Annotated in this window: 46 protein-coding genes, 2 tRNA genes and 2 pseudogenes (1 of these 50 running past the window's edge); 29 read left to right on the forward strand and 21 right to left on the reverse strand. The window is 65.3% G+C overall.

Annotated features, from left to right (window positions below; translation table 11 throughout):
• Positions 1-87: 87 nt before the first annotated feature.
• From thiC to C450_RS12965, 4 genes are all read left to right on the forward strand, one after another.
• Complete coding sequence (thiC, locus tag C450_RS12950; protein WP_005044126.1) at positions 88-1,539, forward strand: phosphomethylpyrimidine synthase ThiC; 1,452 nt, start codon at positions 88-90, stop codon at positions 1,537-1,539.
• Between the two features lie 99 nt (positions 1,540-1,638).
• Complete coding sequence (locus tag C450_RS12955; protein ID WP_005044128.1) at positions 1,639-2,172, forward strand: cob(I)yrinic acid a,c-diamide adenosyltransferase; 534 nt, start codon at positions 1,639-1,641, stop codon at positions 2,170-2,172.
• Between the two features lie 39 nt (positions 2,173-2,211).
• Positions 2,212-2,286, forward strand: a tRNA-Val gene (locus C450_RS12960).
• A 170-nt stretch (positions 2,287-2,456) separates the two neighbouring features.
• Positions 2,457-3,473, forward strand: a complete 1,017-nt coding sequence (locus C450_RS12965) for a hypothetical protein (RefSeq protein ID WP_152424503.1) — start codon at positions 2,457-2,459, stop codon at positions 3,471-3,473.
• A gap of 157 nt (positions 3,474-3,630) precedes the next feature.
• On the opposite strand, the gene sucD is transcribed toward C450_RS12965, so the two are convergent.
• The 4 genes from sucD to C450_RS12985 form a co-directional block, all read right to left on the reverse strand.
• Entirely contained in the window at positions 3,631-4,500 is an 870-nt protein-coding gene (sucD, locus tag C450_RS12970; RefSeq protein ID WP_005044132.1) for a succinate--CoA ligase subunit alpha, read from the reverse strand.
• Positions 4,497-5,642 carry an ADP-forming succinate--CoA ligase subunit beta gene (gene sucC, locus C450_RS12975; RefSeq protein ID WP_005044134.1) on the reverse strand — a complete coding sequence of 382 codons (1,146 nt, stop codon included), beginning with the start codon at positions 5,640-5,642 and terminating at the stop codon, positions 4,497-4,499. The genes sucD and sucC overlap by 4 nt, the downstream gene beginning before the upstream one ends.
• Before the next feature lie 141 nt (positions 5,643-5,783).
• Positions 5,784-5,993, reverse strand: a complete 210-nt coding sequence (locus C450_RS12980) for a hypothetical protein (protein ID WP_005044136.1) — start codon at positions 5,991-5,993, stop codon at positions 5,784-5,786.
• Positions 5,994-6,030: 37 nt separating this feature from the next.
• On the reverse strand, positions 6,031-6,690 hold the full coding sequence (locus C450_RS12985) for a glycerophosphodiester phosphodiesterase (RefSeq protein ID WP_005044137.1): 660 nt from the start codon (positions 6,688-6,690) through the stop codon (positions 6,031-6,033).
• 105 nt (positions 6,691-6,795) lie between these two features.
• Here C450_RS12985 and C450_RS12990 point away from each other — a divergent pair, with 105 nt between their 5' ends.
• The 7 genes from C450_RS12990 to C450_RS13010 all read left to right on the forward strand — a co-directional run bounded on the left by C450_RS12990 (position 6,796) and on the right by C450_RS13010 (position 12,830).
• Positions 6,796-7,779: an NADPH:quinone reductase gene (locus C450_RS12990; protein ID WP_005044139.1), complete on the forward strand. Its 984-nt coding sequence runs from the start codon at positions 6,796-6,798 to the stop codon at positions 7,777-7,779.
• A gap of 42 nt (positions 7,780-7,821) precedes the next feature.
• Positions 7,822-8,529, forward strand: coding sequence for an SDR family oxidoreductase (locus C450_RS12995; RefSeq protein WP_005044141.1), 708 nt, complete (start codon positions 7,822-7,824; stop codon positions 8,527-8,529).
• A 65-nt stretch (positions 8,530-8,594) separates the two neighbouring features.
• Positions 8,595-9,953, forward strand: a complete 1,359-nt coding sequence (locus C450_RS13000; protein ID WP_005044143.1) for a sodium-dependent transporter — start codon at positions 8,595-8,597, stop codon at positions 9,951-9,953.
• A gap of 150 nt (positions 9,954-10,103) precedes the next feature.
• On the forward strand, positions 10,104-10,286 hold the full coding sequence (locus tag C450_RS21685) for a hypothetical protein (protein ID WP_152424504.1): 183 nt from the start codon (positions 10,104-10,106) through the stop codon (positions 10,284-10,286).
• 19 nt (positions 10,287-10,305) lie between these two features.
• Complete coding sequence (locus C450_RS21690; RefSeq protein WP_005044145.1) at positions 10,306-10,854, forward strand: hypothetical protein; 549 nt, start codon at positions 10,306-10,308, stop codon at positions 10,852-10,854.
• A 126-nt stretch (positions 10,855-10,980) separates the two neighbouring features.
• Complete coding sequence (locus C450_RS13005) at positions 10,981-12,537, forward strand: acyl-CoA carboxylase subunit beta (protein ID WP_005044148.1); 1,557 nt, start codon at positions 10,981-10,983, stop codon at positions 12,535-12,537.
• Entirely contained in the window at positions 12,537-12,830 is a 294-nt protein-coding gene (locus C450_RS13010) for a hypothetical protein (RefSeq protein ID WP_005044149.1), read from the forward strand. Before C450_RS13005 ends, C450_RS13010 begins: the two co-directional genes overlap by 1 nt.
• 15 nt (positions 12,831-12,845) lie before the next feature.
• Here the strand turns inward: C450_RS13010 and C450_RS13015 are convergent, their stop codons facing one another.
• The gene (locus C450_RS13015) at positions 12,846-13,703 is read right to left on the reverse strand and encodes a class I SAM-dependent methyltransferase (protein WP_005044151.1); all 858 of its coding nucleotides are present in this window, start codon (positions 13,701-13,703) and stop codon (positions 12,846-12,848) included.
• Between the two features lie 310 nt (positions 13,704-14,013).
• On the opposite strand from C450_RS13015, the gene C450_RS13020 reads away from it, so the two are divergent.
• On the forward strand, positions 14,014-15,858 hold the full coding sequence (locus C450_RS13020; RefSeq protein WP_005044153.1) for an ATP-binding protein: 1,845 nt from the start codon (positions 14,014-14,016) through the stop codon (positions 15,856-15,858).
• Between the two features lie 797 nt (positions 15,859-16,655).
• Positions 16,656-17,582: a biotin--[acetyl-CoA-carboxylase] ligase gene (locus C450_RS13025; protein WP_005044156.1), complete on the forward strand. Its 927-nt coding sequence runs from the start codon at positions 16,656-16,658 to the stop codon at positions 17,580-17,582.
• 10 nt (positions 17,583-17,592) lie between these two features.
• On the opposite strand, the gene C450_RS13030 is transcribed toward C450_RS13025, so the two are convergent.
• The 4 genes from C450_RS13030 to C450_RS22135 all read right to left on the reverse strand — a co-directional run bounded on the left by C450_RS13030 (position 17,593) and on the right by C450_RS22135 (position 21,102).
• Positions 17,593-18,078 (reverse strand): universal stress protein, encoded by a 486-nt coding sequence (locus C450_RS13030; protein ID WP_005044157.1) that lies wholly within the window; start codon positions 18,076-18,078, stop codon positions 17,593-17,595.
• Between the two features lie 231 nt (positions 18,079-18,309).
• Complete coding sequence (locus tag C450_RS13035; RefSeq protein ID WP_005044159.1) at positions 18,310-19,356, reverse strand: amidohydrolase family protein; 1,047 nt, start codon at positions 19,354-19,356, stop codon at positions 18,310-18,312.
• A gap of 258 nt (positions 19,357-19,614) precedes the next feature.
• Positions 19,615-20,874: an HD domain-containing protein gene (locus C450_RS13040; protein ID WP_005044162.1), complete on the reverse strand. Its 1,260-nt coding sequence runs from the start codon at positions 20,872-20,874 to the stop codon at positions 19,615-19,617.
• Positions 20,875-20,952: 78 nt separating this feature from the next.
• Positions 20,953-21,102, reverse strand: coding sequence for a hypothetical protein (locus tag C450_RS22135; RefSeq protein ID WP_161606967.1), 150 nt, complete (start codon positions 21,100-21,102; stop codon positions 20,953-20,955).
• A gap of 258 nt (positions 21,103-21,360) precedes the next feature.
• Between C450_RS22135 and C450_RS13045 the strand changes: the two genes are divergently transcribed.
• The 7 genes from C450_RS13045 to asd all read left to right on the forward strand — a co-directional run bounded on the left by C450_RS13045 (position 21,361) and on the right by asd (position 27,013).
• Positions 21,361-22,212 (forward strand): SDR family oxidoreductase, encoded by an 852-nt coding sequence (locus tag C450_RS13045; protein WP_005044164.1) that lies wholly within the window; start codon positions 21,361-21,363, stop codon positions 22,210-22,212.
• 94 nt (positions 22,213-22,306) lie between these two features.
• Positions 22,307-23,335 (forward strand): 2-phospho-L-lactate transferase, encoded by a 1,029-nt coding sequence (cofD, locus tag C450_RS13050; protein WP_005044167.1) that lies wholly within the window; start codon positions 22,307-22,309, stop codon positions 23,333-23,335.
• Positions 23,335-24,111: a tRNA-dihydrouridine synthase gene (locus C450_RS13055; RefSeq protein WP_005044169.1), complete on the forward strand. Its 777-nt coding sequence runs from the start codon at positions 23,335-23,337 to the stop codon at positions 24,109-24,111. Before cofD ends, C450_RS13055 begins: the two co-directional genes overlap by 1 nt.
• Positions 24,108-24,965, forward strand: coding sequence for a triphosphoribosyl-dephospho-CoA synthase (locus C450_RS13060; protein WP_005044171.1), 858 nt, complete (start codon positions 24,108-24,110; stop codon positions 24,963-24,965). The genes C450_RS13055 and C450_RS13060 overlap by 4 nt, the downstream gene beginning before the upstream one ends.
• Complete coding sequence (locus C450_RS13065) at positions 24,962-25,585, forward strand: DUF447 domain-containing protein (protein ID WP_005044174.1); 624 nt, start codon at positions 24,962-24,964, stop codon at positions 25,583-25,585. The genes C450_RS13060 and C450_RS13065 overlap by 4 nt, the downstream gene beginning before the upstream one ends.
• A gap of 51 nt (positions 25,586-25,636) precedes the next feature.
• On the forward strand, positions 25,637-25,828 hold the full coding sequence (locus C450_RS13070; protein WP_005044177.1) for a 30S ribosomal protein S17e: 192 nt from the start codon (positions 25,637-25,639) through the stop codon (positions 25,826-25,828).
• Between the two features lie 147 nt (positions 25,829-25,975).
• The gene (gene asd / locus C450_RS13075) at positions 25,976-27,013 is read left to right on the forward strand and encodes an aspartate-semialdehyde dehydrogenase (protein WP_005044179.1); all 1,038 of its coding nucleotides are present in this window, start codon (positions 25,976-25,978) and stop codon (positions 27,011-27,013) included.
• 26 nt (positions 27,014-27,039) lie between these two features.
• On the opposite strand, the gene C450_RS13080 is transcribed toward asd, so the two are convergent.
• A complete protein-coding gene (locus C450_RS13080) occupies positions 27,040-28,071 on the reverse strand; it encodes a D-2-hydroxyacid dehydrogenase (RefSeq protein ID WP_005044181.1) in 1,032 nt (343 codons plus the stop codon).
• An 84-nt stretch (positions 28,072-28,155) separates the two neighbouring features.
• Here C450_RS13080 and C450_RS13085 point away from each other — a divergent pair, with 84 nt between their 5' ends.
• The 6 genes from C450_RS13085 to C450_RS22140 all read left to right on the forward strand — a co-directional run bounded on the left by C450_RS13085 (position 28,156) and on the right by C450_RS22140 (position 32,325).
• Positions 28,156-29,502 carry an NAD(P)/FAD-dependent oxidoreductase gene (locus C450_RS13085; RefSeq protein ID WP_005044183.1) on the forward strand — a complete coding sequence of 449 codons (1,347 nt, stop codon included), beginning with the start codon at positions 28,156-28,158 and terminating at the stop codon, positions 29,500-29,502.
• Positions 29,503-29,567: 65 nt separating this feature from the next.
• On the forward strand, positions 29,568-29,807 hold the full coding sequence (locus C450_RS13090; protein WP_005044185.1) for an AbrB/MazE/SpoVT family DNA-binding domain-containing protein: 240 nt from the start codon (positions 29,568-29,570) through the stop codon (positions 29,805-29,807).
• A 239-nt stretch (positions 29,808-30,046) separates the two neighbouring features.
• A complete protein-coding gene (locus C450_RS23530; RefSeq protein WP_394324911.1) occupies positions 30,047-30,298 on the forward strand; it encodes a PIN domain-containing protein in 252 nt (83 codons plus the stop codon).
• Positions 30,299-30,550: 252 nt separating this feature from the next.
• The gene (locus C450_RS13100; RefSeq protein ID WP_005044188.1) at positions 30,551-30,763 is read left to right on the forward strand and encodes a hypothetical protein; all 213 of its coding nucleotides are present in this window, start codon (positions 30,551-30,553) and stop codon (positions 30,761-30,763) included.
• A gap of 39 nt (positions 30,764-30,802) precedes the next feature.
• Positions 30,803-32,113 carry a histidinol dehydrogenase gene (gene hisD, locus C450_RS13105; protein ID WP_005044191.1) on the forward strand — a complete coding sequence of 437 codons (1,311 nt, stop codon included), beginning with the start codon at positions 30,803-30,805 and terminating at the stop codon, positions 32,111-32,113.
• A 59-nt stretch (positions 32,114-32,172) separates the two neighbouring features.
• Positions 32,173-32,325, forward strand: a complete 153-nt coding sequence (locus tag C450_RS22140) for a hypothetical protein (protein ID WP_161606968.1) — start codon at positions 32,173-32,175, stop codon at positions 32,323-32,325.
• Positions 32,326-32,776: 451 nt separating this feature from the next.
• On the opposite strand, the gene C450_RS13110 is transcribed toward C450_RS22140, so the two are convergent.
• The 4 genes from C450_RS13110 to C450_RS13125 all read right to left on the reverse strand — a co-directional run bounded on the left by C450_RS13110 (position 32,777) and on the right by C450_RS13125 (position 34,423).
• Positions 32,777-33,034 (reverse strand): hypothetical protein, encoded by a 258-nt coding sequence (locus C450_RS13110; protein WP_005044193.1) that lies wholly within the window; start codon positions 33,032-33,034, stop codon positions 32,777-32,779.
• Positions 33,035-33,120: 86 nt separating this feature from the next.
• Positions 33,121-33,321 (reverse strand): hypothetical protein, encoded by a 201-nt coding sequence (locus tag C450_RS13115; protein ID WP_049910241.1) that lies wholly within the window; start codon positions 33,319-33,321, stop codon positions 33,121-33,123.
• A gap of 463 nt (positions 33,322-33,784) precedes the next feature.
• Positions 33,785-33,858 (reverse strand) — tRNA-Ile (locus C450_RS13120).
• 70 nt (positions 33,859-33,928) lie between these two features.
• On the reverse strand, positions 33,929-34,423 hold the full coding sequence (locus C450_RS13125; RefSeq protein WP_005044198.1) for an FxsA family protein: 495 nt from the start codon (positions 34,421-34,423) through the stop codon (positions 33,929-33,931).
• 90 nt (positions 34,424-34,513) lie between these two features.
• Here C450_RS13125 and C450_RS13130 point away from each other — a divergent pair, with 90 nt between their 5' ends.
• A complete protein-coding gene (locus C450_RS13130; protein ID WP_005044200.1) occupies positions 34,514-36,127 on the forward strand; it encodes a DUF255 domain-containing protein in 1,614 nt (537 codons plus the stop codon).
• A 15-nt stretch (positions 36,128-36,142) separates the two neighbouring features.
• Here the strand turns inward: C450_RS13130 and C450_RS13135 are convergent, their stop codons facing one another.
• Both C450_RS13135 and C450_RS13140 read right to left on the reverse strand, forming a co-directional pair.
• Positions 36,143-36,709 (reverse strand): GNAT family N-acetyltransferase, encoded by a 567-nt coding sequence (locus tag C450_RS13135; RefSeq protein ID WP_005044204.1) that lies wholly within the window; start codon positions 36,707-36,709, stop codon positions 36,143-36,145.
• A 57-nt stretch (positions 36,710-36,766) separates the two neighbouring features.
• Positions 36,767-37,852: a geranylgeranyl reductase family protein gene (locus C450_RS13140; protein ID WP_005044206.1), complete on the reverse strand. Its 1,086-nt coding sequence runs from the start codon at positions 37,850-37,852 to the stop codon at positions 36,767-36,769.
• A 231-nt stretch (positions 37,853-38,083) separates the two neighbouring features.
• Between C450_RS13140 and C450_RS23000 the strand changes: the two are divergent.
• Positions 38,084-38,555: pseudogene (locus C450_RS23000) on the forward strand (transposase); the annotation flags it as partial.
• A gap of 68 nt (positions 38,556-38,623) precedes the next feature.
• On the opposite strand, the gene C450_RS13145 reads toward C450_RS23000, so the two are convergent.
• Both C450_RS13145 and C450_RS13150 read right to left on the reverse strand, forming a co-directional pair.
• Complete coding sequence (locus tag C450_RS13145) at positions 38,624-39,877, reverse strand: ABC transporter substrate-binding protein (protein ID WP_005044211.1); 1,254 nt, start codon at positions 39,875-39,877, stop codon at positions 38,624-38,626.
• 366 nt (positions 39,878-40,243) lie between these two features.
• Complete coding sequence (locus C450_RS13150; RefSeq protein WP_005044214.1) at positions 40,244-40,831, reverse strand: riboflavin synthase; 588 nt, start codon at positions 40,829-40,831, stop codon at positions 40,244-40,246.
• Between the two features lie 152 nt (positions 40,832-40,983).
• Here C450_RS13150 and C450_RS13155 point away from each other — a divergent pair, with 152 nt between their 5' ends.
• Positions 40,984-42,813 (forward strand): UvrD-helicase domain-containing protein, encoded by a 1,830-nt coding sequence (locus C450_RS13155; RefSeq protein WP_005044217.1) that lies wholly within the window; start codon positions 40,984-40,986, stop codon positions 42,811-42,813.
• On the opposite strand, the gene C450_RS13160 is transcribed toward C450_RS13155, so the two are convergent.
• The 3 genes and pseudogenes from C450_RS13160 to C450_RS13170 form a co-directional block, all read right to left on the reverse strand.
• Positions 42,810-43,052 (reverse strand): DUF7533 family protein, encoded by a 243-nt coding sequence (locus C450_RS13160; protein WP_005044219.1) that lies wholly within the window; start codon positions 43,050-43,052, stop codon positions 42,810-42,812. The genes C450_RS13155 and C450_RS13160 overlap by 4 nt on opposite strands.
• 66 nt (positions 43,053-43,118) lie before the next feature.
• Entirely contained in the window at positions 43,119-43,304 is a 186-nt protein-coding gene (locus C450_RS13165) for an HVO_0416 family zinc finger protein (RefSeq protein ID WP_005044221.1), read from the reverse strand.
• 168 nt (positions 43,305-43,472) lie between these two features.
• Positions 43,473-44,386: pseudogene (locus C450_RS13170) on the reverse strand (carboxypeptidase M32) (it continues 476 nt past the right edge of the window).

Here is a 44,386-nt window from a genome sequence, read left to right on the forward strand (position 1 = left end):
ATACAGTATCATCGCGATCATCGCTGCACCGCCGCTCGTCCACGATAGCCGCCACGCTTATCACTTGGTAGTATAATCTAGTTATCGATGGCACGAGCCCGAACGCAGCTTCGATCCGCCCGCGAGGGCACGATCACACCGGCGATGGAGCGGGTGGCCGAGCGCGAGAACCGCGACCCCGAGTTCGTCCGCGAGCAGGTGGCCGCGGGCGAGGCGGTGATCCCGGCGAACCACGCCCACGACAGCCTCGATCCGATGATCATCGGGCGCGAGTTCGCCACGAAGGTCAACGCCAACATCGGCAACAGCGAGACCACGAGCGACCGGACCGAGGAGCTCAGAAAACTCCACGCGGCGGTCCACTACGGCGCGGACACGGTGATGGACCTGAGCACCGGTGAGGACCTCGACACGATCCGCGAGGCGAACGTCGATCACTCGCCAGTGCCGATCGGCACGGTGCCGATCTACGAGGCAGTCAAGCGCGCGGAGAGCCCCGAGGCAATCACCCACGAACTCCTGCTCGACGTGATCGAAAAGCAGGCCGAGCAGGGCGTCGATTACATGACGATCCACGCGGGCGTCCTGATGGAGCACCTCCCGCTGACCGACGGCCGAGTGACGGGGATCGTCTCGCGCGGCGGCTCGATTCTCGCCCAGTGGATGGAGGAGAACGCGATGCAGAACCCGCTCTACACCGAGTTCGAGGCGATCTGTGAGATCTTCGCCGGACACGACGTCACGTTCAGCCTCGGCGACGGGCTCCGGCCGGGGAGCCTCGCGGACGCGAGCGACGAGGCCCAGTTCGCCGAGTTGGATACGCTCGGCGAACTCACTCGGACCGCGTGGGACCACGGCGTTCAGGTCATGGTCGAGGGGCCGGGTCACGTCCCGATGGACGAAATACGAGCGAACGTCGAGCGCCAGCAGGAGGTCTGTGACGGCGCGCCGTTCTACGTCCTCGGGCCGCTGGTGACCGACGTCGCGCCGGGCTACGACCACATCACGAGCGCGATCGGCGCGACCGAGGCCGCCCGTGCGGGCGCGGCGATGCTCTGTTACGTCACGCCCAAGGAACACCTCGGGCTGCCCGATGCCGAGGACGTCCGGGAGGGGCTCGCGGCCTACCGGATCGCGGCCCACGCCGGCGACGTGGCGAACGGGCTTCCCGGTGCTCGTGACTGGGACGACGCGCTCTCGCAGGCCCGGTACAACTTCGACTGGCGCGAGCAGTTCGACCTCGCGCTCGATCCCGACCGCGCCCGGGACTCACACGACCAGACGCTGCCGGGTGACAACTACAAGGACGCCCGATTCTGCTCGATGTGTGGCGTCGAGTTCTGCTCGATGCGGATCGATCAGGACGCCCGCGACGCCGACGGCGAGATGGACGCGCTCGATGCGGGCGTGGACCTCGACGCCTCGCCGGCCGCGGCGGTCAACCTCCCACCGGTGGGGACTCACGATACGAGCGCGGTGCCGGAGCTTCCCGATCTCGGTGGAGAGGTCCATAGCGACGGCGAGCCGGCGGACGACTGACTGTTCCGTTTCGGTTCTCGGTGAGCGTCGTCCGAGTCGCCGGGGATGCCGTGTCGTCGCTTCGATTGGCTATAAGTCGCTGCCGCGCGGAGGTCGTCCATGACGATCTACACGGGCCGGGGCGACGAGGGCCAGACCGATCTCCGGACGATGGACCGGGTCTCGAAAGCCAGTCCCAGAATCGAGGCGTATGGAACTGTCGACGAGGTGAATGCGACTGTCGGGCGGGTCCGTCCAACGGGCTACGACGACGTCGACGAGCAGCTCCGCGCGATCCAGAACCACCTCCACATCGTCCAGGCCGATCTCGCGAACCCCGATCCGGACGCCGAGGATCCGCAGATGACCGACGAGCGCACGGAGCGCCTGGAGGAGTGGATGGACGCCTACGACGACGAACTCGACCCGCTCCAGTCGTTCATTCTCCCTGGCGGTGGCGACGCGGGCGCGCGCCTCCACCACGCCCGGGCGGTCTGCCGGCGGGCCGAGCGCCGCGCGGTCGCGCTCGCGAGCGAGGAGGAAATCAACGAGGCCGCTGTGGTCTACCTGAACCGCCTCTCGGACGCGCTGTTCACTCTCGCGCGCGTGGTGAACCAGCGCGACGGAGTGGCGGAGGAAGCGCCCGACTACTGAAGACAACGTTTATACTTCGAGGTCGGGAATTAGGGATGCGGGTCGGTGATCTAGGCCGGTTATGATACCTCCTTCACACGGAGGAAGTCGGCGGTTCAAATCCGCCCCGACCCACTTCTGCCTAATCTCCGTTTGATTAGAGTGAATCATTCCAGAGCATCTTTTCCATCCAGTAGTTTCACAAGCAAGCGAGAGATAGGCAAATCCAAGACCGATGACACCGACGCTAGATAATTTTTCCATCAGCTAAGAGTGGTCCCTTATCACTTGTTGATGCTCTTGAATTGGGATCACTACTAAAGCGGCTTGAAGCCGCAGGAATTAACCAAGACGTAGTTGGAGAACCGGGGGCTGATGGAGTATTGCTGTTGCTGGACAACTTTTCCACGATATTACGCTCAAGAGATATCGATTCTGATGTCGCTATGTCTGTTGTTAGGTATATCCAAGAGGTTTCAGAAGAGTATGACTCAGAAGATAATTTGAGCGAGAGTGATGGCAGGGAGTTGGAAATGAAGGTCGGTGCATGGCGGCGTTTACTTGAAAACGAGCTTGGGAAGGAACAGCGGATTGCTGCCGCTGATGTGGGCTTGCTTGACGTTGATGGACTACTGAACAGACCAGAGTCTTTGTTTGATGATACGGTATGGAACTGGCTGGATGGTAGTACAAAAGCAGATGTCAAAGAGGCATGCAAAACACTGGTAATCGACTGCCCGACGTCATCCGTCATTCTATCTTTGAGAGCCTTGGAACGCTGCTTACGTGTCTGGCATGAAGAAAAAACTGAAAACAAATTAGAGGCAGCTTGGGGAACTGCCCTTGGTCAATTGATTAGTGAGTTCCAGGAAAAAACAGATTCGAACGATGTAATGGAGCAACTGAGCGACTTGCCTCCTGTTTTGTCTAATTTATTTTATCTCAAGGAAAAGAGAAATGAAGTTAGTCATCCCGATAAGTCTCCTACTTCGCAAGAAGCCCGGCGGTCGTTGATGATCATGGCTGCAACGATTACTGAAATCCACGAGGAAATATATGATGAGAAAGTCGTTGAATATGAGAACGGTGACTTTGAAAATGTCGATGTCAAAGGGTTATCTGCCGAAAATGCGTTCCTGACTCTTGTATATGAATTTATTGAACAAGGGTTTACTGATAACGGGGCAGTCGATGTTTCGAGGTTGAAAGCAGTTGGTTCTAAAGTTGATATATCTGAGAATAAGTTGGAAAATGGCATGATGGACGCTCTGATGAGTGGTGAGGGATACGAACCAAAGGAAGGACAGTTCACACCAATTTAGGGCGCAGAGTAGAACAAACCGACACTAGTAATCCAAATCCGACGACAACAGAGAAAGACTCTCCCTAAGATCTCAACTTGTTCGGTAGGTTGTATCGAGGGCTGTCTGACCCTGTCTGGTGCCGCGAGCACACCACACTGGAGTGAGTTATCTCCGTCTACAGCAACTCTTCGACGTTGTCGGCCACTTCTTCAGGCGTGTCGCCGACCGGGACGCCGGCCTCCGAGAGCGCTTCGATCTTGCTTTCGGCGGTGCCGGCCCCCGATCCGCTCACGATGGCTCCGGCGTGGCCCATCCGCTTTCCGGGCGGTGCGGTCCGCCCTGCGATGAACCCCGCGACGGGGGTAGTCATGTTCGCGTCGATGTACTCGGCGGCCTCCTCCTCGTCGGTGCCGCCGATCTCGCCGCACATCACGATCGCGTCGGTCGCGGGATCGTCCTCGAACAGCGAGAGGGCGTCCACGAAGTCCGTCCCGATGATGGGATCGCCGCCGATGCCGATGGCGGTGGTCTGGCCCAGCCCGCGGTCGGTGAGGTTGTCGACCACCTGGTAGGTCAGCGTGCCCGATCGCGAGATCAGGCCGACGTTGCCCGACGAGAAGATGTTGCCGGGCAGAATCCCCAGTTTGGCCTCGCCAGGCGTGATGACGCCCGGGCAGTTCGGCCCGATGAGGTGGGTGTCGGTCTCGCCGAGGCGCTTGTACACCCGCGCCATGTCCTGGGCCGGAATGCCCTCGGTGATCGCGACTACGAGATCGACGGGCGAATCGAGCGCCTCGAAGAGGGCGTCGGCCGCGAACGCGGGCGGGACGAGCACCACGGAGGCGTCGGCGTTCTCGGCCTCTGCGGCCCGACTCACCGTATCGTACACCGGCACGCCGTGGACCTCCTCGCCGCCGCGTCCGGGGACCGCGCCGGCCACCACGTTCGTGCCGTACTCGATCATCTGGCCCGCGTGGAACTCGCCCTCCCCACCCGTAATTCCCTGGACCACCACGCGCGTGTCGTCGTCGACGAGCACACTCATTGGCTCTCACCTCCGGCGTGCTCGACGGCTCTCTGTACTGCGCCTTCGAGCGTCTCCTCCACGTCGAGCGCGTCAGTGTTCAGGATCTCCATGCCTTCCTCCGCGTTGGTGCCCGCCAGCCGCACCACGATCGGTTTCGGAAGCTCGTCGAACTGGGCGATCGCGTCGTTGATCCCCTGGGCGACCTCGTCGCCGCGGGTGATCCCGCCGAAGATGTTGAACACCACGCTGTCGACGTTCTCGTCGGCAAAGACCATGTCGAGTGCGTTCGCCACGCGCTCGGCCTTCGCGCCGCCGCCGATGTCGAGGAAGTTCGCGGGCGCTCCACCATAATAGTCCACGAGGTCGAGCGTGGTCATCACGAGGCCCGCGCCGTTGCCGATGATCCCCACGTTGCCCTCCAAACGGACGTAGTCGAACCCGTACTCGTTGGCCTTCGCTTCGAGATCGTCCTCGGCGGCCGCCTCCTCCATCTCCGCGAGATCGGGGTGGCGAAAGAGCGCGTCGTCGTCGATGTTCATGACCGCGTCCGCACAGACGACCTCGCGGTCGCTCGTCACCATCACGGGGTTGACTTCGGTGTCCTCCGCGTCGCTGTCCGCCCAGAGGTCGTACAGCGTCGAGAGCACGCCCGCGACGTCGCTCGCGACATCGCTTTCGACGCCGGCGTCGTAGACCGCACGCCGGGCCTGGTAGGGATGCATTCCGAACGCGGGATCGACGTGTTCGCGCGCGATCGCTTCGGGGTTCTCCTCGGCGACTTCCTCGATGTTCACCCCGCCCTCCGAGGAGACCATCGCGACGGGCTTGCCCTCGCCGCGGTCCATCGTCACGCCGACGTAGAGCTCGTCGACGAAGTCGACCGCGGCCTCGACCAGCACGCGATCGACGGTGTAGCCCTTGAGATCCATCCCGAGGATCGAATCGGCGGCCTCGCGGACCTCGTCGTCGCTGTCGGCGATCTCGATGCCGCCGGCCTTGCCGCGGCCGCCGACGTGGACCTGGGCCTTCACCGCGACGGGATACCCGATCGAGTCGGCCGCCGCGAGCACCTCGTCAGTGCTCTCGGCCAACTCCGCATCCGGGGTCGGCAGTCCGGCCTCGGCGAAGACCTCCTTTGCCTGGTACTCGTGAAGTCGCATCGCTTCGAGAGGGGGGTGCCGGCCGCTTAAATCCCGTCGATTCGACTGCCGATCGGCGGCACGTGCCACCGGATTCCGAACGAGCGCATCGCTGTCTCTCGACGGCGGAATCCCGTCATACGCCGCTGCCGACCGGCAGTATCACTCCGCGATGTCGGCGTACAGCCGAACCAGCCCGCACTCCGGACAGAGATACGCGTCGACGCCGAGCGTCCGTTTCATCCCGAGCGACCCCAACAATCCCTCGCGCTTGTCGTCGGTTTTGAGTTTCACGCTCTCGGAATCCACCGACGTGACCGCCTTCGTGACCTCCATCGTCACGCCGCAGTCGGGACAGCGGTGCTCACTCATACTGTGTCTTCGATCTGCCCAGAACTAAAAGTCGGCGTCAGAGCACGTCCGGCGAGTCGGCGATCACGCCGTCGACACCGGCCCGTCGGAGGCGGTCGATGGCGATCGAGGTGTCGATCGTCCAGACGTTCACGTCCATCCCCGCGTCGTGGGCACGCTCGATCGCGTCGGTCATGAGCCAGTGGCCCCAGTGGGGGTGGATGTACGAGCAGTCGAGCGCGAGCGCGTCATCGAAGTCGTCGTCGGGCCGCAGCCCGATGAGACAGGCGAGTTCGACAGTTGGATCGTCGGTTTCAAGCCCATCGAGCGTCGGCGCGTCGAACAAGGAGACGATCACCTCGTTGTCGACGGTGGAGGCCGCCGCGGCCGCCTCGGTGGCGATACCGTGTTCCTTGCAGTCGATCACGATTCCCGTGTCCGCAGGGATCGCGCCGGCGGCCTCTGCGAGCGTCGGCACGCCGGTTCCCGTGTCGAGCACGTCGAAATCGGCGAGGTCGTCCGCCGAGAGCTCGTCGACCCGGCCGGTGACGTCGGTGACTCGGTCGACGGTCTCATCGTGGATCACGACGAGCTCGTCCGAGCCACACCGCCGGACGTCGAGTTCGATCATGTCTGCGTCCGGGGCCGCGCGCTCGATCGCCACGAGCGTGTTCTCGGGATGACGATCCGCAAAACCCCGGTGAGCGATCAGCCGCATCGGTTCCTGATCGGGGTGCGGGAGCCAAAGACCTGCCGAAGGAAGACGAGGTGGCGTCGAGTCGCTCGGAGGTAGTTTTTTGCTGTGCGTCGGTGACTGTCCAGTATGCGCGCCGTTCGTTTCCACGAGCACGGCGGTCCCGACGTACTGACAGTCGACGAAATCGACCGACCCGATCCGGCAGGCCACGAGATACTGGTCGAGGTTCGGGCTGCCGGCGTCAACCCCGTCGACACCTACTTCCGCGAGGGTTCGTACGACCCCTTCGAGCTGCCGATGACGCCCGGGGTCGATCTCGCTGGCGAAGTCGCTGCCATCGGCGACGGTGTCGAGAGCTTCGCCGCAGGTGACCGGGTCTACGCCACCGGTCTCGGTCGGAATCACCACGGCGGCTACGCCGAATACGCGACCGTCCCCGAAGATCGGATCGTCCGTCTTCCCGACGGGGCGGACGCGACCGCGGCCGGCGGCGCGGGCGTCGCCGTCGTCACCGCGTGGCGCGCGCTGGTCGACCACGCAACCCTCGAACCCGGTGAGACCTGTCTCGTCCACGGCGGGTCGGGCGGCGTGGGCCACGCCGCGATCCAGATCGCCGCTGCGACCGGGGCGCACGTCGTCACGACTGCCGCGCCGGAGTACCACGACCGACTCCACGAACTCGGCGCTGACGCGGTGTTCGATTACTCGCGCGACGATCTCGCCGCCGCCGTCCGCGAAGCGAGCACCGCCCGTGCCGGCGCTGCCGGCGAGGGCGTCGACGTGATCCTCGACCACCGCCTTGACGACTACCTCCAGTTCGACGCCGAGGTGGCCGCGACGGGCGCGCGGGTGGTCGGCATCGGCGAACACGATCCCGCGGTGGGGTTCGAGAACGACGGCGTCGCCCGGAGCAAGGACGTCAGCTACCAGTTCATGAGTATGTTCAACACTCCGGATCTCCGGGTCCCGCTGCGCCGGCTGGCCTATCTCATGGAGCAGGGCGACCTGACCATCGACGTGGCCCGCGAGTACGGGCTGGACGAGGCGGGCGAGGCCCAGCGCGCGGTACTGGAGGACAGCTTCCTCGGGAAACTCGTGCTCGTTCCCTGAACCGGGACTGCGTTTATACCCCTCGCCCGCGTCCATCGAGCCATGTCGACCGACTTCGACGTCGACGATCGGGTGGTGCTCGTCACGGGCGCGAGCGGCGCGCTCGGCAGCGGGATCTGCGAGCGCTTCCAGGCCGCTGGCGCGACCGTCTGTGGGACCGATCTCGTCGCTCCCGAGGACGACGAGTCACTGCTCGACGCCGAGGGCGTGGATTTCTACGAGGCCGACTTCACCGACGAGAGCGACGTCGAGCGCGTCGTCGAGGCGGCCGTCGACGATCACGGAAGACTCGATGCGCTGTGTAACATCGCGGGCACGTGGCGCGGCGGCCAGCCGATCGAGGAGACCGACGCCGACGAGTTCGGGATGCTGTTCGATGTCAACCTCAGAACGATGTTTCTCGGCTCGAAACACGCTATCCCCCACCTCCGGGAGAGCGATGGCGCGATCGTCTCGGTGTCGGCGAAATCGTCGCTCGAAGGCGGTGAGGGCGATGGCCCCTATCGGGCGGCGAAGGCGGGCGTCCGGCTGTTGACCGAGACCATCGCCGAGGAGAACCGAGGCGAGCTGCGCGCGAACGCGATCATGCCGAAGGTGATCGACACGCCCGCGAACCGCGACATGATGTCCGACGCCGACCACGAAAGCTGGCCCACGCCGGCCGAAATCGCCGAGGTCGTGCTCTTCCTGTGTAGCGACGCGGCCGGCGTCACGAGCGGTGCGGCGGTCCCGGTGTACGGGGAAGCCTAACGAGTCACACGGTTTCGCGCGTGATTCGCGGAGTTTTTGAACCGGGACGCGAAATCCCGCCAGTCATGGCAGAACGCGAAACGTGGGCGACGAGACTCGGCTTCCTCCTCGCGGCGATCGGTAGCGCGGTGGGGTTGGGCAACATCTGGCGCTTTCCGTTCATCACTTCCGAAAACGGCGGGGCGGCCTTCCTGGTCGTCTACCTCCTCGCGGTGTTGGTGATCGGGCTGCCGGCGATCCTCGCGGAGTTCGTGATCGGCCGGCGGGCGAACACCAGCGCGATCGGTGCCTTCCGCAAACTCGGCCGGCCAGGGTGGTGGTTCGTCGGCGCGGTCGGCGTGATCGCGGCCTTCTGGACCCTCTCGTACTACAGCGTGATCGGCGGCTGGGTGCTTCGATACATCGGCGGCAGCGTCACCGGCAACGCGCTCGCCGCGCCCGAGGGGTATTTCGGGGCGATCTCCGTGGGCCTGTCCTCGATCGGCACCCACGCAGTCTTCATGCTCATCACGATCGGGATCGTCGCGCTCGGGATCGAGGACGGGATCGAGCTCGCGACGAAGGTGATGGTCCCCGCAGTCGTCGTGATGCTCGTCGGGCTCGCGGTGTTCGCGGCGACGCTGCCCGGTGCGAGTGAGGGCTACGCGTTCTTCCTCGATCCCGACTTCGACGTCATCGTCTCGAACTTCGGGAGCGTGCTTCCCGCAGCGTTCGGCCAGGCACTCTTCAGCCTCTCGCTCGGGTTCAGCGTGATGATCACCTACGCCTCCTATCTCGGCGAGGACGACAGCCTCCCGGTCGACGGGTTCTCGATCGCGGTCTCGAACACCGCCATCGGCGTGCTCGCCGGGCTCGTGGTGCTTCCGCTGCTGTTCGCTCAGGGTATCGAAGCCGGCGGGGGCGGTCCCGGTGCGGTGTTCGTCGCGATCCCGACCGCACTCGCGGAGCTGCCCGGCGGCGAGCTGGTGGGCCAGGCAGTCGGGATCGTCTTCTTCGGCGTCATCCTGATCGCGGCGCTCTCGTCGGCGATCAGCCTGCTCGAAGCCGCCGTCGCCTTCCTCGTCGACAACTACGGGTTCTCGCGGCTCCCGACCGCAGCGGGGCTCGGCGCGGTCGTCTTCGCGCTCGGGATCCCCTCGGCGTACGACACCGCGTGGCTCAACTGGTTCGACGGGATCGGCGTCACTCTCCTCCTCCCGCTCGCCGTCCTGCTCGTGGTGCTGTTCGTCGGGTGGGTGCTCGGCCGCGATGCGATCGACGAGCTCCGGACGGGATCGACGAGCGGCTCGCTCGCATCGATCTGGCTCTGGTGGCTCCGGACGGTGGTCCTCGCGGTGGTCGTGATCGTGGTCGCGCTCAACCTCTGGGACCTCTTCGCCACACCCGATACGGGCTATTACTTCATCCCTAGCCCGCTTCGGTGAAGACACCAAATTTTCTGAACAGCTACAGCAGACCATTAGATCTGCTGTTTGTGTGTAGCACAGCTATGATGTCGCTCTAAAGACGATAGAAAGGCTAAAGAGACGAGAAGGCCAATACATCGAACACAACCCATCTTGAGGTGAGTTAGAATGAGTAAGTATTCCGAACGCCTTTATAAAAAGGCCAAAAAATCTGGAAAAAGCGCAGCAAAAGCACTCGCAACCCAGCAGGAACTCAACCAAGAGATGAATATCAGTGCAAACCATATACTGAACGTAAAGGAATACGAAGAAAGAGATGAAGAGACCGATCCGAGATCTGAATCTGACTAGTCCACTGTAATGCCTCTGGATGCATATATTAGACAGCAATGTGTGGATCTTTGCTTTCCTGAAATCTGGTGAGGCTCCACTGGATTACCTGTACCAAGTTTATAATGGAGAAATCACAGTCCGTCTCACGCCCTATATTGTTGAGGAAGTAGTTACAAATATTCGGCATGAGTATGGCGGCCGCCTTACAAACGAACAACTGGACGAATTCCTCACAAACTTTTTGTCATTTTCCAGCAACTGTGATCATGTAGACAGCCCTTCTCAGGAAGAGATCGGAAAGATAGATCTTCTTCAGGAACGAGCAAAACCACACTATCACCTGATCGGTGAGACTCTTGGAATTCAAGCAAAGGATGCGCCAATATTGCTGTCTGCTTATCAACTCCGGCGTTACGACCCACTGATCCTCACGGCTGATGAAGAATTTGCAAGCCTTGACCCGAGTGATTTTGAGAGCTATTCTGGACTCAATCCTTCAGAAAGGAACCTTACTAGTGTGACAATCGAATATCTCGAAATTGACGAGGACATAACCCCTGACCGGGATTTGCCAGACACAAACTGACGTCTACTTAGTTACGATTTCAGTCTAATTAGTCTCTCTGTTTCGATTGTATCGCATCCTCCACCGGAATCCCTTTTCGGGAGCCCTGCCACCGCCCGGTATGCACGGTGCCGAGGGCGTGAAACCATGACCGACGATCACGACGATCCCATCGAGGAGCTCCGGGCGCGAAAGCGCGCCGCCGAACTCGGCGGCGGCGAGGAGCGCATCGAGTCCCAGCACGAGAAGGGGAAGATGACCGCGCGCGAGCGCGTCGACTACTTCCTCGACGACGACACCTTCCACGAGTTCGATCAGCTTCGAACGCACCGCTCGACCAACTTCGACATGGACGAGCGCGAGATTCCGGGCGACGGCGTCGTGACAGGCTACGGCGACGTCGACGGCCGCACGGTGTTCGTCTTCGCCCACGACTTCACAGTGTTCGGGGGATCCCTGGGCGAAGTCTTCGCCCAGAAGGTCTGTAAGGTGATGGACGAGGCGATGGAAGTCGGCGCACCCATCATCGGCCTCAACGACTCCGCGGGCGCACGCATTCAGGAGGGGATCGACTCACTGGCTGGGTACGCCGAGGTCTTTCATCGGAATCAGCAGGCGTCGGGCGTCGTCCCGCAGATCTCGGCGATCATGGGTCCCTGCGCCGGCGGTGCGGTCTACTCACCCGCCATCACGGATTTCATCTTCATGGTCGAGGACACCTCGCATATGTTCATCACCGGCCCGGACGTCATCGAGACTGTCACGGGTGAGGAGGTCTCCTTCGAGGAGTTGGGCGGTGCGTCGACCCACACCGGCGAGAGCGGCGTCGCTCACTTTTCGGAGGCCGACGAGAAGCAAGCGCTCGACGACATCCGGCGACTGCTCTCGTATCTCCCCCAGAACAACGTCGAGGACCCCCCAAGAGTCGACCCGTGGGACGATCCCGACCGCCAGGACGACGAACTCAAAGACCTCGTTCCCGACGCGCCCCGGAAACCCTACGACATCACGGCGGTCATCGAGCGGATCGTCGACGAGGGGTCGTTCTTCACGGTCGCGGATTCCTACGCCCGCAACCTCGTGACCGCGTTCGCCCGGCTCGACGGCCGGCCGGTGGGCGTGGTCGCCAACCAGCCCCGCGTGAACGCCGGCACGCTCGACATCGACGCCTCGCTCAAGGGCTCGCGGTTCGTCCGCTTTTGCGACGCGTTCAACATCCCGCTCGTGACGTTCGTCGACGTCCCTGGCTTCATGCCCGGCACCGATCAGGAGAAAGGCGGCATCATCAAACACGGCGCGAAGCTCCTCTACGCCTACTCCGAGGCCACGGTCCCCCTCTTGACTGTTATCACCAGAAAGGCCTACGGCGGCGCGTACGACGTGATGGCGTCGAAACATATCGATGCCGACGTGAACTACGCGTGGCCCACCGCGGAGATCGCGGTGATGGGTCCCCAGGGTGCGGTCAACGTGCTCTACGACGACGAACTCGACGCGGCCGACGACACCGAGGCTCGCCGCGAGGAGCTGATCGACGAGTACCGAGACACCTTCGCGAACCCCTACACGGCGGCCGAGCGCGGGTTCGTCGACGACGTGATCGAACCACACACCACCCGCCCGATCCTGATCGACGACCTCGAAATGCTCTCGAACAAGCGCAAATCCGGCCCCGACCGGAAACACGGGAACATTCCGCTGTAATGACGACCGATCAACCCGCCGACGGCCAGGATCGGATGGACGCACTCGCGGCTGCGATCCCCGACGATGCCGACTCGGGCGAGGCCGCCGCGATCGCCGCGGCGCTCGGGGCGCATCTCCGTGACCAAGCTGCGGCGGCCGCCGAGGCAGCGGTGGACGAGGAACCATCGTGGGAGGGGGATCGATGGCGGTTCGCCGGGCGCGTCTCGCAGTTGCAGCACCGTGACGTGCGCGTTCCGCTCGACGCGCCGACCGATCCGTGGGCCGCCGCCGGGCGAACCGACCGACTGTAGTGTGGTCGGACGCGGTCAGTTCCGACAGACGGCGAGGATGTGCTCCGAGAAGTCCACGGCGACCGGGTCCTCTCGAAGCGTCCGCACGACATCGCGAACGTCCTCGATCGCCTCCCCGTCGGCCCCTGAGAGTTCGTGCTTCATCCGGGCGGCGACGCCTTCGAGGCCGACCAACTGCTCGACAGCGAACCCCGCCTGCTCCAGTTCGGCCTCGAACTCGGCGGCGCGGAAGAAGTGACACTCGGCCCATCCCTCGCCGTCACCGCGTTCGGCGACGAGGTCGGCGGTGTAGTCGCCGGTTTCCGCGATAGGGCCGAGCAGCCCGTGACTCCCATCGAGGTTGAACTTGATGATGTCCTGGAGGGCGGCGAGACGGCCGATGACCGAGACGAAGACGGGTGCGTCGGTGCGGGCGACCCGTCGGAGTTCGGCCATCGCGCACGCGCGCTCGTCGGCGTCGACGACGTGACTCAGCGGGCCGCCGAGACAGCACACCGCGTCGAAGGTGTCGTCGGCGAACGGGAGGGCGCGCATGTCGCCCTGTTCGGCGGTAACGTGGTCGGCGAGCCCTCGCTCGGTGGCGTTTTCGCGAGCGAGTGCGACCTGTGTGGCAGAGAGATCGACGAGCGACACGTCGTGGCCACGCTCGGCGAGCCAGACGGTGTATCGACCCGCTGCACCACCCACATCGAGAACGTGGCTACTGGCACGTCCATCCGCATCCGATCGCTCGCGATCCGACTCGGGCAGGTCGCGAGCCAGGTACGCCGTCGTGTTCGCGAACTCCATGCGGGTCACTGGATCGCGGTCGAGACGCTCCCACTCGCCCTCGGCGAGCTCGTCGTAGTAGCTCTCTGGGTCCATGTCGCTCATCGGCGATGCTCCGTTCGGGGTCGGTCGCGGTCGGTGTTTCGTGGTTGAGTGTACATCCGTATCGAATCGCGTGTCGGTCGTCGAACGAATAGGGACAGTGCGTCGGGTTTCACCCCGACCGGCACGATCCGTGCGAGGCTCCACCTGACGAAAAGTTAGGACTGCGGTCCATTGCCACGAGCGCCGACACCGGGTGGAGTAGGTGTCACGAATTCGATCTCACTGCCGTCCAAGAAAGTTCTTTCGTTGAACCGACTGGCGGGACGCTCCGCATGGTTTATCACCCGACTCCCAGTAGCCACCGCCAGGAATGTTCGAGAAGGTTCTCGTCGCCAATCGAGGAGAGATCGCGATCCGGGTAATGCGCGCGTGTGAGGAACTCGGCGTCGACACCGTGGCGGTCTACTCCGAGGCCGACTCCGAGGCGGGACACGTCCGGTACGCCGACGAAGCCTACAACATCGGCCCTGCCCGCGCGGCCGACTCCTACAACGACGGCGAGGCGGTCATCGGGGCGGCCGAGAAGGCCGATGCCGACGCGATCCACCCGGGATACGGGTTCATGGCAGAGAACGCCGACTTCGCCGCCCGCGTCGAGGAGACCGAGGGTGTCACCTGGATCGGCCCGTCCAGCGGCGCGATGGAGCGCCTCGGCGAGAAGACCCACGCCCGGCAAGTGATGGGCGAGGCCGACGTTCCGATCGTCCCCGGAACCACCGAAGCCGTCGAGGAGCCCGAACAGGTCCGCGAGTTCGGCGAGGAACACGGCTTTCCCGTCCTCATCAAGGCCGAGGGCGGCGGTGGTGGGATGGGCCAGAAGGTCGTCCACGGTCCCGACGAGGCCGAAGAACAGCTCGAAACGGCGAAACGCGAGGGAGAGGCGTACTTCTCGAACGATTCGGTCTATCTGGAGCGGTTTCTCGACAACGCTCGTCACGTCGAGATCCAGATCCTCGCCGACCAGCACGGCAACGTCCGCCACCTCGGCGAACGGGACTGTTCGCTCCAGCGACGCCAGCAGAAGGTCATCGAGGAGGGCCCCAGTCCCGCGCTCACCGACGATCTCAGGGAGAAAATCGCCGAGGCCGCCCGACGAGGTGCCGACGCCGGCGACTACTACAACGCCGGGACGTTCGAGTTCCTCGTCGAAGACGAGGATCGCAACGACGACGGACTGCTCGACGCCGACACCGACTTCTACTTCCTCGAAGTCAACACGCGGATCCAGGTCGAACACACCGTCACGGAGGAACTCACCGGCATCGACATCGTGAAGTGGCAGCTCCGGGTCGCCGCCGGCGAGGAACTCACCTTCGCCCAGGACGACGTCGAACTCGAGGGTCACGCGATGGAGTTCCGGATCAACGCCGAGAACGCCGCGGACGACTTCTCACCCGCCACCGGCGGGGCGTTCGATATCTACGACCCGCCGGGCGGCATCGGCGTCCGGGTCGACGACGCCCCCCGGCAGGGTGACGACCTCGTGACTGCCTACGATTCGATGGTCGCGAAGCTCATCACGTGGGGCGCAGACCGCGAGGAGTGCGTCGCCCGCGGGAAGCGCGCGCTCGCGGACTACACGATCGAGGGCTTCCCGACGATCGTCCCCTTCCATCGTCTGATGCTCACCGATGACGAGTTCCTCGACGGCAGACACACCACGAAGTACCTCGACGACGGCCTCGATCCCGAGCGGATCGACGCCGCCCAGGAGAAGTGGGGACTCGAAGACTCCTCCGCGGACACGGGCGAAGAAGAGGTCACGCGGCGCGAGTTCGTGGTCGAGGTCAACGGCAAGCGCTTCGAGGTCGATCTCGAAGAGCACGGCGCGCCGCCGATCCAGGCGGGCGGCTCCGGTGGCGGTGGCAGCACCCAACAGCTCGACGCCGCGGGGCCGAGCGACGGCGGCAGCGATGACGGCGGCAGCGCGAGCACCGCCGAGGGCGAGCAGGTCACCGCCGAGATGCAGGGGACGATTCTGGACGTGAACGTCGAGGTCGGCGACGAAGTGTCGGCGGGCGACGTGCTCTGTGTGCTCGAAGCCATGAAGATGGAAAACGACGTGGTCGCCTCCCGTGGCGGCACCGTCGCCGAGGTCGCCGCGAGCGAAGGCGAGTCGGTCGACATGGGCGACGTGCTCGTCGTGCTCAACTAAGGACCACTTTTTTCACTCCGTCGGGTGCGCTCGCTCGCCCACCACTCTCTGCTCACGGGTGCGAAGCACCCGTTCGCACGGTACGAGGGACACGAAGCGTCCCTCGCTATCGCCGGCGCGAAGCGCCGGCTGTAAGAGGTTCCGAAGGAACCTCTCTACTCGCAAAAACCTGTCTTGCTGAGCGTAGCGAAGTCCTTCGAAACGGCTTCGCCGTTTCGTGATGACGAAAATCGAAGACTTCGAACCACAAGGCTCGGAAGACGAGCGGTGAGAGGCGCGACCGACAGGAGCGCCTCAATGCGAACGGCGAAGAACGAGCCGTGAGCGAAGCGAGTCTTCCGGTGGACTAAAAACACCCGCTCACTCGGCCTCCGGAAGAGCGGAGCTCTTCCGTGCTCTCGTTCGCCTCCGGCTCACGAGAACTTCGGCCTCGTTCACGGTTCAGCTGCTGGTGCCGACCGCAACCGCGCCCATACCGCGACCGCCGAAGCCCTCGCGCCCGTCAGGGCGCTCGCCCTTCATCCGCTGTCAGAGAAATCTCCGACAAGCCTCGTGCTCGTTTCACTCACACGAGACGCCAGGAGAGCAANCGCCCTTCATCCGCTGTCAGAGAAATCTCCGACAAGCCTCGTGCTCGTTTCACTCACACGAGACGCCAGGAGAGCAAAGCTCTCCTGAGCTCTGGCTCGCTGTGCTCGTCAGGACGCCAGGACCGCACCGCTCCGCGAACAAAAACCGATCCCACGCAGACGGTTCGTGTCACACTGATTTATGTCCCGACGACCGTACTCGCCAGTATGCAGGAGACGCGCCGCGAAGTCCTCGACGCCATCGCCGACGGGCCGATTTCGGGCCCCGATCTCGCCGCCAGGCTCGACGTCTCGCGCGCAGCGATCTGGAAACACGTCGAGGCGCTCCGCGAGGCCGGTTTCGCGGTCGAGAGCGTCGACACCGGCTACCGTCTGGCTGGCGTCCCCGAGTACGGCGGCCCGGCCATCGAGTTCGGTCTGGATGCACCCTTCACGGTCGAATACCACGACAGCCTCCCGAGCACGAACGCCCGCGCACGCGAACTCCCCACCGAGGGTGCGACCGACGTCGCGGTGGTCGCCGACGAGCAGACCGGCGGTCGGGGACGACTCGATCGGGGCTGGGTCTCACCACCCGGCGGGATCTGGCTCAGCGTGCTCTGCCGGCCCGATCTGCCGCCGGCCCACGCCCCGATCCTGACGCTCGCGGCGGCGGTCGCAGCGACCGAAACCGCCCGCGAAGCCGGCGTCGACGCCCGGATCAAGTGGCCGAACGATCTCCTCGTTCCCGGGACGGACGGCGACCAGAAACTCGCGGGGATTCTCACCGAGATGGAGGGCGAGGCCGATCGAGTCTCGTGGGTTGTTATCGGTATCGGGATCAACGTCGGCGTGGAGGACCTCCCCGCGGGCGCGACCGGCCTGCTCGCCCACACCGAAAGCGTGGACCGACGGCGGTTCGTCCAGCGCCTCCTCGAACGGTTCGACGCGCTCCGGACCGATCCCGAGCGGGTCATCGGGGCGTGGCGCGAGCACGCGCTCACGATCGGGCAGCGAGTACGGGTCGAAACCCCGACCGACGAGATCGTGGGCGAGGCCGTCGACGTCGAGTTCCCCGGCAGCTTGGTCGTCGAGACCGACGACGGCCCGATCCGTGTTCACGCCGGCGACTGCGAACATCTCCGTCCGGCGTGAAAACCGTCGTCTACGATCCGCTCGCCGGTTTGTCGGTCACGTCGTCCGTCGAGGACTCGTCCGTTTGTTCTCCATTGACCCGCACCGTGAGAACGGGCACCGACGAGGTACGAACGACCCGCTCGGCGACGCTTCCCAGCAGGAGACGGTTGATGCCGCCGCGGCCGTGGGTTCCCATCACGATCAGGTCACACTCCTCGCTCTCCGCGTACTCGACGATCTCCGAGCTCGGTGCGCCGTCGGCGAGCACGCGCTCGAACGGGACGTCATCGACCCATCCCGCGGCCCGATCGAGCGCCGCCTCGCCCTGCTCGTTCAACATCGATCCGAGGCCCTCGATCGCGGTGTCGGCCGGTAGCCCGGCGTAGCCCGCGGTGTTGACCACGTAGATCGCGTGGAGCTCGGCGTCGTGGATCACCGCCAGTTCGGCGGCGTGATCGACCACGCGATCCGCTCCGGGCGAGCCGTCGGTCGGGACGAGGATGCGATCGTACACGCCCCGACGTTCGCACCGGGTCGTGTTAATTCTTCTCGCCCATGGGGAAAATGGCGAACGCGAGCGACGCTGCCGACCTACCCGACGTTGACGATCTGATAGCCGTCTTCGACCAGTCCTGCGATGTCCGGCCCGTGTTCGTCAGCGCCGCCGTCGAGCGCGATGCCGGCCGCCTCGACCTCGTCGTCGACCTCGAAGAAGTTCGCACAGAACCCACACGCCCGGCGCTCTTCAGCCCGGAACCGATCCGTTCGCCGCTCCGCTCGGCAGCACCACGCGCTCGACGTCGCCGACCCCCGCCCGGCGGACGACCGCCCGAACGGGGTCGCGTGCGCCGTGGAGGTTGTTCGAGTCGCCGTCGAGCACGAGCACGCGCGCCTCGCGGCCAGGCTCGATAATTCCACAGTCGAGATCCAGGATCTCGGCCCCGTTGATCGTCGCCATCTGGAGCACTTCGCGGGCCGACACGTCCGTGAGCTTCGCGGTGAACTCCATCTCGCGGAACATCGAGGGGCTGTCGAGCATCGCGTTGTCGGTCCCGAGTGCGACCGTCGTCCGGTCGGCGAGATCGTCGACTGGCGGAACGCCGACTTCGGTCACGAGGTTCGAGCGTGGGCAGATTACCACTGGCCGGGCCTCGCGCTCGACGCGATCGAGGTGGTCGGGTTCGGCGTGGACCATGTGGACCAAAAAGTCGGGATCGAGGTCAAGCGCGGGGTCGATGTCGTGAGGGTCGCGCTCGCCGGCGTGGATCCCGAACAGTTTGCCCGCCTCGTGGGTCGCTTCGCGTTCGCGGGCGAACTCGTCGTCGCGCGCGCCGCTCGCGCCGTAGCCGTCGCTCGCCTCCATCGCCGCGACCGAGCCGCGGCCGAGCACTGTCGCATCCAGATCGGAGTCGGCGAGCGCATCCTCGATCGCATGCACCCCCTCCACGTCGCCCTCGCGGAACTCGCAGAACGCGCCCGTCCCGGTCTCGCGCATGAACGTGATCGTCCGGCGCATGGCCGCGACGAGTTCCTCGTGACTTGCTTCCCGGAGCAACTGGTGTTTCAGCCCATCGGGCGGTGCGACGAGATCGTCGAGCGAGAGACCACCACCGGCCTCCTTCGCGATCGAGTCGCCGATGTGGGTGTGGGCGTTGATGAACGCCGGTAGGACGACGTTCGCGGAATCGACGGCGGTCTCTTCGACTGCGACGATTTCGCCGTCCTCGATCACGACCCGGCCCTCGATCGGTTCGAGTTCCCGTCCGCGGAGAATCGTGCCCTCGATGTTCATGCTCGCGCTCTGTCGGCGGCGGCCTTGAATCACACTGTCGGCTACGAACCCGGTCCATCACCGGCGGTGGCGCGCGGGAGCGCCGAAGGCGCGACTCGCGCGAGGGATGAGCGAGCGAAGCGAGCGAATCGGTTGGGGAGGGCGTGGCCCGCGGTCTCTCATTTGTATCGCGATTCGTCGTAAAACGATCTGCTTCCGTCACCGGGTTCTGCAGCAAGTCGCTCGGCCATCTTCCGGCCAAGAATCCGTCTTCCGTCGTCACTTGGTCGCAAACTCGTCGAGCGTCGCGTGAATGCCCGGCCGGACGTCCGAGACGAGCGTGCCGTCGATGTCGAGGCCGAGCACCGAGGCGGCGGCCGTTCCAACCCGCTCGGTGAGGTTGCCTGGCGCATACACGCCGAGCCGCCACTGGTCGCGCTGGGTAGTGTTGAGCGCCTCGACCAAGGTCGACTGGCGGCCGAGCGGCCGGATCTCGCCGCTCACCACGACCCGCGAGGAGGACTCGGTCATGCTCGGGCGCGCGGGCACGTCGAGGATCACGTCGCCGGCGTCGACCCCGGCGCTGTCGGCGATCTCTGCCTCCCACTCGCGGACGGTCGCGTGATCTGCGTCCACGATCTCATCGGGCGTATCGCGGAGTTCGGCCCAGACCGCGCGTTTGTAGAGATCCCGTCGACCGAGTCGTGCGGCGTCCGTCGCGGTCCGGTCGTGGCTCCGGAGTGCCACGAGGAGGTCGTGGTCGTCCATCCGGCGGAGATCCTCGGCGTCGATCGCCTCGTCGCCGCGTTCGTTTTCCCCATCGCTGTCGCCGTCGAGCAGCCGCTCGGCCGCGCGCCGGAGCATCGCCTTGCCGATCCGCGCGACGGGGTGGCTGTACACTGTCGGGTTCATCAGCGCCCGCGCGAGCAGCAGCGATTCGGCGGTCTGGACGTTGCCCTCCGCCAGCGCGAGTTCGCCGTCGACGAACCGGAGCTCCCGGACGAGCCGGCCGTGATCTACAGTCCCATAGGGAACGCCGGTGTGGTGGGCGTCTCGCACCAGGTAGTCCATCCGGTCGACATCGAGTTCTCCAGAAACGAGCTGGCCGAGCCGGCCCTCGCCCGCGACGAGGCCCGCGATCCGGTCGGGATCAAGGTCGTGGGTCGCGAGAATCGTGGCGACCTCCCCGGTCGCGAGGAGCTCGTCGACGTCGTCGTGGAACTTCCCGGTGCGGCGGTGAACCAGGGCTTCGAGGTTGTGGCTGTAGGGACCGTGGCCGACGTCGTGGAGCAGCGCGGCCGCCCGGACGCGTTCGGCCTGGCGACCCTCGATGCCGAGATGGGAGAGGGCACGGTCGGCGAGGTGGTAGACGCCGAGGCTGTGTTCGAAGCGAGTGTGGTTGGCGGAGGGGTAGACGAGATCGACAGTACCAAGCTGGCGGACGTGGCGGAGGCGCTGGACGGCGGAGGTGTCGAGGAGGTCCCGCGCGACGCCCGCGACCTCGATGTGGTCGTGGACACTGTCCTTGATCGTCTTCATCGGCGGAGGCTTCGGCGCGTTCGGTGAAAAGGTTACGTGCCCAACCCGTCGCTGTCGTGCCGGTCGCGGTGCGCTCGCTCAGTCGATGTTTTCGATTGCCTCGTCGATATCGAACGACTCGGTGGTTTCGGTGCCGTCCTCGCCGCGTTCGACGGCCTCCTGCTCCTCGTCGATCTCGACTTCCGGGCCTTCCTCGTCGGTGAACTCCGTGTGGACGCCCCAGGGCATCTCACTGCCACCCCGCTGGCACGGACGTCGGTTCTCGCCCCGTCGTGAATCGTTGCGGGAGTTTCTGGTTCATGATCTGGTCACTGGGACGTTACGGTAATCGACGTAGCGATTTATACCCATCGAGACCCCTGACGCTGAGACTGTTGCTGCTCGTGGAAGCTATCGCGGTGGTTCGTTCGCTATCGTCGTCTGGCGTTTATTCGGACACCTCCGCCCCTCGCACAGCCTTATGTCCGGGCCACACTGTACGGGAGTATGTCCGACGTGGCTGCCCCGGATCTCGACGGTCGCACGGCGTTCATCACCGGGACGACACGGGGAATCGGCAAGGCGATCGCCCTCTCTCTCGCCGATCGTGGTTGCAACGTCGTCTCGACAGGCAAGACCGTCGACGACACGGATTCAGATCTCGACGGGACGATCCACGAAACCGCCGACGAGTGCGAGGCGCGCGGCGTCGCTTCCCACGCCATCCAGCTCGATCTCCGCGACGCCGAGGCGGTCGCCGCGGCCGCCACGGAGGCGATCGACGTCTTCGGCGAGGTCGACATCGTCATCAACAACGCCAGCGCGATCGAGATCGCGAACATCGAGTCGATGCCCGCGAACCGCTTCGACCTCATGACGGCGGTCAACGTCCGCGGGACGTATCTCACGTCCCGCGCGTTCGTCCCGCACCTGCGCGAGATCGGTGGCGGGCGGATCCTGACGAACGCGCCGCCGGTGGCGATGGATCGCGGGCCGGGGAAGGCCGCCTACGCATGGTCGAAAATGGGGATGACGTTCGTCACGCTCTCGCTCGCCGGCGAGCTCGAAGCCGACGGGATCGCGGCCAACGCGTTCTGGCCGGTGACCGCGATCGACACCCGCGCGACGCGGTACTTCGGCATGGGCACCGAGGACGACTGGCGCTCGCCCGCCATCGTCGCGGACACGGTGCTCGAACTCCTCGATCGCGACACCGAATACACCGGCAACGCGGTCTACGACGAGGAAGTTCTCCGTGAGGCCGGCGTCGACGATTTCGCCGAGTACAACCTCACCGAGGGCGATCCGGCACCGTTGTCCGCGCAGATGTTCGATCCCGACTACGAACGACCCGTGTAGCGAATCGCTCCCCGAATCTTCGAACGCTCGTCTCGGCAGTCCGCACGACGGGACGAGCACAAGCGTTTACTCCGCCCACGGCCCACGCCGAGCTATGGTGACGTTTCTCTCCGGGGGCACAGGAACACCGAAGCTGCTCCCCGGAGCCGAGTCGGTCTTCGATCCTGCCGACACCACAGTTGTCTGCAACACCGGCGACGATGTCGAGATCGCGGGCCATCTCGTCTGTCCGGATCTCGACACCGTGCTGTTCGAGCGCGGCGGCGTCCTCGACCGCGAACGGTGGTGGGGGATCGACGGCGACAGTACAAATACTCACGACGAACTCCGCGCGCTCTCCGAGGAATCAGGGTTCGACACCGGCCCGCGCTACCTGCCCGACGAGCGCCAGACCGACGGACGCGATCTCGCGCGCTGGCGACGCTTCTCGGGCGTGGGGGAGTTCATGACGATCGGCGACCGCGATCGGGCCGTCCATCTCCTCCGAACGAGCCTGCTTGACGAGGGCCACACGCTCACCGAAACCACCCGATTGCTCGCCGACGCGTTCTCACTCGACGTCTCACTACTCCCGATGAGCGACGATCCGGTGGCGACGATCATCCACACCCCCGAGGGGCCGATGCACTTTCAAGAGTTCTGGGTCGCCCACGGTGGCGAGCCGGCGGTCGAGGATGTCGAGTTTCGCGGGGCGGACGGAGGGGAACACGGCAGCCGGAACGGCGATGCAGCCCCGACGGCCGCGGTACGCGACGCGCTCGCGGAGCCGGTAGTGATCGGCCCCTCGAACCCGGTGACGAGCCTCGGGCCGTTGCTCGCGCTCGACGGCGTGCCCGAAGCGCTCGCAGAAACCACCGTGGTCGCGGTCTCGCCGTTCGTCGGCGAAGAGCTCTTCTCGGGACCGGCCGCGAAGCTGATGGCGGCGGTCGGCGTCGAGCCGAGTACCGCCGGCGTCGCCGAGTCCTACCCGTTCGCCGACGCGTTCGTGATCGACGACGCCGATCCCACGGCTCTCGGCCGGCCAACCGTGACGACCGACATCACGATCGACGATTCGAAGGACTCGACGCGCGTCGCGCACGCGGTCGAGGAAGCCCTCGAACTCGGTCGGGAGGCGCCCTGATGTTCGAGCCCCGACTCGCGCTGGCGAGCCTGAGCGGCGAGTCCGACGCCGCGTGGGCACGGGCGGTCGAAGAACACGTCGGCGCGGCTTTTCTCGGCGGGATCGCGCTCGACGAACCTTCTCGGCGGGCGGCGCGTCAGCTCGTCGCCCGCGACCGCACCGAGTTCCTGCCTGACGACCCGGTCGCGTTTGTCGACGCTCAACTCGCTTCCCTCGACGACGCACCGCTCCGTTCGGGGATCAACGTCCGGAGCGCGTCGCGCGCGCCCATCCACGAGGTCGCGGAAGTCTGCGCCGACCACGACGCCCTCGTCGAGATCAACGCCCACTGCCGTCAGGACGAGCTGTGCGCGGTCGGCTGTGGCGAGACCCTGCTCCGGGACGCCCACCGACTGTGCGAGTACGTCGAGACTGCCGTAGAAGCGGGCGCGACGGTGAGCGTGAAAGTCCGGACCGAGGTGCCAGGCGTCTCGCTCCCCGACACGGCCCGCTGGGTCGAGGGGGCGGGAGCCGATGTCGTCCACGTCGACGCGATGGATTCAGAGCCGGTGATCGCCGACGTCGCGAGCGCGACCGATGCGTTCGTGATCGCCAACAACGGCGTCCGCGATGCCGCGACAGCCCACGAATACCTCGATCACGGGGCTGACGCCGTGAGCGTGGGGCGGCCGAGCGACCGACCGGCGGTGCTGGAGCGCGTGCGGAGCGCGACCGACGAGTGGTTCGCGGAGCCGGAGAACGAGACTGAACGGGTCGAACCAGGTGCGAGCGGATGAGGACGTCGGCCGCAAACGCCCAGCTCGCGCTCCTGCTCGAAGTCACCGCGACGCCCAAGCCGGGCAACGTCGACCGCGTGCGCGAGTACCCCGACCTCCGGTTCGAGCACTTCATGGCCGGCGCGGTCGGCGCGAGCCAGGGACTCCGGATGGCCGCAGCGGGCGATCCTGTCGGAGAATCGTTCGAGCGCGCTGTCGAGGGGATGGCCGATCAGCGCGGCGGCAACACCCAGTTCGGCGCGTTGCTGTTACTCACGCCACTGATTCGGGCGGCGAGCGGTGGAAGCGGATCGCCGTCCGACAACGAGGAACTGACGCCGGAGCGCGCCGCGCGCGTTACGGAAGCCACGACGGTCGCCGACGCCGCCGGGTTCTACCGGGCGTTCGAGCACGTCGATGTCGCGGTCGACGACCCGCCGGCGGACATGGAAGCCCTCGACGTCCGGCGGGGAGCCGACGCCGTGCCGGCGGTCGAGGAGCGGAAACTAACGCTGCATGATATATTCGAACGGAGCGCCGACCGCGACGGCGTCGCCCGCGAGTGGGTGTCGGGGTTCCCACGGACGTTCGCCGCGGCCGATCGCATCGCCGCGCTCGACGGCCCGGTTCCGGACCGCGCGGCGCGGGTCTTCCTCGAACTGCTCGCGGACGAACCCGATACGTTCGTCGTCACGAAGCACGGCGACGCCACCGCACAGGAGGTCTCGGCGGCCGCCCAGACGGCGCTGGACGGCGACCTCGACCCCGAAACTCTCGCCGACGATCTCGTCGAGCGCGGCGTGAACCCGGGAACGACCGCCGATCTCGTCGCCGCCGGGCTGTTCGTCGCGCTCGAACGCGGGCTCGACGTATGACCGAGTCGAACGAATCCGCGACCGAGAACGAGGCCGAGTGGCCCGTCGCGCTCCGGGGCGTGACCGAGGCCGTGGTGGCGACGCTCGGCCCCAACGGACTGTGGAACTTCGCGGCGCTCGGGCTCCACGCCGGCGATCCCGTGACCGCGCGCACGTGGGGCGCAACGCGGACCCGGCGCAACTTCCGCGAGGAGGGCGAAGGCGTCGTCCAGTTTCTCGCCGATCCGGTGGTGTTCGCCGAAAGCGCGCTCTCGATCCTCGAACGCTCTTCGTCCATCCATCCCGCGGCCGACGCGTGGGTCAGGGTCGCGGTCGAGCGGGTCGACGGTGGCGAGTCAGGGGGAACGTCGTGGGAAGAATGGGAACTCACCCCTACCGAGTCGCGCGTCGAAACCGAGCGCGTGCCGACCACCAACCGGGGCTACGGGGCGGTGATCGAAGCCACGGTCGCGGCCTCCAGGATTGATGTCGACACCTACGACACCGACGAACTCCGCGATCGCCTCGACTACTTTTCGGCAGTGGTCGACACCTGTGGCGGCGAGCGCGAACGCGAGGCGATGCGGATGGTTCGTGACCTCACAGCCTGGGACGGGAGCCGGGACGAAGCGGACGAGTGAGCGAGCGGGCGAGAGCGGGTCGTTTATACCCCACGGTCGACACCATCCGGCATGGCGATCAAACCGGCCTACATCAAGAAAACCGGCACACAGCTACTCGAACGGTATCCCGAGGCGTTCTCGACCGACTTCGAGCACAACAAAGAGAGCGTGACCGCGCTCACCAACGTGACCTCGAAGAACGTCCGCAACCGCATCGCGGGCTACGTCACCCGCAAGCAACAGAGCAACGCCGCGGCCTGAGTCGGGACTGAAACCCGGAACGTCTACACGACGCCGATCGCGCTCCCGACGCCGATACCGACGACACCGACGCGTTCTTACACGGTCGAACGGCGGTGTTTGTGCCGACCAGAACGGTTTTCACCCGCGCTTTCCCTACCCTCGGCAATGTCTTCCACACATGTCGGCGTTCTCGGAGCCACCGGGGCCGTCGGACAGCGGCTGATCCAGCTCCTCGATCCCCACCCCGAGTTCGAGATCGCGACCCTGACCGCAAGCGACGACAGCGCTGGCAAGTCCTACCGCGAGGCGGCGAAGTGGCGGATCGAGACACCGATCCCCGACGCCGTCGCAGACCTCACCGTCCAGGCGACCGATCCCGACGCCGTCCCCGACGACGTTGACCTCCTCTTCTCGTCGCTGCCCTCGTCGGTCGGCAAGCGAGTCGAACCAGGCTTCTGCGAGGCGGGCTACGTGGTCTCGTCGAACTCCTCGAACGCACGGATGGACAGTGATGTTCCGCTGACGATCCCGGAGGTCAACCACGACCATCTCGATCTCCTCGAGGTCCAGCGCGACGAGCGCGGCTGGGATGGGGCGCTCGTGAAGAACCCCAACTGCTCGACGATCACGATGGTCCCGACGCTCGCGGCGCTCGACGAGTTCGGCCTCTCGACTGTCCACGTCGCCACGATGCAGGCAGTCTCGGGCGCGGGCTACGCCGGCGTGAGTTCGATGGAGATCCTCGACAACGTACTCCCACATATCGGCGGCGAGGAGGAGAAAATGGAGACCGAGACCCGCAAACTCCTCGGTTCGTTCGACGGCGCGGCGATCGACGACCACGATGTCGACGTCGCGGCCTCGTGCAATCGCGTGCCGACGCTTGACGGTCACCTCGAAAACGCGTGGGCCGAAACCAGCGAAACCATCACCGCCGACGACGCGATGGCCGCGATGCGCGAGGCCCCCTCGCTTGACCTCCACAGCTCGCCCGATCAGCTCATCGAGGTCTTCGAGGACCCCAATCGTCCGCAGCCCCGCCTCGATCGGATGGTGGGCGGAGGGATGAGCGTCGCGGCGGGCGGCGTCCGCGAGACCAGCGATGGAGTGCAGTACAACTGTCTCGCGCACAACACCCTCCGTGGGGCGGCCGGCGCGAGCGTGCTCAACGGCGAGCTTCTCGTTGAAGACGGTTGGATCTGAGGCGTCGACGACGCTCGGAGCTGTTTTTAGACCACCTGATTCTTCAGCCCCTCGTACTCACCCGTGTCCTCGACCCGTCGGCAGTTCTCGGCCACGATGTCCGCGAGTCGCTCGTAGTATTCGGGTGTGTGGCCCGCGTTGTGTGGCGTGATGAGCACGTTCTCGAACCCCCACAGCGGATGGTCTTCCGGGAGGGGTTCGGGGTCGGTGACGTCGAGCCCTGCGCCGCCGATGGCGTTCGAACGCAGCGCCGACACCAGCGCGTCGGTGTCGATCACGGGTCCGCGCGCGACGTTCACCACGAACGCGTCGGGCGAGAGAGTGTCGAACTCCGCCGCACCGATCATCCCCTCGGTTTCGTCCGTCAGTGGGACCGCGAGGACGAGATAATCGGTGCGGGCGAGCGCGTCGTGGAGGTCGTCGGTCCCGAGGACTTCGTCGGTCGCCCCGCCCTTCTCTGGAGAGTGACGAACGCCGATGGTGTCGACATCGAACCCAGCGAGGCGCTCGACGACGCCGCCGCCGAGCGCGCCCAGGCCCACGATCGTGACCGTCGAGCCGGCGAGCTCGCGGGTCGGATAGGCACGCCACTCGCGGCGCTGCTGGCGTCGCCATCCCTCGTGGTGACGACGACAGAAGGTGAGGAGGAAGCCGAGGACGTGCTCGGCGATGTTCGTGCGGTGGACCCCGGAAGCGGTGGTTACGCTCACACCGTGCTCTTCGAACGCCGCCATCGGGAGGTGGCCGTAGCCGGCGTACAGGCACGCAAACAGCCGGAGATTCGTGGCGTGATCGAGCATGGACGGGTCCACGGTCGAGCCGGTGACGACCGTCGCGCGGGCGAGCAGATCACGCTCTTCGTCGGGCGTCGCGGCGCGTCGAACGTCGTACCCCGGCAGGCGCTCGCGGAGCGCCGCCGCGTACTCCGCCATCGGCATCCCGTGGACGCCCCGCCGGAGCACGGCGATGTCGGGGTTCGAATCAGCCACGATACCCGCCTCGTTGTCGATCGTCTCGGCACATGTGGTCCCATTCGACGGCACCTCGTATAAGTCCACTCGGGCTGGCGAGCACCGTCCCGACGCCGTTCGTCGTGGGCGAAAAACGGGCAGACCTTTATTCCCCGCGGTGTCCCGGTTTTTATGGAGCGGATCGACGTGGCGGTGGTCGGCGGAGGCCCGGCGGGGACGGCGGCGGCGTGGACGGCCGCGAGGCAGGGTGCCGACGCGGTCGTCTTCGAGAAGGGCGTCCCGCGGGCCGACCGCGACGGCCCAGGCCCCGACTCGACCGACGCCGCCGGCATGTTGGACTACTGGGTCGACCTGATGGATCTCCCCGAAGCGATCCCCGACGAGGTGATCCTGCGCGACCTCGACGGCGCGACCTTTGCGGGACCGAACGAACGTATGACGATCCGCGACACCGGAGTGGATGCGTCGTACCCCGAGTTCGGGTTCACCTTCCATCGCGCGCGCTTCGACGACTGGCTCCGCGGACGGGCCGAGAGCGCCGGTGCAGGCTACCGGGTCGGCACCGCGATCAAGGACGTCGCGATCGACCCGCGGGACGGCCATACGCTCACCCTGCGCGACGGCCACGAGATCGAAGCCGAGTATCTGATCCTCGCCGACGGACCACAGCGGACGATCACGCGCGGCGTTCTCTCCGAGTTCGTCGCCGAGGATCGTCTCGAAGACCTCGCCTCGAACCGCGCGAACCACATCGCCTACCAGGAGTATCGAGAGTTCCCATCCGAGCTGTTCGACGACAACCACATCAAATTCTGGTGGGGGGCGATGCCGGGCCACACCGCGTATCCGTGGGTGTTCCCGAACGACGGCACGGTGGCCCGTGTGGGGCTGACGATGCCGATCGGACTCGATCTCGACGACGTAAAAAACCGAGAGGCGTACCGACTCCTCCGACCCGACGACACGACCGTCCCCTCCGGCAAGGAGTACGTCCAACGACTCCTCGAAACCGAGTATCCCGACTACGACCTCGAAGACTTCCCGCTGGTCGAGGATCGCGGCAAGCGCGGCGGCGTCGAGTCCTACCCCATCTCCTCGACTCGACCGATCGACTCGCCCGTGGGCGCGAACGTCGCGATCGTCGGCGGCGCGATGGGCGCGACCTCGGCGTTCCACGAGGGCGGCGATCACGTCGCGGTTCGGACTGGGAAGATCGCGGGCGCGCTCGCGGGAGCGGGCGCACTCGGGGCGTACAACCGCGAGTGGAAGCGCGCGATCGGCGAGGAGGTCCGCCGGAACGTCGCGATGGCCGACGTCGTCCGCGGGTTCGAGCCCGACGACTGGGATCGGACGTTTCGGTCGATCGGTCGGATGCTCAAGGACGGTCGGTACAGCACGTACAGGACGCCACTGCTTGGCTCCGGCGGTTTCTCGGTGTTCACGCGCTACCAGCGTGCGAAGCTCGGCTACCGGAACGGTGGGTACGTCCAGCTCACCGAATCGGAGTACGCGATCTGAATCGGCGCAGACGCCGACCGTGTCGTGTGGCGACAGACTGTTGTTTTCCCGCTCGAATCGGCTGTATGAGCAGCGAGACGTTCGTCTCGGAGAGCCGGGTGTCGGGCAACCAGGCTTCGATTCCGGCCCCGATCCGCCGCGAGCTCGACATCGACGACGGTGATCTCGTGCGTTGGATCCACGAGGAGGACACCGTTCGCATCGAGGTCGTTCGCGAGACCGAGGGAACGTTCGCCGATTTCGAGGGCTACGAGGGCGAACCGACGGACGCTCCCGCCGAACGTGATGGCTGGGGCATCGAGTGACGCGCGCCTGTTCGATTCGTCGGTGCTGTTCGGTGCGGTCAACGCACGCGATGCGAACCACGATGTCGCGCTTCGTCTGGTGAAAGGCGTCGACGGCGGAACGCTCCCGGACGCCGTCGTCATCGAAAGCGTACTCGCGGAGACACTCAACGGGATCCACGGCCGTGTCTCCCACGAGGCGGCCGTCGATTTCCTCGACCGACTCGAAGCCAACGCTCGCTTTCACGTCGAACGCCGAGATGATCGCCAGCGTGAAGGCGCTATTCCGCACGAGAGAACGGCTGTCGTTCGTCGACGTGCTGATCGTTGCTGCCGCACGAACGGCCGGTATCGAGTACGTGTACTCGTTCGACGACGATTTCGACGGCGTGACGCGACTCGACATGCCCGCGAATCCGTACGATCCGAGGAGTAAGGTGTTAGTTCGTCCCGCCCGTAGCACTCGTGCGTGCCGTAGTCCCCGCCCGAGTACGTCCACGAGGACGCGATGACCGTGCGGCGAACCCCGGCGCGCAACACGGGTCGTGCTCTGCACGACCGAACGTGAAGTCGGCACGAGCCGGCGACACGGGTTGCGCTACGCGCAACCGACTGCGAGGCCGGCACCGCCGGCCGAGGATGGTCACCCACGACCCGCCCGGCATAGGGTTTACCGGCCGAGACGGCGCACTGCCTGCAATGACGCCGGCTGTTAGTGTTCCGGGCGACACCTTCATTCCCACGAGCAGCGTAGCGTCGTCTGAATGGATCGCAGCCGGTTCGTGACGCTCTCGATTCTCGCGTTCGGACTGATTCTCGTGAGTTTCGTGATCCTCGGTTTCAGCCGGCTCGTCCTCCCCTTCCGGACCGCGCGGCTGCTCGCCGGCCCCGTCGGCCTCGTCGCGTTCGGCCTCGTGTGTTATCTCCTCGTGCGAGCGGTGCTTTCGGCGCTCGGCCTCGTCGAGATCGAGGAGTGAGACCCCAAACCGTTTTCGCGCCGGCCGCAAACGCCCGGTATGGACGCCAACGCCGTCGCGGAGCTCGCGCCCGACGAGCGCCGCGCGCTGTTCGATCGCGACGCCGGGATCGCGGCGATCGAGTCCGACGTGGCTGACATCGTCGATCGCGTGCGCGAGGAGGGCGACGTCGCGCTCCGAGAGTACGCCGAGGAGTTCGACGATACCACTGTGGGCTCGCTCGACGTGACCGATGCGGCCGAACGCGCGTACGACGAGATCGACGACGATCTCCGGGACGCGATCGAGACCGCCGCTGCCAACATCCGAGAGTTTCACGAGCGGCAGATCCCTGCGGACTGGCGCGAGTCGTTCGACGGACGCGAACTCGGCCGGCGCTACCGTCCGATCGAGCGGGTCGGCGCGTACGTCCCAGGTGGGTCGGCGGCGTACCCCTCCAGCGCGCTGATGACCGTCGTTCCGGCGAAGGTCGCGGGCGTCGAACAGGTCGCGGTGGCGACGCCGCCCGCCGATGAAATCAACCCCGCGACGCTCGCGGCACTCCACGTCGCGGGCGCGGACGCGATCTATCAGGCCGGCGGCGCGCAGGCGATCGCGGCGCTCGCGTACGGCACAGAGACCGTTCCCCGAGTCCAGAAGATCGTCGGCCCCGGCAATCGGTGGGTGACGGCCGCGAAAGCCGCCGTCAGGAACGACTGTGAGATCGACTTTCTCGCGGGCCCGAGCGAGATCTGCGTGCTCGCTGACGAGACCGCCGACCCACGGTTCGTCGCGAGCGACCTGCTCGCCCAGGCCGAACACGACCCGAACGCGTCGGTCGTCGTGGTCACCGACGACGAAGCGCTCGCGAGGCGGATCGTCGCCGAGGTCGAGGATCGTCTCGCGGGCCGCGAGCGCGAGGACACCATCCGTGAGGCGCTCGAAAACGACGCCAGCGGCGTGTTCCACGCGCGCTCGATGTCCGAGGCCGTGCTGTTCTGTGAGGAGTACGCCGCCGAGCATCTCTCGATTCAGGCCGCCGAGGACGAGGCGCTGCTCGATCGTATCCCGAGCGCGGGGAGTGCGTTTCTCGGCCCCCACTCACCGGTGGCGGCCGGCGATTACGCCGCCGGGCCGAACCACGTCCTCCCGACGGGCGGCCACGCGAAGGTCGCCGGCGGCCTCTCGGTCGACAGCTTCCTCCGCTCGACGACGGTTCAGCGGCTCGATTCGGATGCACTCGACGCGATCGGCGACACCGTGACGACGCTCGCTGCGGCGGAAGGGCTGGAGGCACACGCCGAGAGTGTCGCGCTCAGGCTCCGCGAGTCCGAGAACGCCGCCCGAGACCCCGATCAGCTTCGTGAATAGCTGACCACCACGAATCCGCAAGGCGTACGGTTAGATAGCTGCGCTTCGTACGTTCATACGTGTCGAACGAAGAACGAATACAGGTGGCTGTCAGTCCCGAAACCGCCGACAAACTCGCGGTCCTCGCCGAACAACACGATTTCGAGACGCGTGGCGACGCCGTCGGCTACGCGGTCAACCGCATCCTCATCGACGACGAGATCGACTACTGACCCGGGCAGCCATCGCGGCACGCCCCACACCGGCGCTTCGATTCGGTTCGATCGACGATCGGCTCTTTCTCCCGGTCTTCGATGGTGCGGTTGGCGCGCGGGAGTGCGCCGGAGGCGCGCGACCCGCGCGAGGGATGACTGAGCGACCGGAATGAGCGAGTGGGTGTTTTCAGTCCACCGGAAGACGCGAAGCGTCTTCCGAGCTCTGTCTCGTGGTTCGAAAGGCGCGGAGCGCCTTTCGTCACTGAGCGGGAACGAAGTTCCCGCGAGATCGTCGGGCGGCGAAGCCGCCCGACTGCATGCGATTCCGAAGGAATCGCACTGTCCAAAAGAGCTGTCGGCTCTTTTGACGATGCCGAGACGGCGACAGCGAGGCGCGGAGCGCCTCGGGCCGTTCGCGCGGCAGAGCCGCGCGAAGAAGCCGTCTCATAGCACAGTAAAAAGTGGTGGGTCAGCGGCCAGCGCTGACGTACGCCATCGGCGCGATCATCAGGAGTCCGATGCCGAGGTAGAGATAGGTGCCCGGTCCGTCGATGCTCGGGACCAGCATGAACAGGAGCCCAAAGGTCATGGTTTGGAGCGCGATGATCTTCAGCGACCGCTGGGTGAGCGCGGCGAGGGTCGCAAGCACGAAAACGAGCAGCAACACCTGGCCCAGATTATACTGGAGCAGGAAGTTATCGATCACCTGCAGCGGGAGCGCGAACATCCTCAGCAAAACGTCGGCGGGTCGCCGGCTTCAAGCTTACGAGTCGGGGCGAGCGTTGGCGGGTCGCCGAGCGGCGCCGGAGATGGCTATCCGGCCGGCCCTGAGAGATCGAGCGGCCGAATCCAGCGATACCAGACCACGAGCGCCATCGTGAGGTAGCCGACGGCCCAAACGACCATGCCGGCCGTGTCGAACCCGGCGGTCGAAAGCGCGTAGTCAGCCACCCCGGGAACGACCACGCCGGCGGCGAGCACAGCCCCGAGCAGCACGCGTTCGTCGACCGTCATGGACGGAACGTCCTCGCTCGGCGGCATCGGTGATCGATCATGCGCTCGGCTACGGTCTCGACCGGCCTCAATGACTCGGTTCGGCGCATGTCGTTGTCGAAACCCAGCCCAGTTCGACGCCGGCTTCCGTCCGACTGATACCCGTGGTCAATATATCCCAGTAGTGTGTCCACACAAAGCTTATTATCGCGTGGGACAGAGTAACAGACGGAGCGAGGCGAGCTCCACGGAACAGCAGGGTCCGTTGCGTGGCATCACCTGTAACCTATCCCTGCTGTCTTTTTCCGACGGACTGGCTGGCGAGCTGCGGCTCGCAAAGCAGGAAGTCGCTCGTCAACCACTACCAACTGTCGTTTCACGAGGCACTATATCGCATGCTTCGCCGTCAGAAAACCCATCCAAGCGGGTTTGAACCGGAGTCAGACGTTCCGACTCACTCCGTTCGTCGATTCGCGCACAAAAATGGGCCAACGCGGATTTGAACCGCGGACCTCCCGGTTATCAGCCGAGCGCTCAACCTAACTGAGCTATTGGCCCGGACATTCCGGAGTTGCGCCGTACTGCATGTAAGGGTTTCTCTTCGCGACGCGCCGAAACCCCAGCGAAACTACTCGTGGCCCGGTTCGGGATCGTCGCGTCCGCCATCGACGTCGTAAATGTCAGAATCGTCGGTGTCGGTCCCGCCGGGAAATCCACCGACGTAGACGCCACCGGAGGCCATGCCGCCGGTTTTGCGATCGATGTAGGGGACGACGAGCCAGCGTTTGATCGCCGAGCGGATCGGCCAGCGCGTCACCGGCACGGTGAGGAGGAGTCCCACGGCGTCGGTGACGAGCCCCGGCGTGAGCAAGAACGCGCCGGCGGCGATCAGGAGGCCGCCGTCGAGGAGCTCGTCGCCGGGAAGCTGGCCATGCTCAACCCGTTGTTGTATCTTCCGGGCCGTGTGGCGACCTTCGGCGCGCACGAGGAGCATCCCGATCAGCGCCGTGAGCACCACCAGCGCCACGGTCTGGATCGCGCCGATCCATCCCGCCACCGCGACGAGCAACACGGCGTCGAACAGGGGGATGAGGAGAAGCAGCCCGATGATCCGGAGCACCATACCCTGACTACCTGTTCCGCACGCAAAACCCTTTATCCTCCGACGGGTTCGGAGTCCGAAGCGCTTTGGCCGGTCCGCCGAAGGGAAGACATGGACGCTGGCGCAGTCGATACGCTGGTCGAGTGGCGCGAGTGGGGCGACGCGGCGTTCGCCGAGGCCCGCGAGCGCGACGCGCCGATTCTCTGCAACCTGCGCGCCCACTGGTGTCGAGAGTGCCGCGAGATGGACCGGACCGCGTACGCCTCGCCGACCGTGGCGGCCAATCTGAACGACGGGTTCGTTCCGGTTCGCGTCGACGTCGATCGACGGCCCCGGATTCGGGACCGCTACAACATGGGCGGGTTCCCCTCGACGGTGTTCCTCACTCCCGCTGGAGAGCTCATCACTGGCGCGACGTATCTCGGCACTGACGGGCTCCGTCAGGTGTTAGAACGCGTGCGGGCGGCGTGGAACGAGAACGGCGAGGAATCGGGACGGATCCCGCGCGAACTCCGCGACGCCGACCCACCGGCGGGCGAGCTCACTCCGGCGATCGAGGCCCACATGGAACGCGAGATCGAAGCGGCGTTCGACGAGGAGTTCGGCGGGTGGGGCACGGGACCGAAGTTCCCGCTCGCACCCGCGATCGAGTTCGCGCTCGGCCGCGATCCCGACCGGGCGTTCCGGACGCTCGAAGCGATCCGGACCCACCTCCACGACACCTACGCCGGCGGCTTCTTTCGGTACGCGGTCGAACGCGACTGGGGCGAGCGCCAGACCGAGAAGACCCTCGACACCAACGCCGGGCTCTGCCGAGCGTTCGCCGCGGCGGCACGCTACGACGACGAGTACGCCGCACCCGCCGAGCGTACGGCGGAGTTCCTCACGACGACTCTCGCGAGCGGCGACGGGTTCGCGACGAGTCAGGCGGGCGACGAGGCGTACTACGGCCTCCCACCGAGCGACCGCGAGGCCGCAGACGCACCCCCGATCGGCGATACCGTGCTCGCCGGGGCGAACGGGCTCGCGATCGACGCACTCCTCGAAACGCACGCCGTCACCGGCCACGAAGGCGCGCGTCGCGGGGCCGAGCGCGCGCTCGAACACCTCCTCGATACCCTCGTCGACGACGGTCGAGTGTGCCACTACCGCGACGGCGACACGGCCGGTCCCCACGGACTGCTCGCCGATCAGGCCCGCGTCCTCGGCGCACTCACGAGTGCCGTTCAGGTGCTCGACGACGACTGGCTCGCACCCGCAGAGCGGATCGCGGAGTACACGATCACGGAACGCCGCGAGGGTGATTCGTTTCTCGACGGGCCCGAAGACGGAGCGGGCCTGCTCTCGCGCCCGCTGCGACCGCTCGGGACGAACGTCGCGATCGCGGACGCGCTGTACGAGCTGGGCGTGCTGACCGGTGAGGAGCGCTACCAGCGGGTTGGGCGCGAGACGCTCGCGGCCTTCGCGGGCGCACACGATCGCCTCGGAATCGAGGTCGCGGGCTACGCGTCCACCGCAGCGCGGCTGCTCTCGGGAACGACGATCGCAGTCGCCGCACCGGTCGACTCGCCCCTCCACCGCGCCGCCCTCGACGTCCCGGACCACGGGGCGGTCGTGGTCCCCGACGCCGACGGCGAGTCGGACACCGCACGAGTCACCATCGACGGTAAATCGACGGTCGTCTCCACTCCGTCGGCGCTTCGTGAGTACGTCGCCGGCGAGTGATTCGGTACTATCGAGTCAGGACGACGACTGCTCGTCGAGGATCGTTTCGCTTCCTACCCACTCGTCGGCGAGGATACCGTAGTGCTCCGTATCGTGGTGCTCGCCCTTTCGGAAAACGTGCTCGCGGTAGGTACCCTCGTGGGAGAAGCCGAGCCGGCCGAGGAGTGCCTGGGAGTCCTCGTTGTAGTCGATAGTCCACGCGACGAGGTGGTTGAGCCCGAGCGTGTCGAAGGCGTGATCGATCACGAGCGCGACGGCTTCGGTCGCGTAGCCCTCGCCGTGGAACTCTGGTAGAAGCCAGTACGCGAGCGTAGCGTTTTCTCGGTGGACATCGAAGAGAGTCACTGTGCCGACCGGTTCCTCGTCTACACAGACGAAAAGCAGGGCGGTGTCGTCATTGTCCTCCACGGGCTCTTCGATGAACTCTTCGACCTGCCCCCGAGTCGACGGGGAGCGAAACAACAGCCCTTCGCGGAGGTCGGGGTCGTTGCGCGCCTGCTGGAGGAGGTCAATGTCTTCATCTTCGCTTTCGACGGTGCGGAGGGTCACGCGTTCGCCGCGGAGAAAGACTTTGCCGGGCATAGGAGGGGGTCGCCGCCCCGACACAAATGACTGCTGGCTATCCAGCGCTCACAGCCGTCACGACCGCGAGAGCAGCGTTTTCAGGCTCTCTGGCGAGAACAGCGTCGTTGGCTTGTCCATATGAACGCCGATCTTCCCGGAAAGAGCAGAGAGACCGGCGTTCTGGAGGGGCTTCGGGAGCGAGTACGCCCGACGAACCCAGTGCCCGAGCCGGATTTCACGCGCGAGGTCGTCGCGCCACGCCGTCTCGTAGTCGGCGAGCGATCCCGGACTTCGGGGATCGATCTCGCGGGCGGCGTGGTCGGCCGCGGTCATCCCATACACGATGCCGCCGCCGGTGAACGGTTTGGTCTGGGCGGCGGCGTCGCCGATCAGAAAGGAGCGGTAGCCGGTGACGCGGTCGGGTGGCCCGATCGGGATCATCCCGGCACACGTCTCGCCGGTCTCGATTCCATAGTCGGCGGTGAACGTCTCGAAAAGTCCGGTGGCGTTCTCGCCGGGCGCGGCCGCGAGACCGTACTCGACCCCCGCCTCGGCTCGGGGAATGCGCCACGCGAAGAACTCGGGTACTGAAAGGTGGACATCGACGTGTGCGCCGGGATCGTTTTCGTCGGAGAACGCGAGCACGCCCTGGAGTTTCTCGCCGGGTTCGGGCAGGTCGAGTTCGCGCCGGACCCGCGACACCGGGCCGTCACAGCCCGCCACCATCCGCGCGTCGAAGGTTTGCTTGCCGTCGGGCGTTCTGGCGGTTACCGCGACACGATCGGCGTGCTCCTCGACGCCGATCACGCTGTGATGCTCTCTGAGATCGGCACCCGCCTCGCGGGCCGCCCGCGCGAGCGTCCGGTCGAGTTCGACCCGGTCGATGACATTTGAAATAGTTTCGTCCTTGTAGAACCGATGTGCGCGCTCGCCGGGGCCGCCGGCGTGAAAGCGTGCGCCCGAGATCTCGTTCTGGAGGAGGTCCGCGCGCGCGCCATCGGGTGTGAATTCCCAGACATCGGTGCTGACGTGGCCCGAACACGCGAGCGGCGTGCCGACTTCGCCGCGTTCGAGGACGAGGACGTCGTGGCCCGCCGCGGCGGCCTGGCGGGAGAAGCGCGACCCGGCCGGCCCGGCACCCACGACGACGAAATCGTACATTGTGTGGGGGTATCCGGGGTTCGGCCAAGTATTTTCCTTCTCGTTCCGATCAGCATCTGCCGCTCACGCCGACCTCGAAGGAAGGTGGCCAGATCAGTCGGCGAGAATTTGCTTAGCAGCCAATGGCCCGTTCTAAGACATGATATTGAGTACGCTCTTGTGAAGGAGATCATTGGTAGAGTAGCTGTAGCGGAGAAAGCGTAGGGTGACGCTTCCGCGTCACCCAGTAAGATGTTCCCATTTGCTACACTGAGTTCGGAAACGAGCGCTGCGGACCTGCTAGAGCAAGTCCGCTGGCGCGATGAACTCCAGTGCCCGTGCTGCCGATCCTCGTTGGTGGTCAAGTACGGCAGCTACAGAGCTTTTCAACGGTATCTCTGTAAGGATTGTAACCACACGTTCAACGACAAGACCGACGCGATCTTCGTGCACACGAAGATCGCGCTCAACGAGTGACTTTTTGCGATCTACACGTTCGTCCGGTTCAACACCGGTATCCACCAACTTACCGCCGAACTCGATCTCTCGTATAAGACGCCTCACCGGCGCGTCGAGCGTTTCACCAAAGCGCTCGACACGCCGTCGAGCGAGCTGTACGGTCCCGTCGAGATCGACGAACTGTACGTTTCGGCCGGGCTGAAGGGCTGCGAACGCAACGGCCCGTCACGCCCGCGAGGCCTTCTCCACGCGCGGGCGTGGAACCGTCCTGCGTTCCTCTGGATCGGTTTGCACGAAGACAGGCGGACGACCCGCCGTGTGGGTTGGCTCCGTTCAGAGGTTTCCGTTGATGACGTCCGCAACGCGCTGGCGTTCGAACAGCCTGAGTGACTCCTTGTGTAGCGTCGCCATTCCATCCCACTCGCCGAAGGCATCGGGGTAGAACTGTCTCGCAGCCGCTTCCGTCTGGAAGAAGTTGACAACTGGTCCTTGGTAGGAGCTGCCACCGCGGTAGAGGCGGTCGTTTTGGACGGCGGACAGCTGGCTGCCGACCGGGTTCTCGCGCATCGTCTCCAACCGGGAATCGAACTCAGCCGCCGAAACGTGCGAGAAGCCGTACTGAAATACGATGGCGTCGGGATCGACTTCGAGCAGTTGCTCGTAGTCGAACTCGCCGTAGCCTCCCTCGATGTGATCGTCGAAGGCTCCGCGCATTCCGAGATCGCGGTACTGCTTGTGGTTGTTCCCCTCTTGGACGGGATAGACGTAGAACACGCCGTTCTCGAAATCGGAGTTGACAGACACGAGGCCGACAGTCGGTCGGTCCGTTGAGGGCGGCAGCGTCTCCTCGATGGTCGCCAGCATGTCGTTGTGGATGGATGCAAATGCCTCGTACCGCTCTCGCTCGTCGAAGGCGTCTGCGACGATCTCGAAGGCCTCGTACAACGAGTAGTACTGGTAGTCATGCCAGTCGTCGCCACGTCGCCGGATGTAGTTACCGAGGAACGGACCGACGCCAGTGGCGATTTCTTCGATGTCGTCCTCACCCCAGTCATCAGCTAACACGCCGATCCAGTTGGGATCGAGCAGGTGGACATCAGCGTCCAGCTCGTAGAATATTTCCTTGTCAAACTCGCCGCCACCGGAGATCGGCGAGACATTCTCGAAGGAAACGTCGACATCTGGCAGCGCGTCGTAGAACACGGTCGTCATGCCACCGGGGTCCCACAACCCCCGTAGGCCGTCGGCCTTTCCCAGGGCGATTCCCATGTCGCCGTACGTACTGAGGTAGCTCACCCAGCTCTCGGGCGGCTCGTCGAACTCGACGGTTCCCATCGGTGCCATCGTCACCGAATACGAGTTCCCCGTACTGCCGGCCGTCGTGTTTCCACCTTCCGAGCCAGTCGAGCTGGTGGTTTCGTTCCCGGTGGTCCCATTTCTGCTGCTTGAGTTTGTCGTCCCGTTGGCTCCGCTGGAACCACTGCTCCCGGTACACCCCGCGAGCAGGCCGCCACCGACGACTGCTCCACCGTACTTCACGTACTCGCGCCGTGTCGATCCCTCATGCTCCGTGGACTCGGGGTTCATAGAAATTAGGCCAGCCTAAAGTAGTATAACTATTCCGATCTCCGATCGACTGGAGACATCGAAAGTGTGCTTGCTGTAACGAACCCGATAGCAAACAGTGCCGCGAGAACACTCGAATCAGAGGGTGTCCTGATCGAGACAACTGGGCAAGAACGATATCAAGAGTTCGATGCCGTCGAAGTGCTCGAGGTACTCAACAGATCACCCGACGAGCTGCCGGCTCCGAGCGAGTTGATGGCGAGTACGGGCCCACAACTGGAACTGATAGACGGGGATACGGGTTCACTGCACCACTTCCGTCACAATCAGACCGCTTGGTGGCGTTCCGCATGGCTCTGCATCGACCAATCCGTCAGTATTGCTTCCTCACCGATACCCCTCGGTGAGGCGTTCGACGTATTTGGCGATCACGTCGACTTCGAGATTGACCGGGTCGCCGGGCGCTTTCTCGCTCAGCGTCGTCAGGTCGTAGGTGGCTGGGATCACGGCCACGGTGAACGAATCCGGGCGGAGGTCGGCGACCGTGAGACTGATCCCATCGACGGTGATCGATCCCTTCTCGACGACGTAGCGCGCGACCGATTCGGGCAGCGAGAACGCGAACTCCCAGTCGTCGTCGATCCGTTCGACACCGCGGAGTTCGGCGGTCGCATCGACGTGACCTTGGACGAAGTGGCCGTCGAACCGGCCGTCGGCGGGCAGCGCCCGTTCGATGTTGACCACGTCGCCGACTCCGATCGTCGCAAGCGTCGTGCGTTCTATGGTCTCGGTCGAGCAGAACAGTTCGAACGACCCTGAATCGTGGTCCTCGACGGTGAGACAGGTCCCGTCGATCGCGATGCTCTGGCCGTGTGCGAGGTCGTCGAGATCGGCCCCGATCCGAACACGTCGGCCGCCGTCCTCGTCGATGACGTCGCGGACCTCGCCGGTGGTTTCGACGATCCCGGTGAACATGGCCGGCGATAGGTGTGGTCGCGGGATGAGGCTACCGCTCGACGGTCGCAGTCCTCGTTCGACGGTATCCTCGTTCGACGATGTTCGGGTCGCGAAACGGGGTTCGCACGGGAGCCACGTCGCTTATAACCGATGGGTGCCTGTTGTGGGCCATGTCTACTGACACGCACGTGACCCGGCTGTTCGGCGGACCGGGGAGCGGGAAGACCACGGCGCTGCTCGACCGCGTCGAGGACATCCTCGACGAGTCGGGCACCACGGTCGACGACGTGCTCGTGGTATCGTACACCCGGGCGGCGGCCGCCGAGATCCGCGAACGCCTCGCCGAACGCCTCGACGCCAGCCCGCGATCGCTCAAGGGCAACGTCTGTACGATGCACGCGAAGGCGTACGAGCTCCTCGATCTCTCGCGCGGGGACGTTGTCGGCGAATCCGACAAGAAGGAGTTCTGTGAGGAGTACGGCATCGAGTTCGAGGACGAGTACGAGGGGTCACGCCGACGGAGCGCGCGCTCGACCACCATCGGCAACAAGGCCATCGCCACGAGCCAGTGGCTCCAGCGCACCACCCGAGAGGTCGCCGACTGGTACGACGTCCCCTTCCAGTGGAACGACGAGGAGGTGCGCCTCCCACCCGAGATCGACGACAACGCCCAGCAGGGCAACAAGTACACGCCGACGTGGCCGAGCGACGACGATCGCATCGACATTCCGGAAGCGATCCGAGCGTGGCGGTCGTACAAGGGCGAGCACGGGCTGACGGGGTTCGCGGACATGCTCGAACGCGTCCACCAGCGCTCGCTCCTGCCGTCGGTCGAGTACCTCGTGATCGACGAGTTTCAGGACATCACGACGCTCCAGCACGAGGTGTACGAGGCGTGGAAGCCCCACGTCGAGCGCGCGCTGATCGCTGGCGACGACGACCAGGTGGTGTACGCGTGGCAGGGCGCGGACCCACAGCTCCTGCTCGACGAGGTGGGAGAAGACGTGATCCTCGACAACTCCTACCGGCTGCCGTCGCGCGTACTGAACGTCGTGAACCGCGAGGTGCGTCACATCGAGCAGCGCCAGGAGAAGAACCTCCGACCCAGAACGGAAGGCGGAACGGTCGAGGCGGTCCACAGCCCGTCGATGCTCGATCTCGTTCGGAACGTCCGATCGACGGTCGAGAACACCGACGAAACCATGATGATCCTCTTTCGAGCGCGCTACCAGCTGTTCCGGTTCATGGACGAGTTCATCGACGACGGAATTCCCTTCCAGGCGCTCACCGACCAGCGGATGTGGACCGATCGGCTCGACGACTACGTCGGCGCGATCGAGCGGGTCGACGAGGGCGAGCCCATCACGGGGCTCGAAGCCCGTCGATTGGCCGACATGCTCGCCGACACCGCCTTCGGAACCAACCACCGCGACGCCCTCTACGACGCGCTCGACGACGAGCAGGAGGCGGCGGGCGTCGAGGACGTCGCCGAACTCACGATCGATCCAGGACTCGTCGAGGAGCACGTCCCGTTCATGCCCGGACCGGCATCGGCCGACGACATGCTTCGGAAGGTCTCCCAGTTCCAGACGCAGTCGGTCGGGGCGTACTTCGGCGGGGAGTATCAGGACGTCGACCGCGACCGCGTTCGTGTCGGCACCATCCACTCCGCGAAGGGTCGCGAGGCCGATCACGTGTTCGTCGCGACCGACCTCACGGAGAAAGTCGTCGAGCAGATGGCGGCCTCGGTCGACGACGACGTCGCGATCCCCGGCGACGAGCCGTTCACCAAGAACACCGATCCAGTACCGATGCTGACCGACAACGAGCGTCGGGTGTTCTACGTCGGGATGAGCCGCGCGCGCGAGCGCCTCGTCCTGCTCGAAGACCTCATCGGCGGCGCGCCAACGCTCCCGATCGACGTGCTGCTCGACAACCGGCCTTCTGGTGTCACGGTTGAGGACGTGCTCAGCGAGACCGAGGCCCCCGCTGCGGATTAGTTCCGCTCGTCCTCGCCGGGGTCTTTCGCGATCGTGTCGACGGTCCGCTCGGCTGCCATCATGGGAAGATCGTCCGGCGTGGTGACGTAGGTTTTGACCACGAACATCAACACCGCGACGGCGATCATCGCGATGCCCGACAGGGTCTGTCCCTGGGCCAGAAAGAGCGTGCCGAGCACCGCCACCGGCAGCGCGAGCACGAGCGTCACGACGGTTCCGAACGTGCTGATGATGCCCATGTCTCGCCGTGAGAGACGGACTGACTTACGGGCTTCGTCGCGTCGTCGAACGGTCGGATTCCAGAATCAGGCCGATCGCGGCGTCCAGCCACACACCGTACAGGTGGTCGCGTCGGCCTCGTGAAGCCCACCGCAGTCCGGGCACTGCTTTTTGTTGTAGCTCTCTCCCCATCCCGGCGACCCGGTTTCGTGGCCGCGCTGCGCGAGGAACTCGTCGACGTCAGCGTCGGCATCGTTGGGTGCGGTCGCCATACATGATACGGTATGACGCACCACTCATATAGCTCTGGTGGTCGGTGCTAACGCTTATCGCGAACGGTGTGACAGAGTGGGACGATGACGGACAGTAGCGGAGGTCGAGAACGGTAGAGCAGTCCGACCGAAATCGGGTCAGAAGTGGACTTCTGCTGCCTCGCTGGCCTACAGATCGTACAGCGCGCCGTACTTCGCCCTGGCGTGATCGAGGAAGTAATCGGCGGTGAACGCCTCGCCGGTGGCCTCCTCGATCAGGTCGGGGGTGGTGTAGCGCTGGCCGTGGCTGTGGACGTTCGCGGTGAGCCAGTCGTGGAGCGCGTCGAACTCACCGCTCTCGATGTCGCCGTCGAGATCGTCGATCTCCTCGTCGGCGCTCGCGTAGAGCTGCGCGGCAAGCACGCTGCCAAGCGAGTAGGTGGGGAAGTAGCCAAAGGAGCCGTGCGACCAGTGGATGTCCTGGAGACAGCCCTCCGCATCGGTGTCGGGACGAACGCCGAGATACTCGTCCATCTTGTCGTTCCAGACCTGGGGCACATCGCGCACGTCGAGATCGCCCTCGATGAGCGCGCGTTCGATCTCGAACCGGAGCACGATATGCATGTGATAGGTGAGTTCGTCCGCCTCGACGCGAATGAGGTTGTCGTCGTACACGCGGTTCGCGGCCTCGTAGGCGTCCCGCGCGGTGACATCGTCGAGCCCCGCAAAGCGCTCTTTGACTTTCGGCAAGAAGAGCGACCAGAACGGCTGCGATCGGCCGACGTGGTTCTCCCAGAGCCGCGACTGGGATTCGTGGACCGTGAGGTTCCGACTCTCGCCGAGCGGACTTCCGTACTCCTCGTCGGGCAGCCCGAGGGTGTAGGTCGCGTGGCCGAACTCGTGGACCGTGCTCGTGAGCGCGCCGAGCGGGTCCTCCTCGTCGAAGCGCGTCGTCACGCGGGCGTCGAACTGCGTGCCGGTCGAGAACGGATGCGGCGCGGTGTCGAGACGGCCCCGCTCCCAGTCATAGCCGAGGGTGTCGAGCGCGTCGCGCGCAAGCGTCTCCTGGGCTGTCTCTTATACACATCTCTGAGCGGGCTGGC

The sequence above is a fragment of the Halococcus salifodinae DSM 8989 genome (genome assembly GCF_000336935.1).
Taxonomy (GTDB): Archaea; Halobacteriota; Halobacteria; order Halobacteriales; family Halococcaceae; genus Halococcus; species Halococcus salifodinae.

What these genes read in the sequence shown, in the direction of transcription:
- thiC (WP_005044126.1), top strand. Translation starts at nt 88, where the DNA reads ATGGCACGAGCCCGAACGCAGCTTCGATCCGCCCGCGAGGGCACGATC.
- C450_RS12955 (WP_005044128.1), top strand. Translation starts at nt 1,639, where the DNA reads ATGACGATCTACACGGGCCGGGGCGACGAGGGCCAGACCGATCTCCGG.
- sucD (WP_005044132.1), bottom strand. Translation starts at nt 4,500, where the DNA reads ATGAGTGTGCTCGTCGACGACGACACGCGCGTGGTGGTCCAGGGAATT.
- sucC (WP_005044134.1), bottom strand. Translation starts at nt 5,642, where the DNA reads ATGCGACTTCACGAGTACCAGGCAAAGGAGGTCTTCGCCGAGGCCGGA.
- C450_RS12980 (WP_005044136.1), bottom strand. Translation starts at nt 5,993, where the DNA reads ATGAGTGAGCACCGCTGTCCCGACTGCGGCGTGACGATGGAGGTCACG.
- C450_RS12985 (WP_005044137.1), bottom strand. Translation starts at nt 6,690, where the DNA reads ATGCGGCTGATCGCTCACCGGGGTTTTGCGGATCGTCATCCCGAGAAC.
- C450_RS12990 (WP_005044139.1), top strand. Translation starts at nt 6,796, where the DNA reads ATGCGCGCCGTTCGTTTCCACGAGCACGGCGGTCCCGACGTACTGACA.
- C450_RS12995 (WP_005044141.1), top strand. Translation starts at nt 7,822, where the DNA reads ATGTCGACCGACTTCGACGTCGACGATCGGGTGGTGCTCGTCACGGGC.
- C450_RS13000 (WP_005044143.1), top strand. Translation starts at nt 8,595, where the DNA reads ATGGCAGAACGCGAAACGTGGGCGACGAGACTCGGCTTCCTCCTCGCG.
- C450_RS21685 (WP_152424504.1), top strand. Translation starts at nt 10,104, where the DNA reads ATGAGTAAGTATTCCGAACGCCTTTATAAAAAGGCCAAAAAATCTGGA.
- C450_RS21690 (WP_005044145.1), top strand. Translation starts at nt 10,306, where the DNA reads ATGCATATATTAGACAGCAATGTGTGGATCTTTGCTTTCCTGAAATCT.
- C450_RS13005 (WP_005044148.1), top strand. Translation starts at nt 10,981, where the DNA reads ATGACCGACGATCACGACGATCCCATCGAGGAGCTCCGGGCGCGAAAG.
- C450_RS13010 (WP_005044149.1), top strand. Translation starts at nt 12,537, where the DNA reads ATGACGACCGATCAACCCGCCGACGGCCAGGATCGGATGGACGCACTC.
- C450_RS13015 (WP_005044151.1), bottom strand. Translation starts at nt 13,703, where the DNA reads ATGAGCGACATGGACCCAGAGAGCTACTACGACGAGCTCGCCGAGGGC.
- C450_RS13020 (WP_005044153.1), top strand. Translation starts at nt 14,014, where the DNA reads ATGTTCGAGAAGGTTCTCGTCGCCAATCGAGGAGAGATCGCGATCCGG.
- C450_RS13025 (WP_005044156.1), top strand. Translation starts at nt 16,656, where the DNA reads ATGCAGGAGACGCGCCGCGAAGTCCTCGACGCCATCGCCGACGGGCCG.
- C450_RS13035 (WP_005044159.1), bottom strand. Translation starts at nt 19,356, where the DNA reads ATGAACATCGAGGGCACGATTCTCCGCGGACGGGAACTCGAACCGATC.
- C450_RS13040 (WP_005044162.1), bottom strand. Translation starts at nt 20,874, where the DNA reads ATGAAGACGATCAAGGACAGTGTCCACGACCACATCGAGGTCGCGGGC.
- C450_RS22135 (WP_161606967.1), bottom strand. Translation starts at nt 21,102, where the DNA reads ATGCCCTGGGGCGTCCACACGGAGTTCACCGACGAGGAAGGCCCGGAA.
- C450_RS13045 (WP_005044164.1), top strand. Translation starts at nt 21,361, where the DNA reads ATGTCCGACGTGGCTGCCCCGGATCTCGACGGTCGCACGGCGTTCATC.
- cofD (WP_005044167.1), top strand. Translation starts at nt 22,307, where the DNA reads ATGGTGACGTTTCTCTCCGGGGGCACAGGAACACCGAAGCTGCTCCCC.
- C450_RS13055 (WP_005044169.1), top strand. Translation starts at nt 23,335, where the DNA reads ATGTTCGAGCCCCGACTCGCGCTGGCGAGCCTGAGCGGCGAGTCCGAC.
- C450_RS13060 (WP_005044171.1), top strand. Translation starts at nt 24,108, where the DNA reads ATGAGGACGTCGGCCGCAAACGCCCAGCTCGCGCTCCTGCTCGAAGTC.
- C450_RS13065 (WP_005044174.1), top strand. Translation starts at nt 24,962, where the DNA reads ATGACCGAGTCGAACGAATCCGCGACCGAGAACGAGGCCGAGTGGCCC.
- C450_RS13070 (WP_005044177.1), top strand. Translation starts at nt 25,637, where the DNA reads ATGGCGATCAAACCGGCCTACATCAAGAAAACCGGCACACAGCTACTC.
- asd (WP_005044179.1), top strand. Translation starts at nt 25,976, where the DNA reads ATGTCTTCCACACATGTCGGCGTTCTCGGAGCCACCGGGGCCGTCGGA.
- C450_RS13085 (WP_005044183.1), top strand. Translation starts at nt 28,156, where the DNA reads ATGGAGCGGATCGACGTGGCGGTGGTCGGCGGAGGCCCGGCGGGGACG.
- C450_RS13090 (WP_005044185.1), top strand. Translation starts at nt 29,568, where the DNA reads ATGAGCAGCGAGACGTTCGTCTCGGAGAGCCGGGTGTCGGGCAACCAG.
- C450_RS23530 (WP_394324911.1), top strand. Translation starts at nt 30,047, where the DNA reads ATGATCGCCAGCGTGAAGGCGCTATTCCGCACGAGAGAACGGCTGTCG.
- C450_RS13100 (WP_005044188.1), top strand. Translation starts at nt 30,551, where the DNA reads ATGGATCGCAGCCGGTTCGTGACGCTCTCGATTCTCGCGTTCGGACTG.
- hisD (WP_005044191.1), top strand. Translation starts at nt 30,803, where the DNA reads ATGGACGCCAACGCCGTCGCGGAGCTCGCGCCCGACGAGCGCCGCGCG.
- C450_RS13110 (WP_005044193.1), bottom strand. Translation starts at nt 33,034, where the DNA reads ATGTTCGCGCTCCCGCTGCAGGTGATCGATAACTTCCTGCTCCAGTAT.
- C450_RS13115 (WP_049910241.1), bottom strand. Translation starts at nt 33,321, where the DNA reads ATGACGGTCGACGAACGCGTGCTGCTCGGGGCTGTGCTCGCCGCCGGC.
- C450_RS13125 (WP_005044198.1), bottom strand. Translation starts at nt 34,423, where the DNA reads ATGGTGCTCCGGATCATCGGGCTGCTTCTCCTCATCCCCCTGTTCGAC.
- C450_RS13130 (WP_005044200.1), top strand. Translation starts at nt 34,514, where the DNA reads ATGGACGCTGGCGCAGTCGATACGCTGGTCGAGTGGCGCGAGTGGGGC.
- C450_RS13135 (WP_005044204.1), bottom strand. Translation starts at nt 36,709, where the DNA reads ATGCCCGGCAAAGTCTTTCTCCGCGGCGAACGCGTGACCCTCCGCACC.
- C450_RS13140 (WP_005044206.1), bottom strand. Translation starts at nt 37,852, where the DNA reads ATGTACGATTTCGTCGTCGTGGGTGCCGGGCCGGCCGGGTCGCGCTTC.
- C450_RS13145 (WP_005044211.1), bottom strand. Translation starts at nt 39,877, where the DNA reads ATGAACCCCGAGTCCACGGAGCATGAGGGATCGACACGGCGCGAGTAC.
- C450_RS13150 (WP_005044214.1), bottom strand. Translation starts at nt 40,831, where the DNA reads ATGTTCACCGGGATCGTCGAAACCACCGGCGAGGTCCGCGACGTCATC.
- C450_RS13155 (WP_005044217.1), top strand. Translation starts at nt 40,984, where the DNA reads ATGTCTACTGACACGCACGTGACCCGGCTGTTCGGCGGACCGGGGAGC.
- C450_RS13160 (WP_005044219.1), bottom strand. Translation starts at nt 43,052, where the DNA reads ATGGGCATCATCAGCACGTTCGGAACCGTCGTGACGCTCGTGCTCGCG.
- C450_RS13165 (WP_005044221.1), bottom strand. Translation starts at nt 43,304, where the DNA reads ATGGCGACCGCACCCAACGATGCCGACGCTGACGTCGACGAGTTCCTC.